This window comes from Pseudomonas mosselii, assembly GCF_003205295.1.
Classification (GTDB): Bacteria; Pseudomonadota; Gammaproteobacteria; order Pseudomonadales; family Pseudomonadaceae; genus Aquipseudomonas; species Aquipseudomonas mosselii_B.
The window spans coordinates 225,174-282,844 of the sequence record NZ_QJRP01000002.1 but is presented as its reverse complement, the minus strand read 5'-3'; the positions used below and the strand labels follow the sequence as shown (position 1 = coordinate 282,844).

General features: G+C 65.2%; 46 protein-coding genes and 5 pseudogenes (2 of these 51 cut by a window edge). 22 read left to right on the top strand and 29 right to left on the bottom strand.

Annotated elements, in window-relative coordinates:
* Positions 1–756: the 5' portion of an aspartate aminotransferase family protein gene (locus DMX06_RS03200; RefSeq protein ID WP_110734524.1), read on the bottom strand. 522 nt of this gene lie to the left of the window's left edge; the window shows 756 of its 1,278 coding nt (coding positions 1–756); the start codon lies at positions 754–756; the stop codon falls past the left edge of the window.
* 209 nt (positions 757–965) lie between these two features.
* Between DMX06_RS03200 and DMX06_RS03195 the strand changes: the two genes are divergently transcribed.
* Positions 966–1,889: a LysR family transcriptional regulator gene (locus DMX06_RS03195; RefSeq protein WP_110734521.1), complete on the top strand. Its 924-nt coding sequence runs from the start codon at positions 966–968 to the stop codon at positions 1,887–1,889.
* Between the two features lie 385 nt (positions 1,890–2,274).
* Here the strand turns inward: DMX06_RS03195 and DMX06_RS03190 are convergent, their stop codons facing one another.
* The 9 genes from DMX06_RS03190 to bioB form a co-directional block, all read right to left on the bottom strand.
* Positions 2,275–4,053: an acyl-CoA dehydrogenase C-terminal domain-containing protein gene (locus tag DMX06_RS03190; protein ID WP_110734519.1), complete on the bottom strand. Its 1,779-nt coding sequence runs from the start codon at positions 4,051–4,053 to the stop codon at positions 2,275–2,277.
* A gap of 135 nt (positions 4,054–4,188) precedes the next feature.
* Positions 4,189–5,472 carry a GGDEF domain-containing protein gene (locus DMX06_RS03185; protein ID WP_110734516.1) on the bottom strand — a complete coding sequence of 428 codons (1,284 nt, stop codon included), beginning with the start codon at positions 5,470–5,472 and terminating at the stop codon, positions 4,189–4,191.
* Positions 5,473–5,840: 368 nt separating this feature from the next.
* Positions 5,841–7,646 carry a phenylacyl-CoA dehydrogenase gene (locus DMX06_RS03175; RefSeq protein WP_110734511.1) on the bottom strand — a complete coding sequence of 602 codons (1,806 nt, stop codon included), beginning with the start codon at positions 7,644–7,646 and terminating at the stop codon, positions 5,841–5,843.
* A 250-nt stretch (positions 7,647–7,896) separates the two neighbouring features.
* Positions 7,897–8,193 carry a pyrroloquinoline quinone biosynthesis protein PqqE gene (locus DMX06_RS03170; protein ID WP_110734508.1) on the bottom strand — a complete coding sequence of 99 codons (297 nt, stop codon included), beginning with the start codon at positions 8,191–8,193 and terminating at the stop codon, positions 7,897–7,899.
* A gap of 109 nt (positions 8,194–8,302) precedes the next feature.
* Entirely contained in the window at positions 8,303–8,983 is a 681-nt protein-coding gene (gene bioD, locus DMX06_RS03165) for a dethiobiotin synthase (protein WP_110734506.1), read from the bottom strand.
* 1 nt (position 8,984) lies between these two features.
* The gene (gene bioC / locus DMX06_RS03160; RefSeq protein ID WP_110734503.1) at positions 8,985–9,809 is read right to left on the bottom strand and encodes a malonyl-ACP O-methyltransferase BioC; all 825 of its coding nucleotides are present in this window, start codon (positions 9,807–9,809) and stop codon (positions 8,985–8,987) included.
* Positions 9,802–10,533, bottom strand: a complete 732-nt coding sequence (locus DMX06_RS03155; protein WP_110734500.1) for an alpha/beta fold hydrolase — start codon at positions 10,531–10,533, stop codon at positions 9,802–9,804. Before DMX06_RS03155 ends, bioC begins: the two co-directional genes overlap by 8 nt.
* Entirely contained in the window at positions 10,526–11,698 is a 1,173-nt protein-coding gene (gene bioF / locus DMX06_RS03150; protein ID WP_110734498.1) for an 8-amino-7-oxononanoate synthase, read from the bottom strand. The genes DMX06_RS03155 and bioF overlap by 8 nt, the downstream gene beginning before the upstream one ends.
* A 2-nt stretch (positions 11,699–11,700) precedes the next feature.
* Positions 11,701–12,759 (bottom strand): biotin synthase BioB, encoded by a 1,059-nt coding sequence (gene bioB / locus DMX06_RS03145; RefSeq protein WP_110734496.1) that lies wholly within the window; start codon positions 12,757–12,759, stop codon positions 11,701–11,703.
* Positions 12,760–12,849: 90 nt separating this feature from the next.
* Between bioB and DMX06_RS03140 the strand changes: the two genes are divergently transcribed.
* The 4 genes from DMX06_RS03140 to rarD all read left to right on the top strand — a co-directional run bounded on the left by DMX06_RS03140 (position 12,850) and on the right by rarD (position 16,426).
* The gene (locus tag DMX06_RS03140) at positions 12,850–13,587 is read left to right on the top strand and encodes a ComF family protein (protein ID WP_110734493.1); all 738 of its coding nucleotides are present in this window, start codon (positions 12,850–12,852) and stop codon (positions 13,585–13,587) included.
* A 57-nt stretch (positions 13,588–13,644) separates the two neighbouring features.
* Positions 13,645–14,409, top strand: a complete 765-nt coding sequence (locus tag DMX06_RS03135) for a TOBE domain-containing protein (protein WP_110734490.1) — start codon at positions 13,645–13,647, stop codon at positions 14,407–14,409.
* Positions 14,410–14,499: 90 nt separating this feature from the next.
* Positions 14,500–15,474: a serine/threonine protein kinase gene (locus DMX06_RS03130; RefSeq protein WP_110734488.1), complete on the top strand. Its 975-nt coding sequence runs from the start codon at positions 14,500–14,502 to the stop codon at positions 15,472–15,474.
* A gap of 64 nt (positions 15,475–15,538) precedes the next feature.
* The gene (gene rarD, locus DMX06_RS03125; RefSeq protein ID WP_110734485.1) at positions 15,539–16,426 is read left to right on the top strand and encodes an EamA family transporter RarD; all 888 of its coding nucleotides are present in this window, start codon (positions 15,539–15,541) and stop codon (positions 16,424–16,426) included.
* A 333-nt stretch (positions 16,427–16,759) separates the two neighbouring features.
* Here rarD and DMX06_RS03120 read toward each other — a convergent pair whose 3' ends face one another.
* Positions 16,760–17,278 (bottom strand): glycine cleavage system protein R, encoded by a 519-nt coding sequence (locus DMX06_RS03120; RefSeq protein ID WP_110734483.1) that lies wholly within the window; start codon positions 17,276–17,278, stop codon positions 16,760–16,762.
* Between the two features lie 458 nt (positions 17,279–17,736).
* Here DMX06_RS03120 and DMX06_RS03115 point away from each other — a divergent pair, with 458 nt between their 5' ends.
* Positions 17,737–19,914: a malate synthase G gene (locus DMX06_RS03115; protein ID WP_110734480.1), complete on the top strand. Its 2,178-nt coding sequence runs from the start codon at positions 17,737–17,739 to the stop codon at positions 19,912–19,914.
* 78 nt (positions 19,915–19,992) lie between these two features.
* On the opposite strand, the gene DMX06_RS03110 is transcribed toward DMX06_RS03115, so the two are convergent.
* Complete coding sequence (locus DMX06_RS03110) at positions 19,993–20,442, bottom strand: response regulator (protein WP_028689077.1); 450 nt, start codon at positions 20,440–20,442, stop codon at positions 19,993–19,995.
* Positions 20,443–20,667: 225 nt separating this feature from the next.
* Here DMX06_RS03110 and DMX06_RS03105 point away from each other — a divergent pair, with 225 nt between their 5' ends.
* From DMX06_RS03105 to DMX06_RS03090, 4 genes are all read left to right on the top strand, one after another.
* Entirely contained in the window at positions 20,668–22,605 is a 1,938-nt protein-coding gene (locus DMX06_RS03105) for a putative nucleotidyltransferase substrate binding domain-containing protein (protein WP_110734477.1), read from the top strand.
* Positions 22,602–23,312 (top strand): 3'-5' exonuclease, encoded by a 711-nt coding sequence (locus tag DMX06_RS03100; RefSeq protein WP_110734475.1) that lies wholly within the window; start codon positions 22,602–22,604, stop codon positions 23,310–23,312. Before DMX06_RS03105 ends, DMX06_RS03100 begins: the two co-directional genes overlap by 4 nt.
* 280 nt (positions 23,313–23,592) lie before the next feature.
* On the top strand, positions 23,593–24,111 hold the full coding sequence (locus DMX06_RS03095; protein WP_110734472.1) for an RNA polymerase sigma factor: 519 nt from the start codon (positions 23,593–23,595) through the stop codon (positions 24,109–24,111).
* Entirely contained in the window at positions 24,108–25,052 is a 945-nt protein-coding gene (locus tag DMX06_RS03090) for a FecR domain-containing protein (RefSeq protein ID WP_110734469.1), read from the top strand. Before DMX06_RS03095 ends, DMX06_RS03090 begins: the two co-directional genes overlap by 4 nt.
* A gap of 37 nt (positions 25,053–25,089) precedes the next feature.
* Here DMX06_RS03090 and DMX06_RS26260 read toward each other — a convergent pair whose 3' ends face one another.
* Positions 25,090–25,233, bottom strand: a complete 144-nt coding sequence (locus DMX06_RS26260; protein ID WP_181427770.1) for a hypothetical protein — start codon at positions 25,231–25,233, stop codon at positions 25,090–25,092.
* Between DMX06_RS26260 and DMX06_RS03085 the strand changes: the two genes are divergently transcribed.
* The 3 genes from DMX06_RS03085 (at position 25,232) to DMX06_RS26080 (ending at position 29,072) form a co-directional block, all read left to right on the top strand.
* Positions 25,232–27,670: a TonB-dependent siderophore receptor gene (locus DMX06_RS03085; RefSeq protein ID WP_110734466.1), complete on the top strand. Its 2,439-nt coding sequence runs from the start codon at positions 25,232–25,234 to the stop codon at positions 27,668–27,670. The genes DMX06_RS26260 and DMX06_RS03085 overlap by 2 nt on opposite strands.
* Before the next feature lie 116 nt (positions 27,671–27,786).
* A complete protein-coding gene (locus DMX06_RS03080; protein ID WP_110734464.1) occupies positions 27,787–28,899 on the top strand; it encodes a PepSY-associated TM helix domain-containing protein in 1,113 nt (370 codons plus the stop codon).
* Entirely contained in the window at positions 28,896–29,072 is a 177-nt protein-coding gene (locus DMX06_RS26080) for a DUF4175 domain-containing protein (RefSeq protein WP_146232182.1), read from the top strand. The genes DMX06_RS03080 and DMX06_RS26080 overlap by 4 nt, the downstream gene beginning before the upstream one ends.
* A gap of 12 nt (positions 29,073–29,084) precedes the next feature.
* Here the strand turns inward: DMX06_RS26080 and DMX06_RS03075 are convergent, their stop codons facing one another.
* From DMX06_RS03075 to glnE, 8 genes are all read right to left on the bottom strand, one after another.
* On the bottom strand, positions 29,085–30,527 hold the full coding sequence (locus DMX06_RS03075; protein WP_110734461.1) for a lipopolysaccharide kinase InaA family protein: 1,443 nt from the start codon (positions 30,525–30,527) through the stop codon (positions 29,085–29,087).
* A complete protein-coding gene (locus DMX06_RS03070) occupies positions 30,527–31,279 on the bottom strand; it encodes a lipopolysaccharide kinase InaA family protein (RefSeq protein ID WP_110734459.1) in 753 nt (250 codons plus the stop codon). The genes DMX06_RS03075 and DMX06_RS03070 overlap by 1 nt, the downstream gene beginning before the upstream one ends.
* Entirely contained in the window at positions 31,276–32,010 is a 735-nt protein-coding gene (locus DMX06_RS03065) for a lipopolysaccharide kinase InaA family protein (protein ID WP_110734456.1), read from the bottom strand. The genes DMX06_RS03070 and DMX06_RS03065 overlap by 4 nt, the downstream gene beginning before the upstream one ends.
* The gene (gene rfaP / locus DMX06_RS03060) at positions 32,010–32,816 is read right to left on the bottom strand and encodes a lipopolysaccharide core heptose(I) kinase RfaP (protein ID WP_110734453.1); all 807 of its coding nucleotides are present in this window, start codon (positions 32,814–32,816) and stop codon (positions 32,010–32,012) included. Before rfaP ends, DMX06_RS03065 begins: the two co-directional genes overlap by 1 nt.
* A complete protein-coding gene (locus DMX06_RS03055; protein ID WP_110734451.1) occupies positions 32,813–33,937 on the bottom strand; it encodes a glycosyltransferase family 4 protein in 1,125 nt (374 codons plus the stop codon). The genes rfaP and DMX06_RS03055 overlap by 4 nt, the downstream gene beginning before the upstream one ends.
* A complete protein-coding gene (gene waaC, locus DMX06_RS03050) occupies positions 33,937–34,995 on the bottom strand; it encodes a lipopolysaccharide heptosyltransferase I (protein ID WP_110734449.1) in 1,059 nt (352 codons plus the stop codon). Before waaC ends, DMX06_RS03055 begins: the two co-directional genes overlap by 1 nt.
* Positions 34,996–36,045: a lipopolysaccharide heptosyltransferase II gene (gene waaF, locus DMX06_RS03045; protein WP_028689091.1), complete on the bottom strand. Its 1,050-nt coding sequence runs from the start codon at positions 36,043–36,045 to the stop codon at positions 34,996–34,998.
* A gap of 222 nt (positions 36,046–36,267) precedes the next feature.
* Positions 36,268–39,201: a bifunctional [glutamate--ammonia ligase]-adenylyl-L-tyrosine phosphorylase/[glutamate--ammonia-ligase] adenylyltransferase gene (gene glnE, locus DMX06_RS03035; RefSeq protein ID WP_110734447.1), complete on the bottom strand. Its 2,934-nt coding sequence runs from the start codon at positions 39,199–39,201 to the stop codon at positions 36,268–36,270.
* A gap of 383 nt (positions 39,202–39,584) precedes the next feature.
* On the opposite strand from glnE, the gene aceE reads away from it, so the two are divergent.
* The 5 genes from aceE to DMX06_RS03010 all read left to right on the top strand — a co-directional run bounded on the left by aceE (position 39,585) and on the right by DMX06_RS03010 (position 48,353).
* A complete protein-coding gene (aceE, locus tag DMX06_RS03030) occupies positions 39,585–42,230 on the top strand; it encodes a pyruvate dehydrogenase (acetyl-transferring), homodimeric type (protein ID WP_110734445.1) in 2,646 nt (881 codons plus the stop codon).
* 13 nt (positions 42,231–42,243) lie between these two features.
* Complete coding sequence (aceF, locus tag DMX06_RS03025) at positions 42,244–43,878, top strand: dihydrolipoyllysine-residue acetyltransferase (protein ID WP_110734442.1); 1,635 nt, start codon at positions 42,244–42,246, stop codon at positions 43,876–43,878.
* A 315-nt stretch (positions 43,879–44,193) separates the two neighbouring features.
* The gene (locus tag DMX06_RS03020) at positions 44,194–46,887 is read left to right on the top strand and encodes a putative bifunctional diguanylate cyclase/phosphodiesterase (protein ID WP_110734440.1); all 2,694 of its coding nucleotides are present in this window, start codon (positions 44,194–44,196) and stop codon (positions 46,885–46,887) included.
* Positions 46,888–47,066: 179 nt separating this feature from the next.
* A complete protein-coding gene (gene msrA / locus DMX06_RS03015; RefSeq protein ID WP_050703454.1) occupies positions 47,067–47,735 on the top strand; it encodes a peptide-methionine (S)-S-oxide reductase MsrA in 669 nt (222 codons plus the stop codon).
* A gap of 3 nt (positions 47,736–47,738) precedes the next feature.
* Positions 47,739–48,353 carry a glutathione S-transferase N-terminal domain-containing protein gene (locus DMX06_RS03010; RefSeq protein ID WP_110734437.1) on the top strand — a complete coding sequence of 205 codons (615 nt, stop codon included), beginning with the start codon at positions 47,739–47,741 and terminating at the stop codon, positions 48,351–48,353.
* A 147-nt stretch (positions 48,354–48,500) separates the two neighbouring features.
* Here DMX06_RS03010 and creD read toward each other — a convergent pair whose 3' ends face one another.
* Positions 48,501–49,829, bottom strand: a complete 1,329-nt coding sequence (gene creD / locus DMX06_RS03005) for a cell envelope integrity protein CreD (RefSeq protein ID WP_110734434.1) — start codon at positions 49,827–49,829, stop codon at positions 48,501–48,503.
* Positions 49,830–49,966: 137 nt separating this feature from the next.
* Here creD and DMX06_RS03000 point away from each other — a divergent pair.
* Positions 49,967–50,275, top strand: a pseudogene (locus DMX06_RS03000) (acyltransferase); the annotation flags it as partial.
* A gap of 58 nt (positions 50,276–50,333) precedes the next feature.
* On the opposite strand, the pseudogene DMX06_RS02995 reads toward DMX06_RS03000, so the two are convergent.
* Positions 50,334–50,483 (bottom strand): annotated as a pseudogene (locus DMX06_RS02995) (DUF2780 domain-containing protein); the annotation flags it as partial.
* Between the two features lie 225 nt (positions 50,484–50,708).
* On the opposite strand from DMX06_RS02995, the gene DMX06_RS02990 reads away from it, so the two are divergent.
* Positions 50,709–51,524, top strand: a complete 816-nt coding sequence (locus tag DMX06_RS02990) for an RHS repeat-associated core domain-containing protein (protein ID WP_258378798.1) — start codon at positions 50,709–50,711, stop codon at positions 51,522–51,524.
* A 97-nt stretch (positions 51,525–51,621) separates the two neighbouring features.
* On the opposite strand, the pseudogene DMX06_RS02985 reads toward DMX06_RS02990, so the two are convergent.
* The 5 genes and pseudogenes from DMX06_RS02985 to DMX06_RS02970 all read right to left on the bottom strand — a co-directional run.
* Positions 51,622–51,852, bottom strand: a pseudogene (locus DMX06_RS02985) (formaldehyde dehydrogenase, glutathione-independent); the annotation flags it as partial.
* 195 nt (positions 51,853–52,047) lie between these two features.
* Positions 52,048–52,776, bottom strand: coding sequence for a methyl-accepting chemotaxis protein (locus tag DMX06_RS26710; protein WP_375538078.1), 729 nt, complete (start codon positions 52,774–52,776; stop codon positions 52,048–52,050).
* A gap of 132 nt (positions 52,777–52,908) precedes the next feature.
* Positions 52,909–53,889: pseudogene (locus DMX06_RS26705) on the bottom strand (HAMP domain-containing protein); the annotation flags it as partial.
* A 214-nt stretch (positions 53,890–54,103) separates the two neighbouring features.
* Positions 54,104–54,406, bottom strand: a complete 303-nt coding sequence (locus DMX06_RS02975; protein ID WP_028688439.1) for a cell division protein ZapA — start codon at positions 54,404–54,406, stop codon at positions 54,104–54,106.
* The gene (locus tag DMX06_RS02970) at positions 54,403–54,633 is read right to left on the bottom strand and encodes a hypothetical protein (protein WP_110734427.1); all 231 of its coding nucleotides are present in this window, start codon (positions 54,631–54,633) and stop codon (positions 54,403–54,405) included. The genes DMX06_RS02975 and DMX06_RS02970 overlap by 4 nt, the downstream gene beginning before the upstream one ends.
* Before the next feature lie 238 nt (positions 54,634–54,871).
* Between DMX06_RS02970 and DMX06_RS26700 the strand changes: the two are divergent.
* Both DMX06_RS26700 and DMX06_RS26695 read left to right on the top strand, forming a co-directional pair.
* A pseudogene (locus tag DMX06_RS26700) lies at positions 54,872–55,681 on the top strand (MCP four helix bundle domain-containing protein); the annotation flags it as partial.
* On the top strand, positions 55,664–56,536 hold the full coding sequence (locus DMX06_RS26695; protein WP_375538077.1) for a methyl-accepting chemotaxis protein: 873 nt from the start codon (positions 55,664–55,666) through the stop codon (positions 56,534–56,536). The pseudogene DMX06_RS26700 and the gene DMX06_RS26695, both read left to right, overlap by 18 nt.
* A 154-nt stretch (positions 56,537–56,690) precedes the next feature.
* On the opposite strand, the gene gbcB is transcribed toward DMX06_RS26695, so the two are convergent.
* Positions 56,691–57,671, bottom strand: partial view of a glycine-betaine demethylase subunit GbcB gene (gene gbcB / locus DMX06_RS02960; protein ID WP_110734665.1) — the 3' portion only. 120 nt of this gene lie beyond the right edge of the window; the window shows 981 of its 1,101 coding nt (coding positions 121–1,101); its start codon lies beyond the right edge, outside the window; its stop codon occupies positions 56,691–56,693.

Genomic DNA, 57,671 nt, shown 5'->3' with positions numbered 1-57,671 from the left:
GGCGCCGCAGCGTCCTACACCGGTCTGTACTTCATCGAGGATCAGCAGGATGCCCAGCTCACGGCACAGGCGCTCGACGCCCTGGAGGTAGTCACGGGTGGCCGGGATCACGCCGGCTTCGCCCTGGATCGGCTCGAGCATGATCGCCACGGTGCGCGAGTCGACCGCCGCGTGCAGCGCCGCCAGGTCGTTGAACGGCACCTTGCTGAAGCCCGGCAAGCCGGGCTCGCAGCGGTTGCAAGGCAGCGGATCGGAAGCCGACAAGGCCCCCAGGGTGCGCCCATGGCAACCCTGGCTGGCGGTGATGATGTGATAGGCGCCATTGCGGTGCAGCTGGCCCCACTTGCGCGCCAGCTTGATCGCGCCCTCGCAGGCTTCGGCACCGCTGTTGAGCAGGTAGGCCTGGTCGCTGCCGGTACACTGGCACAATAGCTCGACCAGGCTCAGCAGGCCGCGGCTGTGATAGCCCGCACCGGGGTTGATCAGCGCCTGGGCCTGGTTGCCCAGCGCCTTGACCAGCACGCTCGGGCTGTGGCCCAGGCTGTTGACCGCGCAACCCTGGGTGAAGTCCAGGTAGGCGTGCCCCTCGCTGTCCCACAACCAGGAACCCTGGCCACGCACGAACACCTGCGGCGCACGCTCGGTGCCGGGCATCAGCCGCTCGCGGGAGAGCTGCGCGCCGGCCGGCTCGATTACCGGAGCCCGCTTGGGCTCGGCGACGGCAGGCGCCGAACGGCGCAGGTTGAACAGGTTCATCGGGGCTCCGGGCAATCACGGGGTGGGCAGTCAAGGTTCCGGTCTGGCGCCGGAATCGGATATTTTGCCTTGCCTATCAAAAGTGTTTTTCATCCGGGGTAACAATCGCCTGAATAGCCGCTGTAACCCGTTGGAATACGGCGATAGACTAGGCTTGCGGCCGGTTCGCGGCCATTTCGTTTTTCCAGCTTTTTCGATAAGTATCACTTATGGATTTTCGCCAACTGCGTTACTTCGTCGCGGTCTACGAGGAAGGCCATGTGGGCCGTGCCGCCGAGCGTCTGTCGCTGTCACAGCCGGCCCTGTCGCAGCAGATCCGCCAACTGGAACACAGCCTCGACCTGAGCCTGTTCGAACGCAGCAACAAGCGCCTGCTGCCCACGCTGGCCGCCCACACCCTGTACAACCACGCCGTGCCCCTGCTCGACGGCCTGCAACGGGCCCACGAAGCCATGGGCAACTTCAAGGGCCAGTCGCTGCGTACCCTGGCCATCGGCGTGCTGCAGACCGTGCGGCCAAGCCTGGTGCCGCAGTTGCTGGAGCGGGTGCGCAAGGCCCAGCCGCACCTGGTGGTGCAGATCTATGAACTGTCGGGGTCGGAGATCGAGCGGCGCCTGCTCAATGGCGGCCTGGACATCGGCATCAGCTACCTGCCACCGCGCCAACCCGGGCTGCATGGTTTGCTGCTGTACGAGGATGAACTGCAGCTGGTGATCCCCAGGACCCACCCGTTGAAAGACTTCAAGAAGGTCTCGATCCGCCAGGCGGCGGAACTGCCGATGCTGATGCTCGGCGAGGAGTTCCAGATCCGCCAGATCTGGAAGGCGCAGCTGGCCAGCCAGGGTCGCAGGCCCCAGGTGCAGGCCGAGATGAACAACATGGCGGGGATCCTCGACAGCCTGGCGCACACGGCGCTGGCGACCATCCTTCCAGGCCGGGCCAAGGATGCCGCGCAGGATGACCAGGAGCTGCTGTGGAAGCCCCTGAGCGAGCCGCGGGTGCCGCTCAAGGTCGGCCTGGTGTTCCGCGATGCCCAGCGCCAGCAGGCTTCGGTGGATCTGCTGCGGACCTTGCTGGAAGAGGAAACCGACCCGCGTCAGCTGGGTGTCTCGCCTCTGGATGTGCTCGGCTGAAAAACACGCGCACAAAGAAAACCCCGCCTAAGCGGGGTTTTCCAGACTGTTTCCCTTCGACATCCCTATCATCCCGCCGTCCTGGCAGGAAATCCTTCGTGTCCCTGTTCTATCTTTTCGCGCTTCCTGCGCTACTTCCTTGTAAGGCGTCCTGCTCTGTCCATTGCGCGTCCTGCGCTACGTCCATGTAAGAAAGAGTAACCGTGGATCCAATCTTAGGAAAGAGGCGAAACGTCACCACGTCATGTAAGCCAAAGCTTACAAAAGCGGTCCATTCACAAACACGCCGCCCTGACAAAGCAAAAGGCCGCCCCTACAGATGGATTGCATCCCCCTGTAGGAGCGGCCTCGGGCCGCAACGGGCTGCAACGCAGCCCCGCAAAGGTCAGAACTGCGCGGCGTCCAGCAGGTACAGCGACTCGCTCCCCGCCTTCACCGATGCCACCAGCGAGTGAACCCGTGGCAGCAGGCGTGCAAAGTAGAACCGCGCCGTGCCCAGCTTGGCGCCGTAGAAGTCGGCATCTCCTTCACCGGCCTTGGCCGTCCGTGCCATCAATGCCCACATGTAGGCATAGGCGACATAGCCGAATGCGTGCAGGTACTCGACCGAGGCCGCGCCGATTTCGTTGGGGTTGCCCTTGGCCTGGTCCAGCACCCAGGCGGTCAGCTCGTCGAGCTGGTCAAGGGAGGCCGCCAGCGGCTTGGTGAATTCACCCAGCTCGCCGCCGGCAGTGGCGATGAACTGGCGGATCTCGTCGGCGAACAGCGTGTAGTAGGCGCCGCCGCTGGCCACCACCTTGCGGCCTACCAGGTCCAACGCCTGGATACCGTTGGTGCCTTCGTAGATCTGGGTGATGCGCACATCGCGCACCAACTGCTCCTGGCCCCATTCGCGGATGTAGCCATGGCCGCCGAAGACCTGCTGGCCGTGCACGGTGCACTCCAGGCCCAGATCCGTGAGGAAGGCCTTGGCCACCGGGGTCAGCAGCGCCACCAGCTCCTCGCTGCGCTTGCGGGTCGCGGCGTCTTCGCTGTACTTGGCGCTGTCGAGCTGCATCGCCACATAGGTGGAGAACGCGCGACCACCTTCGGTCAGCGCCTTCATGGTCAGCAGCATGCGCCGCACGTCCGGGTGGACGATGATCGGGTCGGCCACCTTGTCCTTGGCCTGCGGGCCGGTCGGAGCGCGGCTCTGCAGACGGTCGCGGGCGTACTCCACGGCGTTCTGGTACGAACGCTCGGCCGAGGCCAGGCCCTGGATACCGACACCCAGGCGCTCGTAGTTCATCATGGTGAACATCGCCGCCAGGCCCTTGTTCGGCTCACCGACGATGTAGCCGACCGCTTCGTCGAAGTTCATCACGCAGGTGGCCGAGCCCTGGATGCCCATCTTGTGCTCGATCGAGCCGCAAGTGGCCGGGTTGCGTGCGCCGAGGCTGCCATCCTGGTTGACCAGGAACTTGGGCACCAGGAACAGCGAGATGCCTTTCGGGCCTGCCGGGGCGTCCGGCAGCTTGGCCAGCACCAGGTGGATGATGTTCTCGGTGAGGTCGTGCTCGCCGCCGGTGATGAAGATCTTGGTGCCGCTGACCTTGTAGCTGCCGTCGGCCTGGGGTTCGGCCTTGGTGCGGATGATGCCCAGGTCGGTACCGGCGTGGGGCTCGGTGAGGCACATTGAACCGGCCCAGACACCGGCGTACATGTTCGGCAGATACTGTTCCTTGAGCGCTTCACTGGCGTGGGCGTTGATCGACAGGCAGGCGCCGGCGGTCAGCATCGGGTACAGGCCGAAGGCCAGGCTCGAGGCGTTGACCATCTCCTCGACCTGGGCCGAGACGACCTTGGGCATGCCCATGCCACCGAAGAGCGGATCACCGCCAACGCCGACCCAGCCCCCTTCGGCGTAAGTCTGGTAGGCCTCGATGAAGCCCGCCGGGGTACGCACCGAACCGTTGTCCCAGTGGCAACCCTCTTCGTCGGCGGCGCGGCTCAGCGGCGCGATGGTCTTGCCGGTGACCTTGCCGGCCTCCTCCAGCACGGCCATGGCCGTGTCCGCATCGACTGCCTCGGCCAGGCCGGGCAGTTGCGACCAGAGCGTGGCCACGTCGAAGACTTCATTGAGGACGAAGCGCATATCGCGCAGGGGCGCTTTATATTCAGCCATGACAACCTCTCGCTATCGGGGTCGGGGCGGCCCGTCGGGGCCGCGGCACTGGGATGACCGCAGTGTAACCGAACAACTTTTACGAGACATAGGGTCATCATGCGACCGAATGGTCTTCCATAGTCACGCGATAGCTCACGCCATGCGCACTGCACCGCGGCGTGATTGCTGGCCGAAGGTCATGACACAGTTGCGCCCCGCGCCTTTGGCGCTGTACAGCGCCTGGTCGGCGGACTTGAGCACTTCGTCGGGGTTGCGGTGCTCGGCCTGGCGCTCGGCGACACCGATGCTGATGGTCACCGACACCGTGGTATTCGCCCCTCCCCCACGGCGCTGGCGCCCCGTGGAATCATCCTGCGGGCGGCTGTTCTGGTCGCGCAACTGGATGGCGTAGTTGGCGATCATCTCGCGCACCGCCTCCAGGTGCGGCAGGCACTCTTCGGCGGTCTTGGCGGCGAACACCAGGGCGAACTCCTCGCCGCCGTAGCGGTAGGCGCGCCCGCCACCGGTCACCTTGGACAGGCGGCTGGCGACCAGGCGCAGCACCTGGTCGCCGACATCGTGGCCATGGGTGTCGTTGAATTTCTTGAAGTGGTCGACGTCGGTCATGGCGATCACATAGTTGCGCCCCAGGCGCTGCATGCGCTCGTTCAGGGCGCGCCGCCCGGGCAGGCCGGTGAGTTCGTCGCGGAAGGCCATCTGGTAGGCCTCATGGGACACCGCGGCGGCGATCATCAGCATCACCTGGCTGCACATGATGTTCAGGGTGAACGGCAGGATGAAGGTCTTGGGCAGCATCCAGAAGATGCCGATCAGGCCGATGATCTGCGCGGCATGCAAGGGTCTTGGCTCACGCAGATACTGCACCACCAGCAGGATGAACACCGCCAGGAACAAGGGGTAGGCCAGCTGGATCAGGCTCATCCACTGGCCATGCAGCGCAGGCCAACGGATCTCGGCCAGCCAGCCCAGTAGCGCCTCGGGGAAACTCTGCTCCAGCGCCACCGCCACGCTGCTCACGGCGAACAGCACGGCGAAGCGCGCCAGCAGGTCCTGGGCCAGGTGAGTGCGTTCCTGCCACGCCCCGTACAGGCCGAACAGCGCCGGCAGCAGCAGGCACACCAGGTGGAAGATCACCGCCGCATCCTCGCGGACCCGGCCGTTGTCGCGGTAGAAATCGGTCTGGGTATCGAGCAGGAAATAGGCGATGTACACCGTGACCATCAGGAACAGCTCGCGCTGGCGGCGGTATACGGCGCAGTAGGCGCCACCCAGCAACAGCACCAAGGTGGGTAGAACGTTGAACAGCGATGTGAAGAAGACGCTGAGGTCCCTCACATAGGCTGCCGCAAGCCCTGCCAGCAACAGAATCAGCGAAGGCAGGAAGTGGCTCGCGCGTACAGCGGATAGACGAAACAAGGGTAATCTCCGACCCGGCAGATCAATAATGGCATTGTGCCCCTACTTCATCGGCAGTGCACATGAATAGATGAATACAGATGCCCGCTTTAACGGCAGATCAGGGGTGAAGCTTGAGACTTTCTCGTTACTGGATGCGACACCCAGTAGGATTTTTCCTGTTTACACGATCCCTGTAGGAGCGGCCTTGTGTCGCGAAAGGGCTGCAGAGCAGCCCCGGCGATCTTTGCATCAATGCTGAAATCCTGGGGCTGCTGCGCAGCCCTTTCGCGACGCAAGGCCGCTCCTACAGGGGCACGCGTTAAAGTCCGGGCGAAAAAAAACCGCCTGCCGGTGAGGGCAGGCGGTTTTTCGTACAACCAACCGGCTTAGATGGACAGACCGAAGTCTTCTTCCTTCATCGCCATCAGGTTGTCGGCGCCGGACAGGATCGCCGCTACGTGGCTGCGGGTACGCGGCAGGATGCGCTGGAAGTAGAAGCGCGCAGTCTGCAGCTTGGCGGTGTAGAACGCCTCTTCGCTGGTGCCGGCTGCCAGTTTCTCGGCGGCCAGGCGAGCGATGTCGGCCCAGAAGTAGGCCAGGCACGCGTAACCGGAGTACATCAGGTAGTCCACCGAAGCGGCACCCACTTCCTCGCGGTCCTTCATCGCGGCCATGCCGATCTTCATGGTCAGCTCGCCCCACTCTTTGTTGATCGCAGCCAGTGGCTCGACGAACTCCTTGGTGGCTGCGTTGCCTTCCTGACCCTGGCAGAACTTGTGGACGATCTTGGTGAAGCCCTTGAGCGCCTCGCCCTGGGTCATCAGCACTTTACGGCCGAGCAGGTCGAGGGCCTGGATGCCGGTGGTGCCTTCGTACAGCATGGAGATACGGCTGTCGCGCACGTTCTGCTCCATGCCCCACTCGGCGATGAAGCCGTGGCCGCCGTAGATCTGCACGCCATGGTTGGCGGCTTCAAAGCCGACTTCGGTCATGAACGCCTTGGCGATCGGGGTCAGGAAGGCCAGCAGGGCGTCGGCCTTCTTGCGCTCTTCCTCGTCCTGGCTGTACTTGACGATATCCACCTGCTTGGCAGTGAAGTACACCATCGCACGGTTGCCTTCGGCGAAGGCCTTCATGGTCAGCAGCATGCGACGCACGTCCGGGTGGACGATGATCGGGTCAGCGGCTTTTTCTGGTGCTTTCGGGCCGGTCAGCGAGCGCATCTGCAGACGGTCACGGGCGTACTTCAGGCCACCCTGGAACGCCACTTCAGCGTGGGCCAGGCCTTGCAGCGCGGTACCCAGGCGAGCGGTGTTCATGAAGGTGAACATGCAGTTCAGGCCCTTGTTGGCCGGGCCGATCAGGTAGCCGGTGGCGCCGTCGAAGTTCATCACGCAGGTGGCGTTGCCGTGGATGCCCATCTTGTGTTCCAGGGAGCCGCAGCTCACGCCGTTGCGCTCGCCCGCGCCGCCTTCGGCGTTGGGCAGGAACTTCGGCACGATGAACAGCGAGATGCCCTTGGTGCCGGCAGGAGCGTCGGGCAGGCGGGCCAGGACGATGTGGACGATGTTGTCGGCCATGTCGTGCTCGCCGGCCGAGATGAAGATCTTGGTGCCGGAAACCTTGTAGCTGCCGTCGGCCTGAGGCTCGGCCTTGGTGCGCAGCATGCCTAAGTCGGTGCCGCAGTGCGGCTCGGTCAGGCACATGGTGCCGGTCCACTCGCCGGACACCAGCTTGGTGAGATAAGTCTCTTGCTGCTCGGGAGTGCCGTGCTCGGAGATGGTGTTCATCGCGCCGTGGGACAGGCCTGGGTACATGCCCCACGACCAGTTCGATTCGCCGACCATTTCGCTGAGCGTGAGGCCCAGCGACTCGGGCAGGCCCTGGCCGCCGTGCTCGATGTCATGGGCCAGGCTCGGCCAGCCACCCTCGACGAACTGCTCATAGGCTTCCTTGAAGCCGGTCGGGGTCTTCACGCCCGACTCGCTCCAGGTGCAGCCTTCGAGGTCACCGACACGGTTCAGCGGGGCCAGGACCTGCTCACAGAATTTCGCGCCTTCTTCCAGGATCGCATTGACCATGTCCGGCGTCGCGTCCTGGCAGCCCGGCAGGCTCTGATAGTGCGCCTCATAGCCGAGCAGCTCGTCGCGGACGAAGCGGATATCACGCAAGGGGGCTTTGTAATCAGGCATTGCGATGAACCTCTGTGATGAGTTCGGTGGGGAGACCGCGGATACCGACCAGCTCTTGGCGGCTTTCGGTCAAACAGTTGTTTGAAACTTACGTTTAGGTGGCGACAATGTCAAGAAGGCACGATAGTGCCATTCATGCCGCCGAACATGGCATTTACGCCACGCACCACTGAACGCATCGCGGGGCAAGCACGCTCCCACGAATGGAAGCGGGCTTGCCCCGCGACGTAACCGGATGTGATTCAGCGGATCAGACGTAGGTGTCGATAAACCGACCGAGCATTTCATCGGAAGCCTTGGCGACTTTGGCGCCCAGTTCGACTTCGTGCTTGCCCAGCGCCAGTTGCACGGTGCTGGTGGCCAGGTCCAGCTGCTGGCTGCGGTCTACACCGCGCAGGCGCTCGGCCTGGTATTCGGTGGATTGCCCGCTGGTGCCTCGCTCGACAGCACCGCTGGCGATCTGCTGGGCGGCCTGGTCGACACGGTTCTGGCCGATCTGGATGGCACCCAGGCCCGCGTAGAAGGCGGAGCTCGCATTGATTTCCATGTCAGGACTCCATGACGCTGGATGATGAACAGGCCTTATTAAAGCAGCAGACAGGAAAAAAGGCCCGTTTAAATCCCTAATAGCCTAATGCCAGCTAATAGGCAAAGGCCTAATCCAGCAGGTCCAGCTGCAAATGCGCAGCCACTGCGTCCGCGCCAGCCTGCTTCAACCACGGCACCCGCCCCAGGCAGGGCGCTGGCAGGCGTTCGGCCAGGCTGGACAGGTTTTCTTCCAGACGCGATGTACGCGGATCGACGATGTTAGCCACCCATCCCGCCAGTTGCAGGCCGTCCCGGGCGATGGCTTCGGCACTGAGCAAGGCGTGGTTGATGCACCCCAGCCGCACCCCCACCACCAGGATCACCGGCAGCTTCAAGGCAATGGCCAGGTCCGACAGGTTGGCATGGTCGGACAACGGCACACGCCAGCCACCGGCGCCTTCGATCAAGGTGAAGTCGGCATTTTGCGCCAGCACCTGCTGCATGGCATCGCGCAGCGCCGGCACGCTCAGCGCCACCCCGGCCTCGCGGGCCGCCACATGCGGGGCGATGGCCGGCTCGAAGGCGAAGGGATTGACCGCTTCATAGGGCAGTTTGACCGAGCTTTCGTCGATCAGCGCCAAGGCGTCGCTGTTGCGCAGCCCCTTGGCCGTCACCACGCACCCGGACGCCACCGGCTTGGCCGCCAGGGTGCTCAACCCCAGTTGCCGCGCCGCATGCAGCAAACCCGCGGCGATGGTGGTCTTGCCGACATCGGTGTCGGTGCCGGCAATGAAATAGGCCTGGCTCATATCACTGATCCCCGTCCAACGGCTTGCGCAGGACGCCATAGACCACCTGGTAGGTGGCCGGCAGGCCTTGCGCCTGGCGGAACTGCTCATAGGCCTGCAACAGGCCCTGCATCCGCGCCCGCCCGGTGAGCCCCGACGGACGCCCCGGGTTGAGGTTGTGCGCGCCCAGCGCCTTGAGTTCATGGGTCAGGCTGCGCACGTCGGGATAATGCAGCACGTGGGGACGCCGCTCCAGGTCGATCAGCTCCAGCCCGCTGTCGCCGCACAGGCGCTGGTAATCCTCGAAGCGCCGGAAGCGATTGACATGCACCATGCCATCCACGGCCTGCCAGCTGGCGCGCAACTCATCGAGGGTGCCCACGCACAGGCTGCTGAAGGCCAGCACGCCGCCGGGGCGCAGCACCCGCCGCGCCTCGCCCAAAACGCTGGAAAACTGGCCGCACCACTGCACCGCCAGGCTGCTGAACACCAGATCGACGCAACCATCGCGCAACGGCAGGCGCTCGGCGTCACCCGCCACATGCTGCCGGGCACCACCCTGCTCGCGGGCATGGCGCAGCATCCCTTCGGCGATATCCACCGCCACGCCGCCCGCATCCGCGAAGCGCTCGGCCAGCACCCGGCTGAAGTGGCCGGTGCCGCTGCCCATGTCCAGCCAGCGCGCAGGCGCAAGGTCGCTGGGCAGCTTTTCCAGCAGCGCGATGCCCACGGCGCGCTGCAAGGCCGCGACGCTGTCGTAACTGGCCGCAGCGCGGGAAAACGAAGCTGCCACCTGACGCTTGTCCGGCAACGCGCCGGGCAGGGTGGGCTGGGAAAGGTCAGTCATCGCCACTCTCATGCAGGAAACTCTTGATGCCCGCCGCCAGCTCCTGGGGATATTCCAGCAGGAAGGCGTGGGAACTGTCTTCGACCAGGCCGACTTCCACGTCGGGCAGCAGGTCGCTCAGGGCCTTGGCCGCTTCCACCGGCACCAGCGCGTCACTGCCGGCGAACAGGTGCAGCTGCGGGCCGCCGTATTGCTCCAGGGCCGTACGGGTATCGAGGCTGGCCAGAACTTCCAGCCCAGTGGCCAGGTACAGCGGATCGGTGTCGGGCACGCCCACCCCCAGCTGCCGCAGCAAGGTGCGGGGTTGCTGCGCGCCCTCGCTGCACAGGGTGCGAAAACGCTTGAGGGTGACGTGGGTGTGGCTGCGGCAGCCGTCGAGGAAGGTGCCGAAGGTGTCGGCGGGCATGCCATGCGGCCAGTCCGGCCGGGCCACGAAGCAGGGGTTGCTGGCCAGGGTGAGCAAGCCGCAGCAGTGGTCGCCGCGTTTGTGCGCCAGGGCGCTGGCGAGCATGCCGCCCAGCGACCAGCCGCCCAGCCACACGTCAGTCGGTAGTTTGCGGTCCAGATGGTCGACCCAGGCCTGGACATCGCTGTGGGAAAGTTCCGGCAGCGGCATCAACTCGACCTGCAGGCGTGGATCCTGGGCGCGCAGGCTGGCGGCCAGCGGCTCCAGTGAAGCGGTGCCCAGGCCCCAGCCGGGCAGGAGGATCAGTCGGTTACGCATCGGCGGACTCCAGCTGTGGATAACACTCGGCCAATGCATTCAACAATAGCTGGACCTGCGTCTCACTGTGGGCGGCGCTCAGGGTCACCCGCAGGCGGGCGCTGCCAGCGGGCACGGTGGGTGGGCGAATCGCCGTGACCAGCAACCCGCGCTCGCGCAGCAGGCGGGACAACGCCAGCGCCCGGGCCGCATCGCCGATCAGGATCGGCTGGATCGCCGTGTGGCTGTCCATCAGGGTCAGGCCGATCGCCTCGGCACCCGAACGGAACTGCTGGATCAGCGCGGCCAGGTGCTCGCGCCGCCAGCGCTCGCGACGCAGCAGCTCCAGCGCCTTGAGCGTGGCGCAGGCCAGTGCCGGTGGCTGGCTGGTGGTGTAGATATAGGGCCGGGCGAACTGCACCAGCGCCTCGATCAGCTCCTCGCTACCGGCGACGAAAGCACCGGAGGTACCGCAGGCCTTGCCCAGCGTGCCGATCAGCACCGGCACGTCCTCGACGCCCAGGCCGCAATGTTCGACCAGGCCACCGCCATTGGCGCCCAAGGTTCCCAGGCCATGGGCATCGTCGACCATCAACCAGGCACCGCGTGCGCGGGCCTCCCTGGCCAGGGCCGGCAGGTCGGCGCAGTCGCCGTCCATGCTGAACACGCCGTCGGTGACCACCAGGGTATTGCCGGTGGCCTTGTCCAGGCGGCTGGCCAGGCTGGCCGGGTCGTTGTGCAGGTAGCGGCTGAAGCGGGCGCCGCTGAGCAGCCCGCCGTCGAGCAGGGACGCGTGGTTGAGGCGGTCCTGCAGCACCGTGTCGCCCTGCCCGACCAGCGCGGTGATCGCCCCGAGGTTGGCCATGTAGCCGGTGGAGAACAGCAACGCACGCGGCCGGCCCGTCAGCTCGGCCAGCGCCTCCTCCACCTCATGGTGCGGGGTGCTGTGGCCGATCACCAGGTGCGAGGCACCGCCACCGACACCCCAGCACTCGGCGCCGTCGCGCCAGGCCTTGATCACCTCGGGATGATTGGCCAGGCCCAGGTAGTCGTTGCTGCAGAAGGCCAGCAGCGGCTGGCCGTCGACCACCACCTGCGGCCCCTGCGGGCTTTGCAACAGCGGTCGCTGGCGATACAGGTCCGCGGCACGCCGTTCGGCCAGCCGCGCGGCGAGATCGAAGGCCATGTTCAGGCCGAGGCTGCGTCGTAGAACAACTCGCTGCTGCGCTGCTCGACCAGCGCCTGCTCGATGGCGGCCTGATGCACTTCGTCGGCGTGCTCCTCACGGGCCTCCGGCTGGATACCGAGGCGGGCGAACAGCTGCATGTCCTTGTCGGCCTGCGGGTTGCCGGTGGTCAGCAGCTTCTCGCCGTAGAAGATCGAGTTGGCGCCGGCCATGAACGCCAGGGCCTGCATCTGCTCGTTCATCTGCTCGCGACCGGCCGACAGGCGCACATGGGACTTGGGCATGAGAATCCGGGCCACGGCCAGCATGCGGATGAAATCGAACGGATCGACGTCCTCTTCATCGGCCAGCGGCGTGCCGGCGACCTTGACCAGCATGTTGATCGGCACCGACTCCGGGTGCTCGGGCAGGTTGGCCAACTGGATCAGCAGGCCTGCGCGGTCGTCCAGCGACTCGCCCATGCCGAGGATGCCACCGGAGCAGATCTTCATGCCGGCATCGCGCACGTAGGCCAGGGTCTGCAGACGCTCGCTGTAGGTGCGGGTGGTGATGATGCTGGTGTAGAACTCCGGCGAGGTGTCGAGGTTGTGGTTGTAGTAGTCAAGGCCCGCCTGGGCCAGGGCCTGGGTCTGCTCCTGGTCGAGTTTGCCGAGGGTCATGCAGGTTTCCAGGCCCATGGCCTTGACCCCTTTGACCATCTCCAGCACGTAGGGCATGTCCTTGGCCGACGGGTGCTTCCACGCCGCGCCCATGCAGAAGCGGGTTGAACCGATGGCCTTGGCCCGGGCGGCCTCCTCCAGCACTTTCTGCACTTCCATCAGCTTCTGCTTTTCCAGCCCGGTGTTGTAGTGACCGGACTGTGGACAATATTTGCAATCTTCCGGACAGGCGCCGGTCTTGATCGACAGCAGCGTGGAAACCTGCACGCGATTGGGGTCGAAGTGCGCGCGGTGCACGGTCTGGGCCTGGAACAGCAAGTCGTTGAACGGCTGCTGGAACAGGGCCTTGACCTCGGCCAGGGACCAGTCGTGACGTGTGGTTGCAATTGCGCTGGCGCTCATCGGCGTTTCCTTATCTATGGTCTGACTGACGCCGGGACAGGAAAACCCTCCAGCGCATCACGGATAGCTCGCATAGTTACGGAAGGCCTCATGCACTGTCAACCAATCAAGAACAAGCTGGTTTACATCTGTACAAATATCGATCAATTCTGTTTGCTCTGCGACGAGCCTGCCGAGCAGCCCTATCCCTTGTGCATCGCTTGCGAGCAGGCGCTGCCCTGGCTGGACGAGCAGTGCCGCCGTTGCGCGCTGCCCCTGGCCATGGACGGCCTTCTCTGCGGCGGTTGCAGCCGCCGCCCTCCCGCATTCAGCCAAGTGATCGCGCCGTGGCATTACGGTTTTCCCATCGACACCCTGGTCAGCCGTTTCAAGCACAACAGTCAGTGGCCGCTGGGGCGGTTGCTGGCGCAGTTGCTCGGCCACAGCCTGACGCACCGCTACAACGAAGGCCTGCCACGGCCGGACCGCCTGTTGCCCGTGCCGCTGGCCAGGCGTCGACTGCGCCAGCGCGGCTTCAACCAGGCGACAATGCTCGCCCGCTGGCTCGCCGGGCAACTGCACCTGCCCTGCGACGAGGGCCTGCTCCTGCGGGTGCGCGACACCCCGGCGCAGCAGGCCCTCGGCGCCCAGGCCCGGCAACGCAACCTGCGCCAGGCGTTCGCCCTTGCCCCCGGCAGCGAGCTCGACGGCCTGCACCTGGCACTGGTCGACGACGTGCTGACTACCGGGGCGACTGCCCAGGCCATCGCCCGGCTGCTGCGCCAGGCCGGCGCCCGGCGGGTCGACATCTACTGCCTGGCGCGCACACCCAGGCCGGGCCAGGCTTGACTTGCCCCGGTGACGGCGGCAACGTCGCGGGACCTACACCACACCCGATGCCCGCCCATGTCCCTGCCTGCCCTGCTCACCCAGCACATCGTCCGCCGTCCACAGCGCATCGCCCTGTTGCAGCATGTCGCCGAACAGGGCTCGATCACCCGCGCCGCCAAGGCCGCCGGCATCAGCTACAAGGCCGCCTGGGACGCCATCGATGAACTCAACAACCTGGCAGCCCAGCCCCTGGTGGAACGCAGCACCGGCGGTCGCGGCGGCGGTGGCGCGCGGCTGTCCGCCGAAGGCGAGCGGGTGCTGCGCCTGTACCAGCGCCTGCAGGCGCTGCAGGCGGAGATTCTCGAATCCGCCGAGGACAGCAGCGACCTCGACCTACTCAGCCGTCTGATGCTGCGCACCAGCGCGCGCAACCAGTTGCAGGGACGGATCAGCGGGCTGCGCCGCGAAGGCCGGCATGACCGCATCAGCCTGGACCTGGGCGGGGGGCTGGAGATCGAGGCCTTGATCACCCGGGGCAGCACCGAGCGGCTGGAGCTGGCGCTGGGGGGAACGGTGGTGGCGCTGCTCAAGGCCGGCTGGGTACGGTTGCTGGGCGCGGATGAGACGCCAGAGCCTGGGAGCAACTGCCTGAAGGCCAAGGTCGAGGAGGTGCTCATCGAAGAGGATGGGCCGGGTGAAGTGCGCCTGGCGCTGGGCAATGGCCAGACCTTGTGCGCCATCGCCGAGACGGCCTGGCTGGCGCTGCGGCAGGTCCAGCCGGGGAGCGCCTTGCGGGTGCAGTTTCATCCGTCGTTCGTGTTGCTCGGGGTGCCGGTCTAGCCTGCTCGCGAAGCCTGCTCCAGCAAAGAGCGGATGGGCAACGGGATTGGAGTAACATGCAGGCCGCAGTCCCAGCGACCGGAGCCTTTCATGTCCCACCCCTTTGACACCCTCACCCCCGACCTCGTGCTGGACGCCGTGGAAAGCCTCGGCTTTCTAAGCGATGCACGGGTGCTGGCGCTCAACAGCTACGAGAACCGCGTCTACCAGGTGGGCATCGAGGACGCGCAGCCACTGATTGCCAAGTTCTATCGCCCCGGACGCTGGAGCGACGCGACGATCCTCGAGGAGCACGCCTTCACCAGCGAACTGGCCGAGTGCGAAGTGCCCGTGGTGGCGCCACTGCTGCACGAAGGTCGCTCCCTGTTCGAGCACCAGGGCTTTCGCTTCACTCTGTTCCCACGCCGTGGCGGCCATGCCCCGGAGCCGGGCAACCTCGACCAGCTCTATCGCCTCGGACAGTTGCTCGGGCGCCTGCACGCGGTAGGCGCGAGCAAACCCTTCGCGCACCGCGAGGCCCTGGCTGTGGACAACTTTGGCCACGCCTCGCTCAAGACCTTGCTCGACGGTGACTTCGTGCCCCGCGAGCTACTGCCAGCGTATGAATCAGTGGCCCGCGACCTGCTCAAGCGAGTCGAGGACATCTATGCCCGCACCTCGTACCAGCCGATCCGCCTGCACGGTGATCTGCACCCCGGCAACCTGATGCACCGCGACGAGGTGTACCACGTCGTCGACCTCGACGACTGTCGCATGGGTCCTGCTGTTCAGGACCTGTGGATGATGCTCGCCGGTAGCCGTGAGGAGCGTCTCGGCCAGTTGGCCGAGCTGATCGACGGCTACAACGAATTCCACGACTTCGACCCGCGGGAGCTGGCCCTGATCGAGCCGCTGCGCGCCCTGCGCCAGTTGCACTACAGCGCCTGGCTGGCGCGGCGCTGGGATGATCCGGCGTTCCCGCCGAGCTTCCCGTGGTTCGGCCAGCCGCGTTACTGGGGCGACCAGATCCTCGCCCTGCGCGAGCAGATCGCCGCACTCGATGAACAACCGTTGAAATTGTTCTAGGTCCGGGCCGAGGTCTGTCTACAATAGGCGTCGCTTTATTTAGCTACCTAAGCAAGGATTCTGCATGCACGCCGCCAACCCGCGCCGCGGGTACCTCCTGGGCCTCGGCGCCTACATCATCTGGGGCCTGTTCCCCCTGTACTTCAAAGCGATCCAGAGCGTTCCGGCGGTGGAAATCATCGTCCACCGCGTGCTCTGGTCGGCCTTGTTCGGCTCGCTCCTGCTGCTGGTGTGGAAGCACCCCGGCTGGTGGCGCGAACTGCGCGACAACCCGCGGCGCCTGGCGATCCTCGCACTCAGCGGCGCGTTGATCGCCGGCAACTGGCTGACCTACGTGTGGGCGGTGAACAATGGCCGCATGCTCGAGGCCAGCCTGGGCTACTACATAAACCCGCTGATCAACGTGCTGCTGGGCATGCTGCTGCTCGGCGAGCGCCTGCGCCGCCTGCAATGGCTGGCGGTGGCCCTGGCGGCCTTGGGCGTGGCCCAGCAGGTGTGGCAGGTCGGCAGCCTGCCCTGGGTGTCGCTGGCCCTGGCGCTGTCGTTCGGTTTCTATGGCTTGATCCGCAAGCAGGCACCGGTGGCTGCACTGCCGGGGCTGGTGGTCGAGACCTGGATGCTGGTACCGCTGGCCATCGGCTGGTTGCTGCTGCACCCGACCGCCAGCAGCGCCAGCCCTGAGTTCTTCAGCAGCAGCGAAGCGCTGTGGCTGATCGCCGCCGGCCCGGTAACGCTGGTGCCGCTGGTGTGCTTCAACGCCGCCGCCCGTCACCTGCCCTACACCACGCTGGGCTTCCTGCAGTACCTGGCACCGACCCTGGTGCTGCTGCAGGCTGTGCTGCTGTTCGACGAACACCTATCGTCGAGCACCTTGATGGCGTTCGCCTTTATCTGGGCGGGGCTGGCTGTCTACAGCGTCGATGCCTGGCTGAGTTTGCGCAAGCGCGCTTGATCAAAAAATGATCATATCTCTGTAGGCCACGGGGGACGTGGCTTGCAGCAAGGGCTCCAAAGGTTATCCACACCCTCGTCCCCGGCGTTTGTGCACAAGCTACTGAATAGTGGACGTTTTTTGCTCAAATCTCGCCAGGCCTCGTGACTACTGGGCTGGCGGGGAGCACCCCCAGGTTATCCACAGGGGCATCCCCGATAAATAGGGATAACCGCCGGGGGCGCTGCGCATCCCGTTCGCGGCACAAGGCCGCTCCTACAAGGGCATGCAGTCCTCTGTAGGAGCGGCCTTGTGCCGCGAAAAGGGCTGCAAAGCAGCCCCGACGATCTCGAATCAATCTTCCGGCCGCAGCCACAACTCCACCATCAGATCATCCGCCAGGCTCTCCAGCCGTGCCTGCAGATCGTCCAACGACAAGGTCAACGGCAACGCCAGCAACGCATCGGCATGGAACAGCGGCTCGCTGCTCATCGGCGCCGGCCGCACCTCGGTGCTCAGGCGCTCCACGTTCACCCCTTGCTCGGCCAGCAAGCGGGTGATATCACGGACGATACCCGGCCGGTCGTTACCCACCAGTTCCATGGCGATCGGCTTCCAGGTGCAGGAGGGCTCGATACCGCTTTCGGCGATGAGTACGCGAATGCCGTGGTCGCCCAGTTTCTGCAGCGACTCGACCAGTTCGTCGTAGGTCTCCGCCGGCACCGCCACCCGCAGGATCCCGGCGAACTGCCCGGCCATGCGCGACATGCGGCTTTCCAGCCAGTTGCCATTGTGATCGGCAATGCACTGGGCGATACGCTCGACCTGCCCGGCCTTGTCCGGGGCGATCACGGTGAGTACGAGATGGTCCACGGGCCACTCCTTCATTCGTCTGGAAGGCCGCCCCAGGCGGCCGGAATACAGGGATCGAATCAGTATAGGCAAGGCGCGGCAACCTGCCGCAGGACAGTCACGGCAACCAATCGTGTACTGTTTCAAGATTTATCTGGAACAATCCACCTGTTTTTTGCGAACATGGCGTCTCCCAGCGTGACCCCATGCGACCAACCGGTCGCAGAGCGACGCTTTTAGTCTGATGTTCACCTGCCTGCTGCTTCATGTAGTATGCGCCGACGCGGACTACAAAACGTCGTTTCGATGTCTGCCAAGGCGCCTGTGAAAATACGCCAACCGCCCGCCGGCCCGTCTGGCGAGCCGCACCCAGCCGCCCCGGAGTACGCGGGCACGCACTGGTGCCGTGTTTAGAGAAGCGCTACAGGCTTAATACAGAAGAGCGAAAGCGAAATAGCTGAGCAGAGGTGAGGCAAGCAATGACTGGATACGTTCAAGTCGGTGGCCTTCAGGTCGCCAAGGCCCTGTACGACTTCGTCAACGACGAAGCGATCCCTGGAACCGGCATCGAAGCCGACAAGTTCTGGGCCGGGGCGGCAGAGATCATTAAAGACCTCGCTCCAAAGAACAAAGCCCTGCTCGCCAAGCGCGACGAGCTGCAAGCCAAGATCGACGCCTGGCACCAGGCACGCAAGGGCCAGGCCCATGACGCGGTGACCTACAAGGCATTCCTCGAGGAAATCGGCTACCTGCTGCCACAAGTCGACGACTTCCAGGCCACCACGCAGAACGTCGACGAAGAAATCGCCCGCATGGCCGGCCCGCAGTTGGTGGTGCCAGTGATGAACGCCCGCTTCGCTCTGAACGCCGCCAATGCCCGTTGGGGTTCGCTGTATGACGCCCTCTATGGCACCGACGCCATCAGCGACGAAGGCGGCGCCGAGAAAGGCCAGGGTTACAACAAGGTGCGTGGCGACAAGGTCATCGCCTTCGGCCGCGCCTTCCTCGACGAGGCCGCACCACTGGCCGCCGGCTCCCACGTCGACTCCACCGGCTACCGCATCGAAGACGGCAAGCTGGTGGTTGCCCTCAAGGGCGGCAGCAACAGCGGCCTGCGCGACGACGCCCAGCTGATCGGCTTCCATGGCGACGCCAAGGCGCCGACCGCCGTGCTGCTCAAGCACAACGGCCTGCACTTCGAAATCCAGGTCGATGCCAGCACCCCGGTCGGCAGCACCGACGCAGCGGGCGTGAAGGACATCCTGATGGAGTCGGCGCTGACCACCATCATGGACTGCGAAGACTCGGTCGCCGCCGTCGACGCCGACGACAAGGTGATCGTCTACCGCAACTGGCTGGGCCTGATGAAAGGCGACCTGGCCGAGAATGTCAGCAAGGGCGGCAAGACCTTCACCCGCACCATGAACCCGGACCGCGAGTACGCCGCGCCCAACGGCGGCAGCGTCACCCTGCACGGTCGCTCGCTGCTGTTCGTGCGCAACGTCGGTCACCTGATGACCAACCCGGCAATCCTCGACGCCCAGGGCAACGAGATTCCCGAAGGCATCCAGGACGGCCTGTTCACCAACCTGATCGCCCTGCACAACCTCAACGGCAACACCAGCCGCAAGAACACCCGCACCGGCAGCGTGTACATCGTCAAGCCGAAGATGCACGGCCCGGAGGAAGTGGCCTTCGCCGCCGAGATCTTCAGCCGTGTCGAAGACCTGCTGGGCATGAAGCGCAACACCGTCAAGGTCGGCATCATGGACGAGGAGCGCCGTACCACGGTCAACCTCAAGGCCTGCATCAAGTCAGCCGCCGAGCGTGTGGTGTTCATCAACACCGGCTTCCTCGACCGCACCGGTGACGAAATCCACACCTCGATGGAAGCCGGCGCCGTGGTGCGCAAGGGCGCCATGAAGAACGAGAAGTGGATCGGCGCCTACGAGAACAACAACGTCGACGTGGGCCTGGCCACCGGCCTGCAAGGCCGCGCGCAGATCGGCAAGGGCATGTGGGCCATGCCCGACCTGATGGCCGCCATGCTCGAACAGAAGATCGCCCACCCGCTGGCCGGCGCCAACACCGCCTGGGTACCTTCGCCGACCGCCGCCACCCTGCACGCCCTGCACTACCACAAGGTCGACGTGCAGGCCCGTCAGCGCGAGCTGGCTTCGCGTACCCCGGCCTCGGTCGACGATATCCTGACCATCCCGCTGGCCGCCGACACCAACTGGTCGGCCGACGAGATCCGCAACGAGCTGGACAACAATGCCCAGGGCATCCTTGGCTATGTGGTCCGTTGGATCGACCAGGGCGTGGGTTGCTCGAAGGTGCCGGACATCAACGATGTCGGCCTGATGGAAGACCGCGCCACCCTGCGCATCTCGGCCCAGTTGCTGGCCAACTGGCTGCGCCACGGCGTGGTCACCCAGGAGCAGGTGCTGGAAAGCCTCAAGCGCATGGCCGCGGTGGTCGACAAGCAGAACGCCGGTGACGCCCTGTACCGCCCGATGGCGCCGAACTTCGATGACAACATCGCGTTCCAGGCGGCAATCGAGCTGGTTGTAGAAGGTGCCAAGCAGCCGAACGGCTACACCGAACCGGTGCTGCACCGTCGTCGTCGCGAGTTCAAGGCGCGCAACGGGCTGTAATCCGTCAGCAACACATCGCGGGGCCAGCCCGCTCCCACGCCAGTCCAGGGTGGGAGCGGGCTGGCCCCGCGATCGTTTTCAGCCCTGATCCATTCTCAACTCACGTCGCACCAGCTCCAGGAGCTTCCCCAGGTCCACCGGTTTGAGCAGGAAATCCACCACCCCCAGGTGCATCACGTCCACCGCCTCTTTCACATCGGTGTCGCCCGACACCACGATGATCGACAGCGCCGCCCGTTCCGACTCGCGCACCTGGCGGATCAGCTCCAGGCCATCCTTGGGCTCCATGCGCAGGTCGGTGATCATCAGGGCGATGCGCGGCTCATAGTGCAGCTTCAACATCGCCTCCTGCGCACCGTCGGCCGTCATGCAGGCGATGCCCCGACTCTTCAGGTACAGGCTCAGCGCTTCGCTGTTCACCGGATTGTCGTCCACCACCAGTACCACGGGCCTGGGCGCGACGGGTGCACTCACCACGGCCAACGCCTCGCGTTCGGCGTCGCTCAGGATGTCGTCATGCTCTGCCATGCTCGTCTCGTCAAAAAAACCCCGTTATTCAAGTTCAGACCGCAAAGCCCCTGCATGCAAACTGCCTTTCGTCGGCTATTTGACACCCGGGACAAGCAGCGAAACGTCCGTCGCGCCTTATAGACTTACGTCCAATGGGCACCGCAGAGCCGGCGTCCGACCATGGAGCCCTAGAACAACAAGGTCTGCGCTACATATGCAGACATACTTATCGCGGTTGGTTCCATGAGCAAAAAGGACGCCTACAGCCAGGCGGGCAGAACAGCAGTGCTGCAAAACATCCAGGGCACCCTGCAGTTCCTGCAGCGTTTCCCGCCGTTCAACCAGATGGAGCACAGCCACCTGGCCTACCTGGTGGAGCAGTGCCAACTGCGTTTCCACGCGGCCGGCGAAAGCATCATCAAGCCCGCCGACGGCCCGGTCGAGCACTTCTACATCGTCAAGCAGGGTCGCGTGGTCGGCGAACGCCACCATGTCACCAAGCCGGGCACCGAGACCACCTTCGAGATCGCCAGCGGCGAATGCTTCCCCCTGGCCGCGCTGCTCGGCGAGCGGGCCACCCGCACCGAGCACCTTGCCGGCGAGGACACCTTCTGCCTGCAACTGGACAAGGCCGCGTTCATCCGTGTGTTCTCCATGTCCGAGGTGTTCCGCGACTTCGCCCTGCGCGGGGTCAGCAGCCTGCTCGACCAGGTCAACCAGCAGGTGCGCCAGCGCGCCGTGCAAACCCTGGGCACCCAGTACTCGCTGAACACACCGCTGGGCGAACTGGCGCTGCGCCATCCGGTGGTGTGCGCGCCGGACACGCCGCTGCGCGAGGCCGTGGGGCTGATGCACGAGCAGCAGGTCGGCAGCATCGTCATTGTCGACGACCAGCGCCATCCCCTCGGCATCTTCACCCTGCGCGACCTGCGCCAGGTGGTGGCCGACGCCAGTGCCGAGCTGACCGCGCCGATCGAGCGCTACATGACCGTCCGGCCGTTCCACCTGAGCCCCCAGGCCAGCGCCTTCGATGCCGCCATGGCCATGACCGAGCGGCACATCGCCCACGTCTGCCTGGTGGACAACCAGCGCCTGTGCGGGGTGATCTCCGAACGCGACCTGTTTTCCCTGCAGCGTGTCGACCTGGTGCACCTGGCCCGCACCATCCGCCATGCGCCACGCCTGGACAGCCTGGTGTCGCTGCGCGGCGAGATCGGCCAACTGGTCGAGCGCATGCTCGCCCACGGCGCGTCCTCGACCCAGATCACCCAGATCATCACCTTGCTCAACGACCATACCGTGTGCCGGGTGATCGAACTGGCGATCGCCGAACGCGGCGACCCCGGCGTGCCGTTCAGCTGGCTGTGCTTCGGCAGTGAAGGCCGCCGCGAGCAGACGCTGCACACCGACCAGGACAACGGCATCCTCTTCGAGGCACGCGACGCCGCCGAGGCCGAGGCCATCCGCGCCCGGCTGCTGCCACTGGCCCAGCAGGTCAACCACAACCTGGCCCAGTGCGGCTTCACCCTGTGCAAGGGCAATGTGATGGCCGGCAACCCCGAGCTGTGCCTGTCGCGCAGCGAATGGGCACGACGCTTCGCCGGTTTCGTGCGCGAGGCGAGCCCCGAGAACCTGCTGGGCTCGAGCATCTACTTCGACCTGCGCGTGGTCTGGGGCGACGAGCAAGGCTGCGAACAGCTGCGCCAGGGCCTGCTGGAGCAGGTCGCCGACAATCGCATCTTCCAGCGCATGATGGCCGACAATGCCCTGCGCCAACGACCACCGGTCGGGCGCCTGCGCGAGTTCGTGCTGACCCGCCAGGGGGACGACAAGGCCGCCACCCTCGACCTCAAGGTGCAGGGCCTGACCCCGTTCGTCGATGGTGCCAGGCTGCTGGCCCTGGCCCATGGCATCAGCGCCTGCAACACCCTGGAGCGCCTGCGCCAGCTGATCGACAGGGGCATCATCGACCCGCTCGACGGCGCCGCCTATGAAGAGGCCTACCACTTCATCCAGCAGACACGCATGCAGCAGCACCAGCGCCAGACCCGCGAGAACCAGCCCTACTCCAACCGGCTGGACCCGGACAGCCTCAACCACCTGGACCGGCGCATCCTGCGCGAAGCCCTGCGCCAGGCCCAACGCCTGCAAAGCAGCCTGGCCCTGCGGTACCAGCTGTGAACCTGTTCGCCTGGTGGCGCCCCGCCGCCCCCGAACTCGCCGCCCCGCTGCGTCGGCGCCTGGCCATGCTGCCAGCGCCGGCGCCACTGGGCGTATGCTCGTTGCGTGAACAGCGCTGGGTGGTGCTGGACCTGGAGACCAGCGGCCTGAACCTCAACCGCGACCAGGTGCTATCGATCGGCGCGGTGGCCATCGAGGACGGCGCCATCGCCCTGGGTCGCCCGTTCGAGCGCACCCTGCACCGACCCGCGCAGAAGACCAACGCCAGCGTGCTGATCCACGGCCTGGGCCCCAGCGCCCTGGCCGCCGGCTGCGACCCGGCCGAGGCGCTGCTCGACCTGATGGACTTCATCGGCGACAGCCCGGTGCTGGCGTTTCATGCCCCGTTCGACCAGCGCATGCTGGCCCGGGCGCTGAAGGACAGCCTGGGCCTGCGCCTGCAGCACCCGTTCCTCGACATGGCGGAACTGGCGCCGATGCTCAACCCCGACACCGTGCTGCGCGAAGCCGGGTTGGACGACTGGATCGCCCGCTTCGGCCTCGAAGTCCAGGCCCGCCACCATGCCAGCGCTGATGCCCAGGTGACTGCGGAGCTTGCGTTGATCCTGTTCAGCCAGGCCCGGCGCCAGCAACTGGACAGTCCGTTGCAGCTGGAGCAGCGGGTACGCCAGTGGCGACGGCGCAAAGTCCAGAGTCACGGCCTCTGACCCATACATCGTCCCCTGTAGGAGCGGCCTTGCGTCGCGAAAGGGGTGCGAAGCGCCCCCACGATTAGTGCATCAAGCGGATAATGCCGGGGCCGCTTTGCGGCCCTTTCGCGACACAAGGCCGCTCCTACAGGAATTGCACATCGCCTGAAGAGAACCGCAAAACGTTTGCGATTGCTGCTGGCAATCCGATAAGCGTCAATTGCGCCACCACCCCCGCCTCTGCCACAATCGCGAATAATTATCGTTAGTTAACGCATTCTTTCCCGGGGAACGCTTCTTGACGCCTGCGCACAGTCCACATGCCGAGCTGGTCGGAGCGCTGTATCGCGACCATCGCACCTGGCTGCTGGCCTGGTTGCAGCGCAGCACCGCCTGCCGTCAGCGCGCCGAGGACCTGAGCCAGGACACCTTCGTGCGCCTGCTCGGGCGCGAGCGCCTGGACGCCCCCCGCGAACCCCGTGCCTTCCTGGTCGCCGTGGCCAAGGGCCTGTTGTTCGACCACTTCCGCCGCGCCGCCCTCGAGCAGGCCTACCTCGCGGAGCTGGCTCTGTTACCCGAGGCCGAACACCCGTCGCCCGAACAGCAGCACCTGATCCTCGAGGACCTCAAGGCCATCGACCGCCTGCTGGGCAAGCTGTCGAGCAAGGCCCGCGCGGCCTTCCTGTACAACCGCCTGGACGGCCTGGGTCACGCCGAAATCGCCGAGCGCCTCGGGGTGTCGGTGTCCCGCGTGCGCCAGTACCTCTCCCAGGGGCTGCGCCAGTGCTATGTCGCCCTCTATGGAGAGCCGACGTGAACCAGGCCCCGGTCTCCAGCCAGGTGCTGGAAGCGGCCATTGCCTGGAAGCTGTGCCTGGACGAAGGTAGCGGTACCCCGGACGAACGCAACGAATTCATGCGCTGGCACGCCGCCCACGAGGAGCACGCCCGCGCCTGGCTGCAACTGGGCATTCTCGACCAGCGCGTCAGCGCCGCCGCCGGCCCGGTGCGCCACACCCTGCTGCAATCCCGCGCCGGGCTGCGCCAGCGCCTTGGCGGCTTGGCCGGCATGCTGCTGCTTGGCGGGCTGCTTGCCTGGACCGCAGCGCCGACCCTGTCGCCGACCTACTGGCTGGCGGACCAGCGCACGGGCACCGGCGAGCTGCGCACCTTGCGCCTGGAGGACGGGACCTTGCTGAGCCTGAACAGCCAGAGCGCGGTGGATATCGACTTCCGGGGCGAGCAGCGACTGATCGTGCTGCATCGTGGCGAAATTTCGGTGGAAACCGGCCACAAGGACAGCCGTCCGCTTTGGGTACGCACCGAGGATGGCCGCCTGCGCCCGCTGGGCACGCGCTTCCTGGTCAAGCGCGAGGAAGCCGGAACACGCCTGGAGGTGCTGCAGGCCTCGGTGGCCGCCAAGCCGCAAAACAGTGGCGACGAGCAGGTGCTGCGCGAAGGCCAGCAGGTGCTGATGAGCGCCGACGGCCTGGGCCAGGTCGGCCCCGTGGCGGTCGGCATCGATGCCTGGACCCGCGGCATGCTGGTGGTGGACAACGTACGCCTGGCCGACCTGGTGGCCACGCTCGGCCAGTACCGCAGCGGCCACCTGGGTGTCAGCGACGAAGTCGCCGACCTGCGCGTAAGCGGCAGCTTCCCGCTGACCGACACCGACCTGGCCCTGGCCTCGCTGCAACCGGCGCTGCCGGTGAAGATCAAGCGGCATACGCCGTGGTGGGTCACCGTCAAAGCCAGGTAGCTTCAGCCACACCACCCTTTGTGGGAGCCGGTGCCATTCACAGCAGTGCTTGCATCGCCAGCAACCCGGCTCCCACAGGCTTGTGCAAATCAGCCGGATTTTTTTCAAAGCCCCCTGTCACTTTCCCAATCTCGCTCGGCAAGGAAGCAGTCAGCACTATTTCGTCGAGGAGCCGCTGCATGTCCCGTGCCGTTGATGCTTTGCTTCGCCCCAGCCTGATGGCCCTGGCCATCGGCCTGGCCGCCCCGTTGGCCAGCACCACCCTGTTCGCCGCCGAACAGGCCGCCCTGCGTGCCTACGACCTGCCCAGCGCGCCGCTGGCCAGCACCCTGAACCAGATCGCCAGCCAGGCCGGGATCGCCCTGGCGCTGGATCCGGCGCTGGTCAGCGGGCGCAACTCGGCGCCGGTCAGTGGCCAATACGACGCTGTCGGCGCCCTGCAGGCCGCATTGCGCGGTACCGGTCTGCAGCTGCAGCAGAGCAGCGCCGGTAGCTACAGCCTGGTAGCCGTCCCCGATAGTGTCCTGGCATTACCGGAAACCACCGTGAATGCCGCCAGCGACAGCGAAAGCGCCTGGGGGCCGGTAGACGGTTACCTCGCCAAGCGCACCGCCGCCGGAACCAAGACCGACACCGCCCTCGTGGAAGCACCGCGTTCGATCTCCGTTGCCACCCGCCAGCAGATGAACGACCGCGGCGTGCACAGCCTCGATGACGCGGTGAAATATATGCCGGGCATCGTCTCCGCCAGCTACGGCAGTGATACCCGGTATGACTGGATGCTGGTGCGCGGCTTCGAGCCGACCCAATTCCTCGATGGCCTGCCGCTGCCCCGCGGCGTGTATGCCAACCCGAAAGCCGAAACCTGGAACTTCGACCGCCTGGCCCTGCTGCGCGGCCCGGCTTCGTCGGTCTATGGCCAGACCCCGCCCGGCGGCCTGCTGGACATGGTCAGCCGCCGCCCGCAGGCCGAAAGTACCCACGAGATCCAGGTGCAGTACGGCAGCGACAACCATCGCCAGATCAACTTCGCCAGCACCGGCAAGATCGACGACCAGGGCCAGTTCCTCTATGGCATCAGCGGCGTGGTGCGCGACAGCGATACGCAGATCGACCACATCGAGAACAAGCGCTACAACATCGCGCCGAGCCTGACCTGGAACATCGACGACGACACCAAGCTGACCTTCCTCAGCCAGTTCACCCGTGACGACACCGGCGTCACCAGCCAGTTCTACCCGATCCAGGGCACCAAGATCTCGATGCCGTTCGGTGATATCTCCCACCACAAGAACCTCGGCGATCCGGACTACGACTTCTACGACCGCACCTACTACGCCTTGGGTTATGCGTTCGAACACCGCATCAACGATGTCTGGCAATTCCGCCAGAACCTGCGCTACACCAAGTCGGACCTGTCGTTCCAGACCGTCACCGTGCGCAGCTACAACCCTGCCTTCGCTGCCTTTGGCTTTGTCGTGGACGACCAGGGCAACACCGGCCGTGGCACCACCAACGTCGACGAGGACATCAGCCAGTTCGCCGTCGACAACAACCTGCAGGGCGACTTCGAAACCGGTGCCGTCAGCCATACCCTGTTGCTCGGCCTGGACCACCAGCGCATGAACAACAACTACACGGCGATCTTTGGCAGCGCTACGAACATCAATGTGAACAACCCGGTGACCGGCGCGCCCATCACCCGCCCACCCCGTTCCGACGCGTTCTACGACTACGACCAGAAAACCCGCCAGACCGGCCTGTACATCCAGGACCAGATGGCCCTCGACAACTGGCGCCTGACCCTGGGTGGGCGCCAGGACTGGGTGAAGACCGATACCCACTTCATCAAGGACGACACCGACAACAGCCAGCTCAACCGCAAGTTCAGCGGCAACGCGGCGATCAGCTACGTGTTCGACTCGGGCTTCGTGCCCTACCTGTCGTACGCCGAGTCGTTCCAGCCCACCAGCAAGGCCGACGTCACCTCGACCAACTCGCTCAAGCCAACCGAAGGGCAGCAGTGGGAGCTGGGCATCAAGTACCAGCCACCCGGCTCCAATACCCTGCTGAGCGCAGCGGTGTATGACCTGACCCAGAAGAACGTCTCGGTCACCAGCTTCGTCGGCGCGGTGCCAGTAACCAGCCAGACCGGCGAAGTGAAGGTGCGCGGCCTTGAGCTGGAAGCCACCTCCGACGTCACCGAAAACCTCAAGGTGATCGCCGCCTACACCCTGGCCAAGTCCGAAGTGCAAGATGGCCAGTACAAAGGCAACCGCCTGCAGCTGATGCCCAACCAGCAAGCTTCGCTGTGGGCCGACTACACCTGGCACAGCGGCGTGCTCGATGGCTTCGGCATCGGTGCCGGCGCGCGCTATACCGGCAATACCTATGGCGACCAGGGCAACACCTGGCTGGGCAAGGCCGACGCCTACACAGTGTTCGACGCCTCGGTGCACTACGACCTCGGCCGTCTGGACAACAGCCTCAAGGGCGCGTCGGTGGCGCTCAATGCCAGCAACCTGTTCGATAAGGACTATATCTCCACCTGCGATAGCTTCTACTGCTACTACGGCGACCAGCGCAGCGTCGTCGCCAGCGCCACCTACAAGTGGTAAACCCCCATCGCGGGGCAAGTCGCATCGGCGCACCGCCGCTCCCACGCCGTTCTGTCTCGGCGTGGGAGCGGCGGTGCGCCGATGCGACTTGCCCCGCGATGGCGTAAGGAGCCGTGATGAAAAGCCAAACCATCCGCCGCTGGTCAGCGATCCACACCTGGAGCAGCCTGGTCTGCACGCTGTTCCTGTTGCTGCTCGCCCTCACCGGCCTGCCGCTGATCTTCCACCACGAACTGGAGCACCTGCTCGGCGACGCGCCAGAGCTGCGCGAGATGCCAGCCGACACCCCGCACCTGGACCTGCAGCAGCTGGTGCTCAAGGCCGAACAGCACCGCCCCGGCGAGGTGATGCAGTACTTCGGCTATGAAGACGACGAGCCCAACGGCGTGGTGGCGATCATGGCCGCCACCGCCGGCACCCACCCCGACGATTCGCACACCTTCATGCTTGATGCGCGCACTGGCGAGGCCGTGGCCATGCCGGCGGCCAACGGCGGTTTCATGATGCTGATGCTGCGCCTGCATGTGGACATGTTCGCCGGGTTGCCCGGCAAGCTGCTGCTGGCGTTCATGGGCGTGCTGTTCATTGTCGCCATCGTCTCCGGCACCGTGCTCTACGCACCGTTCATGCGTCGTCTGCGCTTCGCCACGGTCCGCCACGACAAGTCACGACGCCTGCGCTGGCTGGACCTGCACAACCTGATCGGCGTGGTCACCCTGACCTGGGCCCTGGTGGTCGGCGTCACCGGGGTGATCAGCGCCCTGTCCGACCTGGTGATCGCCGCCTGGCGCAACGACAGCCTGGCGGCCATGGTCGCACCCTACCGAGACGCACCGCCGCTCACCGAGCGCGCTCCGGCCACGCAGCTGCTGAAGATCGCCGAACAGGCCGCGCCCGGCATGCGCCCGGACTTCATCGCCTTCCCCGGCACGCGCTTCTCCAGCGAGCACCACTATGCGGTGTTCATGAATGGCGCCACGAACCTGACCTCGCACCTGTTCACGCCGATACTGATCGATGCGCGCACCCTGGAAGTGACCGCCGTGGGCGAGCGCCCCTGGTACATGGACGCCATGGGCCTGTCGCAGCCCCTGCACTTCGGCGACTACGGCGGCCGACCCATGCAGATCCTCTGGGCCGTGCTCGATGTGCTGACCATCATCGTGCTGGGCAGCGGCCTGTACCTGTGGTGGGGCAAGCAACGCAAGCCACGGGAGGTGCGGACATGAGCCACAAGTCGCAAAGCACCAGCAGGATCTTCGCCTGGCCGGCGTTGATCGCCATGCTCAGTGCGGCCGGGCTGTTTGCCGCACTGCTCGGGGATGGAATGTGGGATGTGCTGGCCTGGATAGGGCTCGGTGTTTCAGCCGGCCTGGGCCTGAGTGGGTTCTGGCGGCGCTAGGCTGCCCGTCACTCAGACAGCCAAGCGCGGCAACACCTGGTCCAATCGCTGGTGCAGCGCGCTGCCACTCGGCCAGTTGCGCAGCAGCCGCGCCCGGTCCCGGGCGAAGGCCGGGGCGAAGCTGAGCTGGGTGGCGTGCTGGCACATGGCGTCAAGGTCGATCAGCGACCATTGGCCGTCCTGCCAGAACAGGTTGTGGCCCTTGAAGTCGCCATGGCTGATGCGCTCGCGGATCAGCTGCTGCATCACCCGCACCAGGGCCTCGACCTGCTCGTCGGGCGCCTCGCCGCTTTGCACGTAGGGCGCGAAACACTCGATCAGGTCCGGCCCGTCGGCGTACTCGGTCACCAGGTAGGCCGTGCTGCGCAGCCCCATCACCCGCTGCTCCAGCACCGCCAGGGGCCGAGGTGTGGCGATGTCGAGGAACGCCAGGCGGTGGCCCTCGATCCACGAATGCCAGGCCCGGCTCGGGCGCCAGAAGCGCTTGAACCAGTGGGCGGTGTTCTTGATGTTGTAGCGCTTGAGCACCAGCTTGCGCCCGGCCACCTCGATACGCGCCACGCTGGCCGCGCCACCGGTCTTGTACAGGTGGCCCTGGTCGATCAGCGCATCAGCCTGCTCCAGCACCGGGCGCATCGCTTCGACCTCGTTGCGGCGAATCGCCCGCAGCCCGGACAGGTTGCGCTCGACGCTGAACAGCGTACATTCGCGGCCGGCCTTGTCCAGGTAATCCTTGAGGCGCCAGGCGCGCACCTTGTCCACCTGCTTGTGCAGCGCTTCCAGCGGCAGCGCGTGCTCGGCGTTGGCCAGCACGTAGTGCACCAGCGCTTCTTCGATGAACGGCTCCAGGCGCTTGGGCAACTGGGCGAAGAACACCCCGAGGTTCTCCAGCACGCGCTGGCGCGACAGCTGCTGGCCGGGGGTCTCGGCCTTGATGCCGGCGCCATCGATCAGGTACAGCTGGCCGTCCTGGCGCAGCAGGTTGTCCAGGTGCAGGTCTTCCTGCCACAGGCCCTTGGCGTGCATCTGCGCCACGGCGGTGAGGGCCTCGCCCAGCACCAGGTGCTGCTCGTCGGCCAGCATCGGCAGTTGCTCCACCCGGGCCCAGGCGTCGCCCAGACTCTCGGCATGGTCGAGGTATTCGAACAATACCCAGCCGCCTTCGCCTTCTTTCAGGCCATCGGCCAGCAGGCGCGGGGTGGTCAGGCCTTGTTCGGCCATCAGCAGGGCGCCATCGCGCTCGCGCTGGAAATGCCGGGCGGCATTGCCGCCGACCAGCAACTTGGCCAACACCTTGGTGCCACGCCAGATACCCGCGCCGACATAACGCTGGCCCGGCAGCACGCGCAACAGGCTGAGCAGCTGCAGGTCGGCGCTGCCTGCGGCGTCGGCAAGGGTGACGGTCAGTGGCAGGCTCGGGCTGCGCCCGGCCGCCTTCAATTCGGACAGGCGCATCAGCGGGCCTCTTTGTGGCGACGACGTTGGGTCAGGCGTTGCAGCCAGGTGGATACCAGGGCGCTGTCCGTCGGTTGCTCCAGGTAGGCCGCCAGCAGCACGCGCACATCCGCGCCGTCCCAGACTCGGGCGCGGCGCAGCAGCGGCTCCAGGTCCTTGACCCGGTCACGCATGCCGAACAGCAACGGTCGGGTCTTTTCCAGGTCGATCAGCTGGGCCTGCCAGCCCTCGCGGCGCTCACGCAGGAAGATATGCTTGGGGTAGAAGCAACCGTGCATCTGTCCGGCGGCGTGCAGGGTGCGGGCCAGCCGGCCGCAAGCCTGGAGGATACCTTGGCGCTGCAGCGCGTCCATCTGCGGCCAGTGGCCGAGCAGTTGCTCGAGATCGGTCCACTCGTCCAGCGCCCGGGTCATGAGGATGGCCCGGTGCTCACCACCCTGCTTGCGCTCGCCATAGAACACCGCCTGCAGGGCGGGGATATCGAGCTTCTGGTAGCGGCTGATGTTGCGAAACTCGCGAGCGAAGGTCGGCTCGCCGAAGGGCCGCTGCAGACTGCGGGTGAAGTAATCGCTCTGGCGCTTGAGATAGAACCCCTTGCCCTCGAGCTCCAGGCGAAACACGCTGCTCCAACCGCCACGACCGGTGTTGGGTTCGTCCACGGCATCCAGCTGCAGCGCCCAGAGCGCCTCGAAGTCGCCCAGGCCGTGGCGTTGCAGCAGTGCCTGGTCGGCACTGGCCAGGTAATCGGTCATTCCCTTCCCTCGAAAAATCTGAGCACCTGGCGAATGCGCTTCTTGTCGCGGCCATTGAGGCGGTCGCGACCACGGTATTGCAGGTAGAAGCGCAGACGCTGGGTCGCCGACAGGTGGTACTTGGCCACCTTGTCCAGGCACGCCAGGTCCTTGATCATCCGGTGTCGCCACATGAAGCCACGCCAGAAGTCGCCCGTCGGGCAGTCGATGAAGAATAGCGTGCCCTGGTCATCGACCAGCAGGTTGCGCCATTTCAGGTCATTGTGGGCGAAACGATGCTCGTGCATCACCCGGGTGTGGCGGGCCAGCTGACGGCTGAGATGGTCGACCCAGGCGCGGTCGGCCAGACGGGCGTCATGGCGCTCGGCCAGCGCCGACAGGTCTTCGGTCTGCGGCAGTTCACGGGTAATCATCGCCCCCCGACCGAACGCCAGGCCATTGCGCTCCAGACCCCAGGCGACCACTTCGGCTGTCGGGATGCCCCATTTGGCGAATTGCTTGAGGTTCTGCCACTCAGCCTTGATCCGGGGACGCCCCAGGTAGCGACGCATGTGCTTGCCGGCACCGGTATAGCGCTTGACGTAGTAATACACGCCGTCACGCAGAACGCGGATGACCTCGCTGAGCGGGTCGCGGGTCAGGTGCTCGCCTTGCAGCGCGAATACCGCGTCCAGACTGCCGAAGTCCGCCGCCAGATGTTCATAGCCCGGCGCCAGTGTCCAACCCGCCATCAGAGTGCGTCCCCATAGCGTTGCTTGCGGTCATAGAGTTTCTGCGCCTTGCGCTCCAGCCAGGCGAGCAATGCGGCCTCGTCCTTGAGGACCTGGCGCAACGGGCGCTGGAAGTAGCCCCGCAGGAAACGCAGCTTGTCGCGACGGGTCAGGCCGATGTCCAGGGCCGAGAAGTAAAGGGCGGCCAGGTCCTTGTCGCGCCAGCGACGGGTAATCTTCGCCCGGGTCTGGGCGCGGTGCAGGTCGATCACCGACAGTTTGAAATCGTCCGGGGTCACCGGGCGATCGGTGTGCAGCAGGAAGTGGCAAATGTAGCAGTCGCGGTGGTTGACCCCGGCGCGGTGCATGCCACCGGTCATCTTCGCCACTTCGGCGATCAGCGCGCGCTTCAGGCGCGGCGCTGGCGGCTGCTTCACCCAGTCGATGCTGAAGTCTTCCAGGCTGACGGTCGGCGCCAGTTCCTCGGTAACGATGAACGAGTGCTGGGTGGCCGGGTTGCCGCCGCGTTCGCCGTAGGCCACCGCGGTCATGGTCGGCACGCCGGCTTCATGCAGGCGCTGGATGGCCCGCCACTCCTGGCCGGCACCGAGCACCGGCAGCTTGGCGCTGAACAGGTTCTTGCAGATCTCGCCCCAGCCGATGCCGCGGTGGATCTTGACGAAGAAGCCCGCGCCATCGACCTCGGTGCGCAGGGTGCGACGGCCTTCCAGCTCGCGGTACACCTCGCCTTGCAGGGCCTCGACGGCCTCGAAGGGATCGCGCCCGGCCCACAGGCGCTTGAACGGTTCGGCCAGTATCAGCTTCATGCGGTCTCCTGACCGAGGATCACGTCGGCGGCATGCTGCGGCATGCTGTACAGGTCGGCGGTCTCGGCGAAGGCCACACCGTTGTCCGACCAGGCCGCGCGAGCCCCGGCGTCTTCGAGCATGCGTTGCAGGTAGCGGTTCAACTGCTCCTGCTCGAACGGCTCGTCCAGCACCAGGCCACTTTCAGCCTCGGCGATGTAGTGGGCATAGCCGCAGACCTTGGACACCAGCACCGGCAACCCGGCGACCAGCGCTTCGAGCAGCACGGTGCCGGTGTTCTCGTTGTAGGCCGGGTGGATCAGCAGGTCGGCACCGAGCAGGAAACGCGGAATGTCGCTGCGGCCCTTGAGGAACTGCACCTGCTCGCCCAGGCCGAGCGCCGCGCTCTGCACCTGGAACAGCTTGGGGTCGTCCTGGCCGATGACCATCAGCTTCGTACGCTTGCGCAGGGCCGACGGCAACGCCGCCAGGGCTTTGAGGCTGCGGTCCACGCCTTTGGTCTTGAAGCCTGAGCCGATCTGCACCAGCAGCAGCTCATCGTCGGCCAAGCCGAACTCCTGGCGGAAATCGGCGCGGATGGCCTCGGCGTCGGCCGGGCGACGGCGATCCTGGGAGATACCCGGCGGCAGCAGGTGGAAGCGCGCCTCGGGGGTGCCGTAGTGCTTGATGAACAGCGGCTGCTGCACCTCGGAGATCATCAGGATCTCGGTACGCGCATCCCTGGCGAACACCGCCCGCTCGTACTCGGCGAAATGGCGGTAGCGACCCCAGCGGCGGTACAGACCGCCGCGCAGGGTCTGGGCCTTGTCCTCGAAACAGCCGTCGGCGGCGTAGTAGACGTCCAGGCCGGGCATCTTGTTGAAGCCGATCAGGCGATCGACCGGACGCTTGGCCAGGTCGGCCTCCATCCAGGCGCTGAGCTTCTCGTTGCGGCGGTGGTTGAACAGTGCCTTGACCGGCGCCACCAGCACCTCGAAGCCCGGCGGAATGTCACCTTCCCAGATCAGCGTGTACACGCGGATCTGGTGACCCCGTTGCTGGCACTCGAGGGCGATGCGCATGAAATCGCGCTGCAGCCCGCCAAAGGGGAAATACTTGTAGAGCACAAAAGCCAGTTGCATCAACGAACATCCTCAGCCAGCAGCAGCGCGCTCAAGCGGCCCGCCACATGCTCGGGATTCAGGCGAGTGAAGCACAGCGGCCACTCGCGTTTGAGATCGAACCGGCGCAGGTCCTCGGCGCTCGGTTTGTAGGTGCACTTCTTCTGCAGGCACGGGGCGCAGGGGAAGTCGCTCGCCTGGTGGATCTGGGCGCGTCCGTAGGCGCCAGTCAGACCAGGGTTGGTGGGGCCGAACAGCGAGATGGTCGGCACATCCAGGGCAGCGGCCAGGTGGCCGAGGCCGGTGTCCACCGCCACGCAGGCCTTGGCCGCCGCCAGCACGCGGGCGACGCCGGCCAGATTCAACTTGGGGAGCACCTGGCAGTTGTTCAAGCCCTGGGCGATGCGCTCGGCACGGGCCTTCTCCGCCGGGTTGCCCCAGGGCAGCATCACCTGCAGCTTGCGCCGGCCCATGCGCTCGGCCAGCTCGCGCCAGTAGGCTTCCGGCCAGTGCTTGGTGGCCCAGGTGGTGCCGTGCAGGAACACCACGTAAGGCGCGGCAGGCGGCAGTTGCAGGCGGTTGAGGTCCAGCCCGTAGTCGCCCAGCCCTTCCGGCAGGTCGTAGGCCAGGGCCAGGGCGAACAGCTGGCGCACACGCTCCACGGCGTGCTGGCCGACGGCGACCGACAGGCGTCGGTCGTAGAAGCGGCTGGCCCAGCCCTCGCGAGCCGAGTAGCGGTCCAGGCCGGCCACCGGCGCTTTCACGTAGCGCGTCAGCCAGGCCGACTTGACCAGGCCCTGGGCGTCGATCACCAGGTCGTACTTGTGTTCGCGCAGGCGCTGCTTGAACGCCTTCCACTCGCCGCTCTTGAGCGTCTGCCAGATATTCTTGCGCCAACGGCGGATCGCCACCGGGATCACCCGGTCGACCGCCGGATGCCAGCTGGGAATCTCGGCAAAGCCTTCTTCCACCACCCAGTCGAAACGGATGCCGGGGATGGCGTGGGCGGCGTCGGTGAGCGCCGGCAGTGTGTGGATGACATCGCCCAGCGACGAGGTCTTGATGATCAGTACCCGCACTCAGTCGACCTCGGCCACGGTATCGATCAGGTTCGGCCCGCCCAGGCCCTGCAGCGCGGCAATGACCTTGGCCGGCTCAAGCAGGCGCAGGCAGTTGTAGTGGCCGAAGCGGCAGGTGCGCTCGAAGCAGGGGCTGCACTCGATACCGGTGCGCACCACTTCCACCTGGTCGGCCAGCGGCGGGGTGAAGCCCGGCGAGGTCGAACCATACACCGCCACCAGCGGGCGGTTGAGCGCGGCGGCCACATGCATCAGGCCTGAGTCGTTGGACACCACCGCATCGGCGCAGGACATCAGGTCGATGGCCTCGGCCAGCGAGGTTTCGCCCGCCAGGTTGCAGGACTCCTCGCGCAGCCCGGGGATCAACCGGTCGCGGATCTGCTCGCCCACCGGGTGGTCGTTCTTCGAGCCGAACAGCCACACCTGCCAGCCCTGACGAATCATCGCGTCAGCCACCTCGGCGTAGTGCTCGGCCGGCCAGCGCTTGGCCTCGCCGAATTCGGCGCCGGGGCACAGCGCCAGCACCGGGCGGTCCAGCGCCAGGCCGAACTTGGCCAGGGCCGCTTCGCGGCTCGCGGCTTCGATCTGCAGGCTCGGACGCGGGTAAGGCTTGGGCAACTCGGCATCCGGCGCGTAGGCCAGGGCCATGAAGCGCTCGATCATCAGCGGGTAGCGGGCCTTGTCCAGCTTGCGCACGTCGTTGAGCAGCAGGTAGCGCATCTCGCCGCGCCAGCCGGTGCGCTTGGGGATACCGGCGAAATACGGCACCAGCGCCGACTTGAGCGAGTTGGGCAGCAGGATGGCCTGGTCGTACTGGCCGGCCAGCGACTTGCCGATGCGCCGGCGCGTGGCCAGTTCCAGCGCGCCGTGGCCGAGCGGGAAGCTCAAGGCCTGGCGCACCTCGGGCATGCGCTCGAGGATCGGCCGGCTCCACTCGGGGGCCAGGACGTCGATCACGCAGTCGGGGTGCTGCTGTTTGAGGCACTGGAACAGGGTCTGCGCCATCACCATGTCGCCGACCCAGCTGGGGCCAATGATCAGTATTCTCATGCTTTATCCAGAAACATTCGGGGAGGCTGCAGGCTGCGCTACAACCTGGCCTCCCCTCTTTATATTCAGGCTATGTGGCGGACAGTGTACCACCGGTGGCACTCGCTCGTGATCGAGGCCCCTGTGGGAGCGGGTTTACCCGCGAACACGGGCGTAGCCCGTGCCAGCCACCGCGGCGTTTTCTTCGCGGGTAAACCCGCTCCCACAGGGACTGCACCAACCTCAGGCCAGGCCCAACTGCCCCCAGATCCGCCTTACCTCACGACGCTCATCGACAAACTGCGCCGCGTCGATCACCCCGGCCTGCTTCTGCAGGGCCTGGCGGTGCGACGCCGAGCGGAACGCCTTGTACACCTCGCGCAGCAGCACGGCGTCGGCGGCGGGCATCAGCCCGGCCTGTTCCAGCTCTTCGAGGATGCGGATGTTGTCGGTCCAGCGCAGTATGGCCGGATGGTCGTGGGACCAAGCCAAAGCGGCGTATTGCACCATAAATTCGATATCCACGATACCGCCGGCATCCTGCTTGATATCGAACGGCTGACCGGCATCGAAAGCATTGCCCGCAGTGCCGGCGGCAGTGAGCTTGCTGCCCAGGTTGTCGCGCATCTTGGCGCGCATCTCGCTGACTTCGACGCGCAGCTTGTCGAGGTCGCGGGGCTGGCCGAGGACCTGCGCCCGCACTGCCTCGAAAGCCGTCGCCACCTGCTTGCAACCCACCAGCACCCGGGCCCGCACCAGGGCCTGGTGCTCCCAGGTCCAGGCCTCGTTCTGCTGGTAGCGCTCGAAGGCGCCCAGCGAGCTGACCAGCAACCCCGAGGCGCCGGACGGGCGCAGGCGCATGTCCACGTCGTAGAGCTGGCCGGAGTTGGTCTGGGTGGTCAGCAGGTGGATGATGCGCTGGCCCAGGCGGGTGTAGAACTGCGCGCTGTCGATGGGCTTGGCGCCGTCGGTTTCGGCATTCGGGTCGCCATCGTGGATGAACACCAGGTCCAGGTCCGAACCGTGACCCAGCTCCAGGCCACCGACCTTGCCGTAGCCGACGATGATGAAGCCCGGGTCGCACAGGCTGCCGTCGCTGCGCTTGGGCTGGCCGTGGCGCGCCACGGTCTGGCGCCAGGCCAGGGCCAGCACCTGGTCGAGAATCGCCTCGGCCAGCCAGGTCAGGTAGTCGCTGACCTTCATCAACGGCAGGTTGCCGCTGATCTCCGAGGCGGCCACGCGCAGGTTGTGGGCCAGCTTGAAGTGGCGCAGGGCCTCCATCTGCTGTTCCAGATCGTCCTCGGGGATGCGCGTCAGGCGCTCGCGCAGCTCGGCGGCCAGCTCCGGCGCCAACGGCGGGCTGAACAACCGGCCCTCGTTGAGCAGTTCGTCGAGCAGAAGCGGGTAGCGGGCCATCTGCTCGGCGATCCACGGGCTGGCGGCGCACAGGGTCAGCAGGCGACGCAGTGCGCCGGGGTTCTCGGTGAGCAGCACCAGGTAGGCCGAGCGACGCGCAACGGCCTCGACCAATGGCAGCACCCGCTCCAGCACCAGGTCCGGATTGTCGTGTTCGACCGCCTGGGCCAGCAGCCGTGGAATGAAGGCGTCCAGGCGCTCGCGACCGATACGCTGCATCGAGCGCAGGGTCGGGCTGGCCCGCAGCGCGGTCAGGCGGCGCAGGGCCTCGGCCGGTTGGCGGAAGCCGGCCTCCTCGAGCTGGCGGGAGGCCGCGTCTTCATCCTGGGCCTGCTCCCACAGTGGCGACCACTCGCCGCCGACCACCAGTTCGCCTTCGGCTTCGTCCTCATCCGGGTCGGCGATGACCTGGCGGAAATGCCAGTCGATGCGCCCACGCCAGTGCATCAATTGCCCGTGGAAGCTGTCCCAGTCGGCAAAGCCGAGCATGTAGGCGATGCGCTCGCGGTCGGTCGGATCGTCCGGCAGCATCTGGGTCTGGCGGTCGGCAATGGCCTGGATCGCGTGCTCGGTGTAGCGCAGGAACTCATAGCCGTCGCGCAGCTCGGCGACCACGGCCGACGGCAGGTAGCCCTGCCCTTCCAGGGTGGTCAGCACCTTGAGCAACGGCCGCTGCTGCAGGCTCAGGTCGCGCCCGCCGTGAATCAGCTGGAACGCCTGGGCGATAAACTCCACCTCGCGAATGCCGCCGGCACCGAGCTTGATGTTGTCGGCCATGCCCTTGCGCCGCACCTCCTGCTGGATCAACTGCTTCATGGTGCGCAGCGCCTCGATGGCGGAGAAGTCCAGGTAGCGCCGGTAGACGAACGGCCGCAGCATCTCCTGCAACTGCGCGCCGGCCACCTGATCGCCAGCGACTACCCGCGCCTTGATCATGGCGTAGCGTTCCCAGTCACGGCCCTGGTCCTGGTAGTACTGCTCCAGGGCATTGAAGCTGAGCACCAGCGCGCCAGCCGAGCCATAGGGGCGCAGGCGCATGTCGACGCGGAACACGAAGCCGTCGACGGTGACCGGGTCGAGCGCCTTGATCAGGCGCTGGCCCAGGCGGGTGAAGAACTCCTGGTTGTCCAGCGAACGCTTGACCCCTTCGGTTTCGCCGCCCTCGGGGAAGGCGAAGATCAGGTCGATGTCGGACGACAGGTTCAATTCCACCGCGCCCAGCTTGCCCATGCCCAGCACCACCAAATGCTGGGGCTGGCCGCTGCGGTTGCCGATGGGCGTGCCGAACTGCTGGCAGTGACGCGGGTACAGCCATTGATAGGCTTCGTCGATACTGGCGTCGGCCAGGTCGGACAGGTCACGGCAGGTTTCGGGCAACGCGGCCTGGCGGGTAATGTCGCGCCAGATGATGCGCAGTTGCTGGCGGTTGCGCTCGCGGCGCAGGTTACGCGCCAGTTCGTCCTCGTTCTGGGCAGCCTGTGCCACGGCGTTGATCTGCGCGCGCAGTTGGCCCGGCGCGAACGCCTGGTCCATCGCGCCGCTGACCAGCAGTTCGAACAGCATCGCTGGATCACGCTGAGCCTGGGCCAGGACAAAATCGCTGGCAGCGGCGACTTGGTCGAACTGGCGCCGGTGCTCGACGCTCAGGCTGTCCAGGTCCAGGCCAGGATGACCGACCAGGGCATCGCGCAGGAATTGCTGGTTACGAGCGACCAGCGGTTGGAGGGCGGCAGGCAGATCGAGCGGCAAAGGCAGGCGCATGGTCTATCCTTGATCGGCGTGAAAGAGAGCGGTTGCAGAGGTCAAACGGAGGTTGGACCACGGTTGGACTGTCGTACAAAAGTTGGAAATAGCTGAAATAATCGAAAATTTGGCAAAACCCATCAAGATTCACCTGCTAGCGACACACCACCAACCAACATGAACGTTTTTCCTCACAACCCGGGATGCGACCAAACGTCGCATTTGTGTAGTTTTACTACTACTCATGACCTGCCAAAGCATGAAATGAGAAAGCATTTGTAGTAAAACTACACCGCGCCGGATGACTGTCCGGTAATCCAAGAATTCACGACGTCTGCCCATAAGGCCAGTCGCAAACTCAGGCCATCGATTCTGGTGGCCTTTCCGCCCTGGAGCAAGCCATGCAAGACCTCGATCCAATCGAAACCCAGGAATGGCTGGATGCCCTGGAGTCGGTCCTCGACAAAGAAGGCGAAGACCGCGCTCATTACCTGATGACCCGTATGGGCGAGCTGGCCACCCGTAGTGGCTCCCAGCTGCCGTATGCCATCACCACGCCGTACCGCAACACCATCCCTGTCACCCACGAAGCACGCATGCCTGGCGACCTGTTCATGGAACGCCGCATCCGCTCGATGGTGCGTTGGAACGCCCTGGCCATGGTCATGCGCACCAACCTGAAAGACTCGGACCTGGGCGGACACATCTCCAGCTTCGCCTCCAGCGCCACCCTGTACGACATCGGCTTCAACTACTTCTTCCAGGCCCCGACCGAAGAACACGGCGGCGACCTGATCTTCTTCCAGGGCCACGCTTCGCCAGGCGTCTACGCCCGCGCCTTCATGGAAGGCCGCATCAACGAAGAGCAGATGAACAACTTCCGCCAGGAAGTGGACGGTAACGGCCTGTCTTCGTACCCGCACCCTTGGCTGATGCCTGACTTCTGGCAGTTCCCGACCGTTTCCATGGGCCTGGGCCCGATCCAGGCGATCTACCAGGCACGCTTCATGAAGTATCTGGAAGCCCGTGGCTTCATCCCGGCCGGCAAGCAGAAGGTCTGGTGCTTCATGGGCGACGGTGAGTGCGACGAGCCGGAATCCCTGGGCGCGATCGCCCTGGCCGGCCGCGAGAAGCTGGACAACCTGATCTTCGTCATCAACTGCAACCTGCAGCGCCTCGACGGCCCGGTTCGCGGCAACGGCAAGATCATCCAGGAACTCGAAGGCGTGTTCCGTGGCGGTGGCTGGAACGTCAACAAGGTGGTCTGGGGCCGTTTCTGGGACCCACTGCTGGCCAAGGACACCAACGGTGCCCTGCAGCGCCGCATGGACGAAGTCATCGACGGCGAGTACCAGAACTACAAGGCCAAAGACGGCGCGTACGTTCGTGAGAACTTCTTCAACACCCCAGAGCTCAAGGCCATGGTCGAAGACCTGTCCGACGACGAGATCTGGAAGCTCAACCGTGGCGGCCACGACCCGTACAAGGTCTACGCGGCGTACCACCAGGCTGTGAACCACAAGGAGCAGCCGACCGTCATCCTGGCCAAGACCATCAAGGGTTACGGTACCGGTGCCGGCGAAGCCAAGAACACCGCGCACAACACCAAGAAGGTCGACGTCGACAGCCTGCGTCACTTCCGTGACCGCTTCGATATCCCGGTCAAGGATGCGGATCTGGAGAACCTGCCGTTCTTCAAGCCGGAAGAAGGCTCCGCCGAAGCCAAGTACCTGGCCGAGCGCCGTGCCGCCCTGGGCGGTTTCGTGCCACAGCGCCGCGCCAAGAGCTTCAGCGTACCGACCCCGCCGCTGGAAACGCTGAAAGCGATCCTGGACGGCTCGGGCGACCGCGAAATCTCCACCACCATGGCCTTCGTGCGTATCCTCGCGCAGCTGGTCAAGGACAAGGACATTGGCCAGCGCATCGTTCCGATCATTCCGGACGAAGCCCGTACCTTCGGTATGGAAGGCATGTTCCGCCAGCTGGGCATCTACTCGTCGGTCGGCCAGCTCTACGAGCCAGTCGATAAAGACCAGGTGATGTTCTACCGCGAAGACAAGAAGGGCCAGATCCTCGAGGAAGGCATCAACGAAGCCGGCGCCATGTCGTCGTTCATCGCTGCCGGTACCTCGTACAGCTGCCACAACCAGCCGATGCTGCCGTTCTACATCTTCTACTCGATGTTCGGTTTCCAGCGCATTGGCGACCTGGCCTGGGCCGCTGGCGACAGCCGCACCCGTGGCTTCCTGATCGGCGGTACCGCCGGCCGTACCACCCTCAACGGTGAAGGCCTGCAGCACGAAGACGGTCACAGCCACATGATGGCGGGCACCATCCCGAACTGCCGCACCTACGATCCAACCTACGGCTACGAGCTGGCGGTGATCATCCAGGACGGCATGAAGAAGATGACCGAAGAGCAACAGGACATCTTCTACTACATCACCGTGATGAACGAATCCTACCAGCAGCCAGCCATGCCGGCCGGTGTCGAGGAAGGCATCATCAAAGGTATGTACCTGCTCGAGGAAGACACCCGCGAAGCCGCGCACCACGTACAGCTGATGGGCTCCGGCACCATCCTGCGCGAAGTCCGCGAGGCGGCGAAGATTCTGCGTGAAGAGTTCAACGTCGGCGCCGACGTGTGGAGCGTCACCAGCTTCAACGAACTGCGTCGCGACGGCCTGGCCGTAGAGCGCGCCAACCGCCTGAAGCCTGGCCAGAAGCCACAAGAGACCTACGTCGAGCAGTGCCTGAACGGTCGCAAAGGCCCGGTCATCGCGTCCACCGACTACATGAAGCTGTTCGCCGAACAGATTCGCCAGTGGGTACCGAGCAAAGAGTTCAAGGTCCTGGGTACCGACGGTTACGGTCGCAGCGACAGCCGCAAGAAGCTGCGTCACTTCTTCGAAGTCGACCGCCACTTCGTGGTGCTGGCTGCCCTGGAAGCCCTGGCTGACCGTGGCGAGATCGAACCCAAGGTTGTGGCTGACGCCATCGTCAAGTTCGGCATCGACCCGGACAAGCGCAACCCACTGGACTGCTGAGGAGTATTTTTAAGTGAGCGAACTCATTCGCGTACCTGACATCGGCAGCGGTGAAGGTGAAATCATCGAGCTGTTCGTCAAGGTCGGTGACCGTATCGAGGCTGACCAGAGCCTGCTGACCCTGGAGTCCGACAAGGCCTCCATGGAGATCCCCGCGCCGAAGGCCGGTGTGGTCAAGGAACTGAAGGTCAAGCTGGGCGATCGCCTGAAAGAAGGCGACGAGCTGCTGGTCCTGGAAGTCGAGGGCGCCGCTGCGGCGCCTGAGGCTCCGGCCGCCGCCGCCCCGGCTCCAGCTGCTGCCCCGGCACCGGCTGCCGAAGCTGCCCCTGCTCCTGCCGCAGCCCCGGCTGCCGCCAGCGTGCAGGACATCCACGTGCCGGACATCGGCTCGTCGGGCAAGGCCAAGATCATCGAAGTGCTGGTCAAGGTCGGCGACACCGTCGAAGCCGACCAGTCGCTGATCACCCTGGAGTCCGACAAGGCCTCCATGGAGATCCCGTCGCCAGCTGCTGGCGTGGTCGAGGAAGTACTGTGCAAGCTGGAAGATGAAGTCGGCACTGGTGACCTGATCTTCAAGCTGAAAGTCGCTGGCGCAGCACCTGCTGCCGCTCCGGCACCTGCCGCTGCTGCACCGGCCAAGGCTGAGGCTGCTCCTGCCGCCGCACCTGCCGCTGCCGCCCCGGCTGCCGCCCCTGCGCCGGTTGCCACCGCACCGGCCGCCGGCAGCAACGCCAAGGTTCACGCAGGCCCGGCCGTTCGTCAGCTGGCTCGTGAATTCGGTGTCGAGCTGGGCGCTGTCGCCGCCACCGGTCCGCACGGCCGCATCCTGAAGGAAGACGTGCAGGTCTACGTCAAGTCGATGATGCAGAAGGCCAAGGAAGCTCCGACGGCTGCCGGTGCGACCGGCGGCGCCGGCATCCCGCCGATCCCGGCCGTGGACTTCAGCAAGTTCGGTGAAGTGGAAGAAGTGGCCCTGACCCGCCTGATGCAGGTCGGCGCCGCCAACCTGCACCGCAGTTGGCTGAACGTGCCGCACGTGACCCAGTTCGACTCCGCCGACATCACCGAGCTGGAAGCCTTCCGCGTCGCGCAGAAGGCCGTGGCCGAGAAGGCTGGCGTCAAGCTGACCGTGCTGCCGCTGCTGCTCAAGGCCTGCGCCTTCCTGCTCAAGGAACTGCCGGACTTCAACAGCTCGCTGGCGCCAAGCGGCAAGGCGATCATCCGCAAGAAGTACGTGCACATCGGCTTCGCCGTCGACACCCCGGACGGCCTGCTGGTCCCGGTGATCAAGAACGTCGACCAGAAGAGCCTGCTGCAACTGGCTGCCGAAGCTGCCGCGCTGGCCGAAAAAGCCCGCACCAAGAAGCTCTCGGCCGACGAGATGCAAGGCGCCTGCTTCACCATCTCCAGCCTCGGCCACATTGGCGGCACCGGCTTCACGCCGATCGTCAACGCGCCTGAGGTGGCGATCCTCGGTGTGTCCAAGGCCACCATGCAGCCGGTCTGGGACGGCAAGGCCTTCCAGCCGAAGCTGATGCTGCCGCTGTCGCTGTCCTACGATCACCGTGTGATCAACGGCGCCGCCGCCGCGCGCTTCACCAAGCGCCTGGGCGACGTGCTGGGCGATATCCGCACCATGCTGCTGTAACGCTGCACGCTGCCCCTCTCCGGAGGGGCAGCCCCGTTTTCGAGCTGCCACGCTCGTACCTCAACCCCGTCACTTTGGCGGGGCTTTTTTTTGCCTTGGGATTGCCGGGAGGGCTGCGCCCTCCTTTCGTGGCGCAAGGCCGCTCCTACCGGGGAATGCGATCTTCCTCTGCCCACCGGTCCTACAGATTCCCCGCGAGCAGCCGACAACCTGTTCACAGCATCCTCCATGGCCGCTTGCCAGCCCACGGGACATGATGCAACCTTGCCCGATGCGCCGTGCTCCAGGCCGCGCCCCAGTTCAAGCGAGTCTTCGATGAAAAGCCAACCCGATGCCGCCAGCCGTGTGGCGGCCGAGGTCGTGACGCAGCTCCCCGTGCCCTCGCGGCTCGGCATGCTGCGTTTCGAGCGGCTGAACGAAGCCAGCTGGGCCATGCTTTACCTCGACCCGGCCTGCGACCGCCAGTTCGGCCTGCCCGCCGCCGAACTCTGCGCCCTGATCGGCTCGCCCTACGCCAGCCTCATGGAGCCGGAAGCACGCTACAAGCTGCACGACGAGATCCAGCTGCAACTGGCCCAGCGCGGCTACTACCGGGTGCGCTACACCCTGCACGCCTGCCCGACGCCGCTGCGCCTGCTGGAAGTCGGGGAGAGCTACAAGCAGCACAACCGCCAATTGCTGCGCGGCTACCTGACGGTGTTCGACGACCACCGCCAGGACACCCCGGACCTCGACGCCAACGACCTGGAGTCGCGCAACAACCGCCTGCAACTGGCCCTGCAGTTGAACCAGCGCGCCCAGCAGGAGCAGCTCGAACACCTGGAGCGGGTGCGCGCCCAGCAGGACCTGATCCTGCGCCTGGCCCGCCAGCGCTACAGCATCGGCAACTCGCTGCTCGAAGCGGCCGAGCTGATCACCCGCAGCGCCTGCGAGATCTACAAGGTCGACTGCGCCAGCATCTGGTACCTGAACGACCAGCGCCTGGAGCCGATCAGCGCCTGGTACAGCCGCGACCAACAGCACCGCATGCCCGAGGCGATCGACGCCAGCCGCTTCCCGGACTACCTCGAGGCCCTGCACGCCAGCCGCGCCATCGACGCCCACAACGCCAGCCATGACCCGCGCACCCGCGAGATGGCCGAGTCGCTGTACAGCACCGACGACAACGCCATGCTCGATGCCAGTATCCGCATCGACGGCCAGGTGGTCGGCGTGCTGTGCCTGGAACAGACCGGCCAGCCACGGGCCTGGCAGTCGGACGAGATCGCCTTCGCTGGCGAGCTGGCCGACCAGTTCGCCCAGGTCATCAACAACCACAATCGGCGTACCGCCGCCAGCGCCCTGCACCTGTTCCAACGCGCCGTGGAACAGAGCGCCAGCGCCTTCCTGCTGGTCAACCGCGATGGCGTGGTGGAATACGTCAACCCCAGCTTCACCGCGATCACTCAATACAGCACCGAGGAGGTCCAGGGCCATCATCTGGCCGAACTGCCGGCGCTAGAGAACCTCAGCGAACTGCTGTTCGACTCGCCCTCGAGCCTGGCCATGGGTAACAGCTGGCAGGGTGAGTTCAAGAGCCGGCGCAAGAACCTCGAGCCGTACTGGGGCCAGCTGTCGATCTCCAAGGTGTACGGCGACAACCGCGAGCTGACCCACTACATCGGCATCTACGAGGATGTCACCCAGACCAAGCTGGCCCAGCAGCGCATCGAGCGCCTGGCCTATACCGACAACCTGACCAACCTGGGCAACCGCCCGGCGTTCATCCGCAACCTCGACGAGCGCTTTGCCCGCGACAGCGCCAGCCCCATCTGCCTGCTGCTGGTGGACATCGACAACTTCAAGCGGATCAACGACAGCCTCGGCCACCAGACCGGCGACAAGCTGCTGATCAGCCTGGCCCGGCGCCTGCGCAACAGCCTGGCCAACGGCGGCAGCCTGGCGCGCTTTGCCAGCAACGAGTTCGCCGTGCTACTGGACGACACCAGCCTGGAAGATGGCCAGGGCGTCGCCCACCAGCTGCTGCGCACCCTCGACAAGCCGATGTTCGTCGACAACCAGCTGATCAACGTCACCGCCTCCGTGGGCCTGGCCTGCGCGCCGCTGCACGGCAGCGACCCGGCCACGCTGATGAAGAACGCGGGCCTGGCCCTGCACAAGGCCAAGGCCAACGGCAAGCACCAGGTCCAGGTGTTCACCGAAGTGCTCAACGCCGAGGCCAGCTACAAGCTGTTCGTCGAGAACAACCTGCGCCGCGCCCTGACCCAGAACGAACTGGAAGTGTTCTACCAGCCCAAGCTGTGCCTGCGCAGCGGCCGCCTGCTCGGCCTGGAGGCGCTGCTGCGCTGGAACCACCCCGAGCGCGGCATGATCCGCCCCGACCAGTTCATCAGCGTGGCCGAGGAAACCGGCCTGATCATCCCCATCGGCAAGTGGGTGGTGCGCCAGTCCTGCCGCATGAGCCAGCAACTGCGCGAGGCCGGCTTCGGCAACCTGCACGTGGCCATCAACCTGTCGCCCAAGCAGTTCTCCGACCCCGAGCTGGTCAGCTCGATCGGCAGCATCCTCAAGGAGGAAGCCCTGCCGCCGCACCTGCTGGAACTGGAACTGACCGAAGGCCTGCTGCTGGAAGCCACCGAGGACACCCACCGCCAGCTCGACGAGCTCAAGGCCCTGGGCCTGACCCTGGCCATGGACGACTTCGGCACCGGCTACTCGTCGCTGAGCTACCTGAAGAAGTTCCCGATCGACATCATCAAGATCGACCGCAGCTTCATCAACGAGATCCCCGACAACCAGGACGACATGGAGATCACCTCGGCGGTGGTGGCCATGGCCCACAACCTCAAGCTCAAGGTGGTCGCCGAGGGGATCGAGACGCCCGAGCAGCTGGCGTTCCTGCGTCGGCACCGCTGCGACGTCGGCCAGGGCTACCTGTTCGACCGGCCGATCCCGGGGCGCGAGCTGAACGAGAAACTGCGTCGCTATCCCCGTGGTCCGGTGGACTGACAGCGGCGTAAAGCTCGGGCACTATAGACATCACTTGCCTGCCGGGGCTGCTTTGCAGCCCTTTCGCGGCACAAGGCCGCTCCTACCGGGATCATGCGTCCCCCTGTAGGAGCGGCCTTGTGCCGCGAAAGGGCCGCAAAGCGGCCCCAGGTTGTTGAATATCAAATAGAGGAACGGCCATGACCCTGCGTTCGGAAATCCTGGTGAACAAAAACGTCCTGCCCACCGCGGAACAGGCCCTGCCTGGCCGCGAAACCCCGATGACCCTGCCCGAGTTCCACTATGTGTTCGAAGGCACCCCGCTGCTCGGCCCGTTCTTCGAAGGCGATATCGATTTCGCCATCTTCGGCCTGGGCTGCTTCTGGGGCGCCGAGCGCCGTTTCTGGCAGCGCGAAGGCGTGGTCAGCACCGTGGTCGGCTACGCCGGTGGCTTCACCCCCAACCCCACCTACGAAGAAGTCTGCTCGGGCCTGACCGGCCACACCGAAGTGGTGCTGGTGGTGTTCGACAAGAACCGGGTCAGCTACCGCGAGCTGCTGGCGATGTTCTGGGAGCTGCACAACCCGACCCAAGGCATGCGCCAGGGCAACGATGTCGGCACCCAGTACCGCTCGGCAATCTACTGCACCTCGCCGCAGCAACTGGATGAAGCCAACGCGAGCAAGGCCGCCTTCCAGGCCGAGCTGGGCAAGGCCGGCTTCGGTGAGATCACCACCGAGATCGCCCAGGCGCCGACCGTGTACTTCGCCGAGGCCTACCACCAGCAGTACCTGGCCAAGAACCCGCAAGGCTACTGCGGCATCGGCGGTACCGGCGTGTGCCTGCCACCCAGCCTGCAGGGCAACTGAGCCATGATCCTGTTCCATTCGCCGCTGTCGCCGTTCGTGCGCAAGGTGATGATCGTGCTGCACGAGACCGGCCAGCTGGACCGCGTCACCGTGCAGGGCGTGAACATCAGCCCGGTGAACGGCGACGCGCAGCTCAACCAGGGCAATCCGATCGGCAAGATCCCGGCCCTGCGCCTGGATGACGGCAGCGTGCTGCACGACAGCCGGGTGATCTGCGAGTACCTCGACAGCCAGCATGTCGGCGTGCCGCTGATCCCCCGCGAAGGCTCGGCACGCTGGCGCCGGCTGACCCTGGCCTCCCAGGCCGACGCGATCATGGATGCGGCGGTGGCCACCCGCTACGAAACCTTCCTGCGCCCGGCGGACAAGCAGTGGGACGGTTGGGTGCAGGCACAGGGCGAGAAGATCCGCCGCAGCCTGGCCAATCTTGAACAGGAGCACCTGGCGGAGCTGGCCTCGGGGTTCGACCTGGCGGCGATTGGCGTGGCTTGTGCGTTGGGGTATCTGGACCTGCGCCAGCCGGCGTTTGGCTGGCGTGAGCAGCAGCCTGGGTTGGCGGCATGGTATGCCGAGGTCAGCCAGCGGGCGTCGATGCTAGCCACTGCGCCGCAAGGCTGAAGGGCCTCTTCGCGGGTAAACCCGCTCCCACAGGTACAGTACAGATCCTGTGGGAGCGGGTTTACCCGCGAAGGCCTCACCTCGGTGTTACAGGAAACAGCATTCCAATCTTAAGGGCCAACCACCGCCCGATCTCTCTATCCTCCCTCATACCCCCCTCCCCACCCGCGACCAGTCCAGCCGCCGGGTCAGCACCATGAACACACCCAGCAGGCCAAAGCACAGCAGCGAGCCCATCAGCAACGCGTAGTCCTCGGCGCTGAGCAGCCCGTAGAGCATCGCGTACAACGCCGCCAGCCCCGCCGCAAAGCCAATCCCACGCCCCAGGCTGCGCAGCACATGAACCAGATAGAAGCCGATCAGCAGCACGCACCCTGACGCCGACAGCCCATAGGCCAGGCCAAACCCCAGATGCTCAGACAGCGACAGCAACAACAGGTAGAAGAACGCCAGGGCCACACCCACCAAGATGTACTGCACCGGGTGCACGCTTAGGTTCTTCAGCACCTCGAACAGGAAGAAGCCAGCAAAGGTCAGGGCGATGAACAGCAGCGCATACTTGATCGCCCGCTCACTCTTGAGGTACTGGTCCACCGGGTCGACGAAGCTGACGCCAAAAGCACGCTCGTTGAAGTCGCCGCACTTGCCGACGGTCGCGCAAAGGCGCATGGACTCTTCCAGGTTGGTGGCGAAGAACGAGGTCTGCCAGTGGGCGCTGAAGCCCTTCTCATCGATCGCGCGGCGGCTGGGCAGGTAGCTGCCGACGAAGCTCGGGTGCGGCCAGTTGGCGCGCATGTCCACCGAGGTGCTGCGGCCGACCGGCAGCACCGCCAGCTGGCCGGTGCCCAGCAGGGCCAGGTCGAAGGCGTAGTCGAACTCGCGGGCCTTCTGGTCGCTCAGTTGCGGCAGGGCCACATGTACGCCACCGGGCAACCAGTCGACGCCGCTGCCGGCCTCGAACGGCATGCGCTGGTCGTCCAAGGTGAGCTCCAGGCTGTTCTCGATGCCGCGAATGTCGCTGATGCCGACCATCAGGAACGGCTTGTCGAAGCGGTAGTCGTCGTAGTCCTTCTCGATGCCCCAGCGCTCAGGCAGCTTGAAGCGACCGCTGACCTGACCCTTGGCATGGAACAGGCGCGCCTGATAAATGCCACGGGCGCGCAGCTCGGTATCGACACCGATGTCCATCGCGAAGGTTTCCGGCAGGAAGTAGAGGTTGCCATGCATCGTGGTGGTCTCCTGGACGCTCGTGCCATCCTTGTCGATCCAGCGCCGCTCGTACTTGCGATAGGGCACCACCAGCACCGGGCCGCTGACCAACTGGTCGAAGCTGGAGCTCGCGGCGATCTCGCCCAGTACGTTGTTGCGCAGTTGCTGCCGTTCATCGATCAGGCCGCCGATCATCAGCAGGGGGATCAGCAGCAGCAGGATCAGCACGGCGATCAGGCCAAGCTTGAAACCTAGGGTCTTGTTCATTGGGTTGGGCTCCGTTTGCGATGGGGCCAGTGTCTGCCCACCGCGTGGAGCCCTTGGGGAGCGAATGTGGAGATTGTGTGGAGATTGGCGCCAGCAGCCACACAATCACAGCACTGCAATGTCCTGTAGGAGCGGGTCGCCACCTGCTCAAGCCCAAGGCCGGCGGCGTGGCGTTCGTGCTGGCAGCGCTGGGCGAGCAGCTCGATGCGCTGCTGGACGTGACCATCGTCTACCCGGGCAGCAAGGCACCGGGGTTCTGGGACCTGCTCAACGGCAGCATCAGCCGGGTGATCATCGATATCCGCGTGCGTGAGCTGGACCCAGCGTTGTGCGAGGGCGATTACGAGAACGACCCGGCGTTCCGCCAGACGGTGCAGGCCTGGGTGAACCAGCTGTGGCTGGACAAGGACCAGCGGATCGAGGAGCTGCGCGCCGAGATTCGTTGAAGCCAATGGCCTAATCGCGGGCAAGCCCGCGCCTACAGTCAGTGCCGGTGTCGGGCGCTCAGACTGATGGCCGGCTCAACGGCGCAGGGGTATTCCACAAGCTCCCCAGGTTCTGCAGCATCGACCCGGCGATCCCCTGCTGCCCCAGGTACTGCAGGATCAACGGCGCGAAGTGGCCAATCATCCCGGTATCCATGCCTAGTGTCCTGTCTCGGAAATACGTTCTCTTTTGGCGAGTGGCTTGGGTGTTCGGCCAAGGCGCCGCGACGAGTCATAGCAGGGCTATGGCGAGGAGTGGCAACGCGGGCCGGGCGCCCAAGACGCCGCCAAAAGAGAACGTATTTCCGAGACAGGACACTAGTATTTATGCCAGTTGCGCGCGCTTGGGATTAGTGAACAATCTAATCCGTCGATGATCTTGCGCAGGTGTCGTATGTTGAAGGTCAATGCACCACGTTCCGCGGCGGTATTATTGGGTTTGGACAACCAACGGTCCGTGATTACGCGTCAGGTTGCTGGGAACCGTGACGTGTTTATCTACTCGCCGTTTGGCTTCAGCAGCAGCACCCTGGATAAATATCCGTTGCCGGGATTCACTGCACAGATATTGGAGGCCGCAGGTCTCTATCTATTGGGCAATGGCAAACGTGCCTACAATCCTGTCCTGATGCGTTTTCACTCGCCAGATGCTTGGAGTCCGTTTGGCACAGGAGGAATCAACACGTATGTTTATTGCGGACAGGATCCGGTCAACTGGCAAGATCTTTCAGGAAACACTCGAGAGCGTTTACGCACTCGGTCCGCCCAGCCTAGTTTACAAACAATTCCTGAGGTAGCATTTCCCGGTAAATATGCACCGTCTCGAGAAGAAGCAAAACGCAGACTCAGCACAACATCTATATCTGCGCTGCCAAAGGAAATCGTAAATCCCTATCAGCGCATAGAAAAACTTCAGAAACTCATGGACAGCCAGAGCGAAACTATCAAAATTAGTCAACAAGCCGTAGATGGCCACATTGATTCACCGCTAAGCAAAATAGATACATCGCTTTTGAAAGGCTACATCAAGGAAATGAAGGAACTAAATCTGAAAATAGAACGCGAAATAACACTAGAACGACACAGCCTTTCACAAGCCGCATTCAGACTGACAATAGACGATTGGAGTGCGATCGATGCGAAAGTGGAAGAACTACGAGCCAATGACACTTTCGCCCGCCGCCTGGTCAGTTTCTTCTCAGGCACGTGAGCGCTTTCCCTGGCGATATTGCACCTGATACCAAACCATACGGCCCTGAAGAAACGCCACTTGTCGGGGCGTTTCCCTCACTCACACCGCGCTAAAGGTCTTGTGCGGGTCGATCACGAATTTCTTCGGCACGCCCGCATCGAACTTCGAAGCCTTGGGCCTTGGCGTGGGCCAGGCGGGCCGGGTTGAGGTCGCCGACGATCACGCAGGCCGCGCCCAGCAAGCGCGTGGAAGCAGCGGCGGCAAGGCCTACCGGGCCGGCACCGACAACATGGACCGTGCTACCCGGACCGACGCCCGCAGTCACCGCGCCGTGGTAACCGGTGGGAGCGGGTTTACCCGCGAAGAATCCAACACCAATCTAGTGTCCTATCTCGGAAATACGTTCTCTTTTGGCGAGTGGCTTGGGTGTTCGGCCAAGGCGCCGCGACGAGTCATAGCAGGGCTATGGCGAGGAGTGGCAACGCGGGCCGGGCGCCCAAGACGCCGCCAAAAGTGAACAGCTTATTTCCGAGACAGGACACTAGAGCCTGAACCCGCCCATCTGCCGCGCCAGGTCATCGGCCAACCCACGCAATGCCTGGCATTCCTCGCGACACCCCTGCACTTCGCTGGCCGTCTGCCGCGCCAGGTCGGAAATGCCCTGCACCGTGCGGTTGATCTCCTCGGTCACCGCCGACTGCTCCTCGGTCGCCGTGGCCACTTGCTCGTTCATCCCACTGATGCGCTCCACCTGGTCGGTGATCGCCCCCAGCGAAGCTCCGGTGCGCTGGCTCGACTCGACACCGTTGCCCGTTGCTTCGCGCCCGGCCTGCATCGACGCCACCGCCGTGCCGGCACCGTGCTTGAGGCGCTGGATCATCTGCTGCACTTCGTCGGTGGAAAGCTGGGTGCGCCGCGCCAGGGTACGTACTTCGTCCGCCACCACGGCAAAGCCCCGGCCCATCTCACCGGCGCGGGCCGCTTCGATGGCGGCATTGAGCGCCAGCAGGTTGGTCTGTTCGGAAATGCTGCGGATCACCGCCAGCACCTCGTCGATCGAGGCGACTTCGTCGGCCAGTTGCGTGACCGCCTCGGCGGCACGGCCGATTTCCCCGGACATGCCTTCGATATTGTGGATCGAACGGCGCACCACCTCCCGCGCCTGCAACGCCTCGTCGCGCGCCGACTGCGAGGCGTGGGCGGCGGAGCCGGCGTTCTGCGCGATTTCCTGCACGGTCAGGCCCATCTCGTGCACGGCGGTGGCGACCATCTCGGTCATTTCCTGCTGGCGGCCCGAGCGCTCGGCGGTGTTGTCCACCACCTGGGTCACCTGCTCCACCGATAGGTGCAGGCGCTCGGTGGTACGCAGCACTTCGCCGATCAGCTCGCGCTGGCTGTCGAGGAAGCGGTTGAAGCCACGGGCCAGGTCGCCCAGCTCATCCTGGCGCGCATCGTCCAGGCGGTGGCTGAGGTCGCCCGCGCCACTGCCGATCTGCACCAGCGCCGCGGTGACCTGGCGGATGGGCCGCACCAAGCCACGGGCCAGCCATACCACCAACACCAGCGAGAGCAGCGCCACCGCTCCGCCGATCAAGCAGGTCTGCCAGATGGCCTGGCGTGCCTGGGCGTAGATCTCGGCCTCCGGCACCTCGGCCACCAGCGTCCAGTTCAGGTCGCGTAGCGGCAAGCCCAGGGCCAGGTAGTCCTCGCCGTCACGCTGGAAACGGCTGCTGCGCAGGCCTTCGCCACCCACCAGCACGGCCTTGGCCGCCTCACCGTCCAACTGCTCGGCGAGCTGGCGCTTGCCACTGAACTGCTGGTCGGGATGGACCTGGATCAGGCCGTCATTGCGCACCAGGAAAACCTTGCCGTGCTCGCCGAAACTGAAGTCGTGGATCAGCTTCGACAATTCGGTCATGCGCAGGCCCATGCCGGCCACACCGACCAGCTGGCCGTCCTTCTCGACCCGATAATCGATGAACAGCGCCAGCTCGCCGGTAGAGCCGTCGATATCGATGTTGATCAGGCGCTCGGCACCGCTGTCGATGTAGCCGTAGAACCACTTGTCCTTGGGGTTGGCGCGGCTGAGGGTGCGGTCCAGGCCCTTCTCGTTGTAGTAGTGGCCGGTGACGGTCGAGGCGAACAGGGTGGTGAAGGCGTGGTTGCGCTGCTTGGCCGCGTCCAGATATTCGATGAAGCGCGGCAGCTCGGCCGGGGTTTCACCAGCGGCCAGCCAGTCGCGCAGGAGAGTATTGCCGGCGATGTCCGCCGCCGCCACCAGCGGTTGGCCGAGCATGCGCTCGATATCGTTGCGGATGGCCTCGACGCTGGCCGGCAACGCCGTATCCACCAGGTAACGCTCGGTCAGGCGGTTAAGCGCCATCGTGTAGATCGCCACCACCACCAGGATGCTCGCCAGCAGGGCAGCGCCCATGCTTGCGATCAGTTGCCACTGGATGCTCCGCCGCCAGATGCGCATGTTCCACTCCCCGATAATTATTGTTTTTCGGGAAGTGTATACACTTAAGTATCCAGTTGTTCCAGTGATCTGCGACAGGATGGATCGCCCGCTCCCACGAAGCTCGCGATGGCGTCAGTCAGACGTCGGAGACAGCCTTGCTGATGGCATCGACCGTGGCGTCGATCTGCGCCTGGGTGCGCTCGAGGGTGCGGTCATGCTCGCGCTGCAGTTCGATCTGCTTGGAACACAGGTTCAGGGCGGCCAGCACCAGCAGTTTGTCGCCGATCAGGGTCGGGTAGTTGCGCTTGGTTTCGGCCAGCGCGACGTTGAGCATGCGCACGGCCTGGGAGAGGGTTTCTTCCTGGCCTTCGGGCGCCTTGAGCGAATAGTCGTTGCCCAGGATCGACACGACATTGACCGGCTGCGCTTGCAGTCTCATGCGTTCACGACACCTGCGCTGGCGCGCTCGACCAGGGCCTGGATGCGGGCGGCGGTGGCGCCGTGCTTCTCTTCCTGCTCCATCAGCGACAACTGCAGGCTGTCGTTCTCTTCCTTGGCCTGGGCCAGTTCCTGGCCAAGGTTGGCGTTCTGCTCGGCCAGTTGCGCGTTCTTGTGCATCAGGTCGCTGACCAGTTGCTCGAGTTGATTCAGGGAAGTTTCCAACATGCGTCTATCTCGGGTTGTTGCAAAGGGCGCACACGATAAGGAAAAACCGCCGCCCCCGCCATTAAATATCGGATTCAAAAGGTGTTTGCCAGGTTCAGGTTGACCCAGGATCGGCCCCCTTGTTCCGACCTGGATCAACCGCTGGTCAGGAAAATAGTTAGGTGCCTCACAATTTTTGCATGACGGACTCAAGACTGGCCGGTCACGACCGATAGGCAGGCAGGTCTTCTTCCGTCGCATGGATCGCGGCACCTCTTCTGCCTTGGGAACCGCCTCCATGTCCTTACGCAATATGAATATCGCGCCGCGGGCGCTGCTCGGGTTCGCCGTGATCGGCCTGCTGATGCTGGGTCTCGGCGTGTTCTCGCTGATCCAGATGGGCAACATCCGCCAGGCCGGCGTGACCATCGAGCAGGTCAGCGTGCCCAGCATCAAGACCCTCGACGAGCTGACGGCGCTCAACCTGCGCCTGCGTACCCTGTCCTACCGTCTGCTGCTCAACCGCGAGCCGGCCACCCAGCAAGACACTCTGCGCCTGCTCGACGAGCGCAACGCGCAGATCGACAAGGCCCGCCGCGCCTACGAGCCGCTGGTGACCGCCGCCGACGAGAAGGCCGCCTTCGACCAGTACGGCATGCTGCTCAACCAGTACCGCCAGCTCGAGGCACGCATGCGCACGCTGAGCCAGGCCGGCGACCTCGACGCCCTGCGTGACCTGCTCAACCGCGACCTGCTGGAAAACTCCGAGCAGATCAACAAGATCATGGACACCCTGGTGCGCATCAACACCGACCAGACCAGCGCCACCAACGCCCAGGCAGCCGACCAGTACAGCGGCGCCTTCGGCCTGGTGATCAGCCTGCTGGTGGCCGCCACGGTGCTTACCCTGCTGTTCGCCTTCCTGCTCACCCGCAGTATCGTCAAGCCCATCGACGAAGCGCTGCAGGCCGCCGAGCAGATCGCCGAGGGCGACCTGACCCACAGCATCCACACCGAAGGCACCGACGAGGCGGCGCGGCTGCTCAAGGCCATGGCCAAGATGCAGGACAAGCTGCGCGACACCCTGCAGCTGATCGCCGGCTCCGCCACCCAGCTGGCCTCCGCCGCCGAAGAGCTGAACAGCGTCACCGACGAGAGCGCCCGTGGCCTGCAGCAGCAGAACAACGAGATCGAGCAGGCGGCCACCGCCGTCACCGAGATGACCAGCGCGGTCGAGGAAGTGGCGCGCAACGCGGTGAGCACCTCCGAGGCTTCCGGCGAAGCCAGCCGTTCGGCCGGCGATGGCCGCGATCTGGTGATGGAGACCGTGGGCGCCATCGAGCGCATGAGCGGCGACGTGCAGGCCACCGCCAAGCTGATCACCCACCTGGCCGAACAGTCCCGCGATATCGGCAAGGTGCTCGACGTGATCCGCGGCCTGGCCGATCAGACCAACCTGCTGGCACTCAACGCCGCCATCGAGGCCGCCCGTGCCGGCGAGGCCGGTCGTGGCTTCGCCGTGGTCGCCGACGAGGTGCGCGCCCTGGCGCATCGCACCCAGCAGTCCACCAGCGAGATCGAGCGGATGATCGGCAGCATCCAGGGCGGCACCGAGCAGGCCGTGGACTCGATGCGCACCAGCACCGAGCGCGCCGAGTCGACCCTGAACATCGCCCGTGGCGCGGGCCTGGCGCTGGACACCATCGCCGGCGCGGTGGCGCAGATCAACGAGCGCAACCTGGTGATCGCCAGTGCAGCCGAAGAGCAGGCCCAGGTTGCCCGCGAGGTGGATCGCAACCTGGTGAACATCAACGACCTGTCGGTGCAGAGCGCTACCGGGGCACATCAGACCAGCGCGGCGAGTGCCGAGCTGTCGCGCCTGGCGGTGGACCTCAGCGGGCTGGTGGCTCGTTTCCGTACCTGAAAATGCTGGGGCCGCTTTGCGGCCCTTTCCGACCGGTCCGACGCCTCGGCAAGGACGCTCCCACAGGTGCTGCGCTGCCTGAAAGCTTGCGCTGTACCTGTGGGAGCGGCCTTGTGTCGCGATGGGCTGCGCAGCAGCCCCCTACACGCTCGGATCAATACTCGATCCGCACATCCCCCTTCGGCACGCTGCAGCACGACAGGATGTAACCCTCGGCCTCATCCTCCTCGGTGATCCCACCGTTGTGCACCATCTCCACCTCGCCACCGAGCTTGAGCACCTTGCAAGTACCGCAGATACCCATGCCGCAGGCCTTGGGAATCATCAGCCCGACCTTGGCCGCCGCCGCATGCACGGTCTCGCCCGGGGCCACGCGGATGCTCTTGTCGCTGCCGACGAACTCCACCAGGTTGAGGTCGGCGACATCCACGTCCGGCGCGTCGGCCGCGGCTTCGGCATGTTCCACCGCGTCGGCCTTGGCCTCAGGCGGCGTCGCGCCGAACGATTCCTCGTGGTAGTTCTTCATGTCGAAGCCGACCGCCTCGAGCATGCGCTTGACCGCGCTCATGTACGGCGTCGGGCCGCAGCAGAAGATCACGCGCTCCAGGTAGTCCGGGGCAATCAGTTCCATCAGCCGCTGGTTCAGGTACCCGCGGTAGCCGGCCCACGGCTCACCCAGCCCGTGTTTCTCGCAAATGATATGCAGACTGAAGTTGGGGATGCGCGAGGCCATCTGCTCCAGCTCGCGGTGGTAGATGATGTCTTTCGGCGAGCGGGCGCTGTGCACGAACACCATGTCGACATTGGCGTTGGTGTCATAGAACCAGCGGGCCATGGACATCACCGGGGTGATGCCGACACCGCCCGAGAGGTACAGCACCTTGCCCGCCGGGAAATCAATGGCGTTGAACAGCCCCACCGGCCCGTGCACCGGCAGTTCGGCACCTTCGTGCATGGTGTCGTGAAGGAAGTTGGACACCAGCCCGCCCGGCACGCGCTTGACGGTGATGGAGAAGCTGTAGGGCACCGACGGCGAGCTGGAGATGGTGTACGAACGCATCACAGGCTTGCCTTCGATCTCCAGCTCCAGGGTGACGAACTGCCCGGGCTTGAAGAAGAACATGATCGGCTGGTC

Excerpts from the sequence above, each read along its gene's own strand:
- DMX06_RS03195 (WP_110734521.1), top strand. The coding sequence starts at position 966 with ATGGATTTTCGCCAACTGCGTTACTTCGTCGCGGTCTACGAGGAAGGC.
- DMX06_RS03190 (WP_110734519.1), bottom strand. The coding sequence starts at position 4,053 with ATGGCTGAATATAAAGCGCCCCTGCGCGATATGCGCTTCGTCCTCAAT.
- DMX06_RS03175 (WP_110734511.1), bottom strand. The coding sequence starts at position 7,646 with ATGCCTGATTACAAAGCCCCCTTGCGTGATATCCGCTTCGTCCGCGAC.
- DMX06_RS03170 (WP_110734508.1), bottom strand. The coding sequence starts at position 8,193 with ATGGAAATCAATGCGAGCTCCGCCTTCTACGCGGGCCTGGGTGCCATC.
- bioD (WP_110734506.1), bottom strand. The coding sequence starts at position 8,983 with ATGAGCCAGGCCTATTTCATTGCCGGCACCGACACCGATGTCGGCAAG.
- bioC (WP_110734503.1), bottom strand. The coding sequence starts at position 9,809 with ATGACTGACCTTTCCCAGCCCACCCTGCCCGGCGCGTTGCCGGACAAG.
- DMX06_RS03155 (WP_110734500.1), bottom strand. The coding sequence starts at position 10,533 with ATGCGTAACCGACTGATCCTCCTGCCCGGCTGGGGCCTGGGCACCGCT.
- bioF (WP_110734498.1), bottom strand. The coding sequence starts at position 11,698 with ATGGCCTTCGATCTCGCCGCGCGGCTGGCCGAACGGCGTGCCGCGGAC.
- bioB (WP_110734496.1), bottom strand. The coding sequence starts at position 12,759 with ATGAGCGCCAGCGCAATTGCAACCACACGTCACGACTGGTCCCTGGCC.
- DMX06_RS03140 (WP_110734493.1), top strand. The coding sequence starts at position 12,850 with ATGCACTGTCAACCAATCAAGAACAAGCTGGTTTACATCTGTACAAAT.
- DMX06_RS03135 (WP_110734490.1), top strand. The coding sequence starts at position 13,645 with ATGTCCCTGCCTGCCCTGCTCACCCAGCACATCGTCCGCCGTCCACAG.
- DMX06_RS03130 (WP_110734488.1), top strand. The coding sequence starts at position 14,500 with ATGTCCCACCCCTTTGACACCCTCACCCCCGACCTCGTGCTGGACGCC.
- rarD (WP_110734485.1), top strand. The coding sequence starts at position 15,539 with ATGCACGCCGCCAACCCGCGCCGCGGGTACCTCCTGGGCCTCGGCGCC.
- DMX06_RS03115 (WP_110734480.1), top strand. The coding sequence starts at position 17,737 with ATGACTGGATACGTTCAAGTCGGTGGCCTTCAGGTCGCCAAGGCCCTG.
- DMX06_RS03110 (WP_028689077.1), bottom strand. The coding sequence starts at position 20,442 with ATGGCAGAGCATGACGACATCCTGAGCGACGCCGAACGCGAGGCGTTG.
- DMX06_RS03105 (WP_110734477.1), top strand. The coding sequence starts at position 20,668 with ATGAGCAAAAAGGACGCCTACAGCCAGGCGGGCAGAACAGCAGTGCTG.
- DMX06_RS03085 (WP_110734466.1), top strand. The coding sequence starts at position 25,232 with ATGTCCCGTGCCGTTGATGCTTTGCTTCGCCCCAGCCTGATGGCCCTG.
- DMX06_RS26260 (WP_181427770.1), bottom strand. The coding sequence starts at position 25,233 with ATGCAGCGGCTCCTCGACGAAATAGTGCTGACTGCTTCCTTGCCGAGC.
- DMX06_RS03080 (WP_110734464.1), top strand. The coding sequence starts at position 27,787 with ATGAAAAGCCAAACCATCCGCCGCTGGTCAGCGATCCACACCTGGAGC.
- DMX06_RS26080 (WP_146232182.1), top strand. The coding sequence starts at position 28,896 with ATGAGCCACAAGTCGCAAAGCACCAGCAGGATCTTCGCCTGGCCGGCG.
- DMX06_RS03075 (WP_110734461.1), bottom strand. The coding sequence starts at position 30,527 with ATGCGCCTGTCCGAATTGAAGGCGGCCGGGCGCAGCCCGAGCCTGCCA.
- DMX06_RS03070 (WP_110734459.1), bottom strand. The coding sequence starts at position 31,279 with ATGACCGATTACCTGGCCAGTGCCGACCAGGCACTGCTGCAACGCCAC.
- DMX06_RS03065 (WP_110734456.1), bottom strand. The coding sequence starts at position 32,010 with ATGGCGGGTTGGACACTGGCGCCGGGCTATGAACATCTGGCGGCGGAC.
- rfaP (WP_110734453.1), bottom strand. The coding sequence starts at position 32,816 with ATGAAGCTGATACTGGCCGAACCGTTCAAGCGCCTGTGGGCCGGGCGC.
- DMX06_RS03055 (WP_110734451.1), bottom strand. The coding sequence starts at position 33,937 with ATGCAACTGGCTTTTGTGCTCTACAAGTATTTCCCCTTTGGCGGGCTG.
- waaF (WP_028689091.1), bottom strand. The coding sequence starts at position 36,045 with ATGAGAATACTGATCATTGGCCCCAGCTGGGTCGGCGACATGGTGATG.
- glnE (WP_110734447.1), bottom strand. The coding sequence starts at position 39,201 with ATGCGCCTGCCTTTGCCGCTCGATCTGCCTGCCGCCCTCCAACCGCTG.
- aceE (WP_110734445.1), top strand. The coding sequence starts at position 39,585 with ATGCAAGACCTCGATCCAATCGAAACCCAGGAATGGCTGGATGCCCTG.
- DMX06_RS03020 (WP_110734440.1), top strand. The coding sequence starts at position 44,194 with ATGAAAAGCCAACCCGATGCCGCCAGCCGTGTGGCGGCCGAGGTCGTG.
- msrA (WP_050703454.1), top strand. The coding sequence starts at position 47,067 with ATGACCCTGCGTTCGGAAATCCTGGTGAACAAAAACGTCCTGCCCACC.
- DMX06_RS03010 (WP_110734437.1), top strand. The coding sequence starts at position 47,739 with ATGATCCTGTTCCATTCGCCGCTGTCGCCGTTCGTGCGCAAGGTGATG.
- creD (WP_110734434.1), bottom strand. The coding sequence starts at position 49,829 with ATGAACAAGACCCTAGGTTTCAAGCTTGGCCTGATCGCCGTGCTGATC.
- DMX06_RS02990 (WP_258378798.1), top strand. The coding sequence starts at position 50,709 with ATGTTGAAGGTCAATGCACCACGTTCCGCGGCGGTATTATTGGGTTTG.
- DMX06_RS26710 (WP_375538078.1), bottom strand. The coding sequence starts at position 52,776 with ATGGTCGCCACCGCCGTGCACGAGATGGGCCTGACCGTGCAGGAAATC.
- DMX06_RS02975 (WP_028688439.1), bottom strand. The coding sequence starts at position 54,406 with ATGAGACTGCAAGCGCAGCCGGTCAATGTCGTGTCGATCCTGGGCAAC.
- DMX06_RS02970 (WP_110734427.1), bottom strand. The coding sequence starts at position 54,633 with ATGTTGGAAACTTCCCTGAATCAACTCGAGCAACTGGTCAGCGACCTG.
- DMX06_RS26695 (WP_375538077.1), top strand. The coding sequence starts at position 55,664 with ATGGCCAAGATGCAGGACAAGCTGCGCGACACCCTGCAGCTGATCGCC.